General features: G+C 43.4%; 46 protein-coding genes and 1 tRNA gene. 32 read left to right on the top strand and 15 right to left on the bottom strand.

Annotation, left to right across the window (positions count from 1 at the left end; genetic code table 11):
- Positions 1–13: 13 nt before the first annotated feature.
- On the top strand, positions 14–1,291 hold the full coding sequence (locus AK824_RS08430) for an LD-carboxypeptidase (RefSeq protein WP_057760671.1): 1,278 nt from the start codon (positions 14–16) through the stop codon (positions 1,289–1,291).
- A gap of 19 nt (positions 1,292–1,310) precedes the next feature.
- Here AK824_RS08430 and AK824_RS08425 read toward each other — a convergent pair whose 3' ends face one another.
- On the bottom strand, positions 1,311–2,333 hold the full coding sequence (locus AK824_RS08425) for a GlxA family transcriptional regulator (RefSeq protein WP_057760669.1): 1,023 nt from the start codon (positions 2,331–2,333) through the stop codon (positions 1,311–1,313).
- Between the two features lie 181 nt (positions 2,334–2,514).
- Here AK824_RS08425 and AK824_RS08420 point away from each other — a divergent pair, with 181 nt between their 5' ends.
- The 6 genes from AK824_RS08420 to arfB all read left to right on the top strand — a co-directional run bounded on the left by AK824_RS08420 (position 2,515) and on the right by arfB (position 8,988).
- A complete protein-coding gene (locus AK824_RS08420) occupies positions 2,515–4,320 on the top strand; it encodes an acyl-CoA dehydrogenase family protein (RefSeq protein ID WP_057760668.1) in 1,806 nt (601 codons plus the stop codon).
- A gap of 22 nt (positions 4,321–4,342) precedes the next feature.
- Positions 4,343–5,350 (top strand): NADP-dependent oxidoreductase, encoded by a 1,008-nt coding sequence (locus AK824_RS08415; RefSeq protein ID WP_057760666.1) that lies wholly within the window; start codon positions 4,343–4,345, stop codon positions 5,348–5,350.
- A gap of 3 nt (positions 5,351–5,353) precedes the next feature.
- On the top strand, positions 5,354–6,136 hold the full coding sequence (locus AK824_RS08410) for an SDR family NAD(P)-dependent oxidoreductase (protein ID WP_057760664.1): 783 nt from the start codon (positions 5,354–5,356) through the stop codon (positions 6,134–6,136).
- A gap of 174 nt (positions 6,137–6,310) precedes the next feature.
- Entirely contained in the window at positions 6,311–7,072 is a 762-nt protein-coding gene (locus AK824_RS08405; RefSeq protein ID WP_057760662.1) for an SDR family oxidoreductase, read from the top strand.
- A 345-nt stretch (positions 7,073–7,417) separates the two neighbouring features.
- On the top strand, positions 7,418–8,260 hold the full coding sequence (locus tag AK824_RS08400; RefSeq protein WP_057760660.1) for an HpcH/HpaI aldolase/citrate lyase family protein: 843 nt from the start codon (positions 7,418–7,420) through the stop codon (positions 8,258–8,260).
- A 314-nt stretch (positions 8,261–8,574) separates the two neighbouring features.
- On the top strand, positions 8,575–8,988 hold the full coding sequence (arfB, locus tag AK824_RS08395) for an alternative ribosome rescue aminoacyl-tRNA hydrolase ArfB (protein ID WP_057760658.1): 414 nt from the start codon (positions 8,575–8,577) through the stop codon (positions 8,986–8,988).
- A 152-nt stretch (positions 8,989–9,140) separates the two neighbouring features.
- Here arfB and AK824_RS08390 read toward each other — a convergent pair whose 3' ends face one another.
- The 3 genes from AK824_RS08390 to AK824_RS08380 form a co-directional block, all read right to left on the bottom strand.
- Positions 9,141–11,036, bottom strand: a complete 1,896-nt coding sequence (locus tag AK824_RS08390) for an autotransporter domain-containing protein (protein WP_057760656.1) — start codon at positions 11,034–11,036, stop codon at positions 9,141–9,143.
- Between the two features lie 223 nt (positions 11,037–11,259).
- On the bottom strand, positions 11,260–12,537 hold the full coding sequence (locus tag AK824_RS08385) for an MFS transporter (RefSeq protein ID WP_082624611.1): 1,278 nt from the start codon (positions 12,535–12,537) through the stop codon (positions 11,260–11,262).
- A gap of 370 nt (positions 12,538–12,907) precedes the next feature.
- On the bottom strand, positions 12,908–14,107 hold the full coding sequence (locus AK824_RS08380; protein WP_057760651.1) for a sugar transporter: 1,200 nt from the start codon (positions 14,105–14,107) through the stop codon (positions 12,908–12,910).
- 742 nt (positions 14,108–14,849) lie between these two features.
- Here AK824_RS08380 and AK824_RS08375 point away from each other — a divergent pair.
- From AK824_RS08375 to AK824_RS08355, 6 genes are all read left to right on the top strand, one after another.
- Entirely contained in the window at positions 14,850–15,584 is a 735-nt protein-coding gene (locus AK824_RS08375; RefSeq protein WP_057760649.1) for a hypothetical protein, read from the top strand.
- Positions 15,585–15,593: 9 nt separating this feature from the next.
- Positions 15,594–15,752, top strand: a complete 159-nt coding sequence (locus tag AK824_RS13555) for a hypothetical protein (protein WP_156410703.1) — start codon at positions 15,594–15,596, stop codon at positions 15,750–15,752.
- Positions 15,753–15,828: 76 nt separating this feature from the next.
- Positions 15,829–16,413: a YqiA/YcfP family alpha/beta fold hydrolase gene (locus AK824_RS08370; RefSeq protein ID WP_057760647.1), complete on the top strand. Its 585-nt coding sequence runs from the start codon at positions 15,829–15,831 to the stop codon at positions 16,411–16,413.
- A gap of 97 nt (positions 16,414–16,510) precedes the next feature.
- A complete protein-coding gene (locus AK824_RS08365; protein WP_057760645.1) occupies positions 16,511–17,143 on the top strand; it encodes an acrylate utilization transcriptional regulator AcuR in 633 nt (210 codons plus the stop codon).
- Positions 17,144–17,224: 81 nt separating this feature from the next.
- A complete protein-coding gene (locus AK824_RS08360) occupies positions 17,225–18,208 on the top strand; it encodes an acrylyl-CoA reductase (NADPH) (RefSeq protein WP_057760643.1) in 984 nt (327 codons plus the stop codon).
- Positions 18,209–18,611: 403 nt separating this feature from the next.
- Positions 18,612–19,247, top strand: coding sequence for a hypothetical protein (locus AK824_RS08355; protein WP_156410702.1), 636 nt, complete (start codon positions 18,612–18,614; stop codon positions 19,245–19,247).
- 185 nt (positions 19,248–19,432) lie between these two features.
- Here AK824_RS08355 and AK824_RS08350 read toward each other — a convergent pair whose 3' ends face one another.
- A complete protein-coding gene (locus AK824_RS08350; RefSeq protein WP_156410701.1) occupies positions 19,433–20,071 on the bottom strand; it encodes a TetR/AcrR family transcriptional regulator in 639 nt (212 codons plus the stop codon).
- Positions 20,072–20,448: 377 nt separating this feature from the next.
- Here AK824_RS08350 and AK824_RS08345 point away from each other — a divergent pair, with 377 nt between their 5' ends.
- The 7 genes from AK824_RS08345 (at position 20,449) to AK824_RS08315 (ending at position 29,104) form a co-directional block, all read left to right on the top strand.
- Entirely contained in the window at positions 20,449–21,600 is a 1,152-nt protein-coding gene (locus AK824_RS08345) for an acyl-CoA dehydrogenase family protein (protein WP_057760638.1), read from the top strand.
- 62 nt (positions 21,601–21,662) lie between these two features.
- Entirely contained in the window at positions 21,663–22,871 is a 1,209-nt protein-coding gene (locus AK824_RS08340; protein ID WP_057760636.1) for an acetyl-CoA C-acetyltransferase, read from the top strand.
- Between the two features lie 73 nt (positions 22,872–22,944).
- Positions 22,945–25,134, top strand: a complete 2,190-nt coding sequence (locus AK824_RS08335) for a 3-hydroxyacyl-CoA dehydrogenase NAD-binding domain-containing protein (protein WP_227511141.1) — start codon at positions 22,945–22,947, stop codon at positions 25,132–25,134.
- Positions 25,127–26,266 carry a CaiB/BaiF CoA transferase family protein gene (locus AK824_RS08330; RefSeq protein WP_057760634.1) on the top strand — a complete coding sequence of 380 codons (1,140 nt, stop codon included), beginning with the start codon at positions 25,127–25,129 and terminating at the stop codon, positions 26,264–26,266. The genes AK824_RS08335 and AK824_RS08330 overlap by 8 nt, the downstream gene beginning before the upstream one ends.
- Positions 26,267–26,563: 297 nt before the next feature.
- Positions 26,564–27,268 carry a hypothetical protein gene (locus AK824_RS08325; RefSeq protein WP_057760632.1) on the top strand — a complete coding sequence of 235 codons (705 nt, stop codon included), beginning with the start codon at positions 26,564–26,566 and terminating at the stop codon, positions 27,266–27,268.
- Positions 27,269–27,574: 306 nt separating this feature from the next.
- Positions 27,575–28,579, top strand: a complete 1,005-nt coding sequence (gene rluF, locus AK824_RS08320) for a 23S rRNA pseudouridine(2604) synthase RluF (protein ID WP_057760629.1) — start codon at positions 27,575–27,577, stop codon at positions 28,577–28,579.
- An 81-nt stretch (positions 28,580–28,660) separates the two neighbouring features.
- Positions 28,661–29,104, top strand: a complete 444-nt coding sequence (locus AK824_RS08315) for an SRPBCC family protein (protein WP_057760627.1) — start codon at positions 28,661–28,663, stop codon at positions 29,102–29,104.
- Positions 29,105–29,179: 75 nt separating this feature from the next.
- On the opposite strand, the gene AK824_RS08310 is transcribed toward AK824_RS08315, so the two are convergent.
- Together AK824_RS08310 and AK824_RS08305 are read right to left on the bottom strand one after the other, a co-directional pair.
- Positions 29,180–29,491: a DUF1244 domain-containing protein gene (locus AK824_RS08310; protein WP_057760622.1), complete on the bottom strand. Its 312-nt coding sequence runs from the start codon at positions 29,489–29,491 to the stop codon at positions 29,180–29,182.
- Positions 29,492–29,826: 335 nt separating this feature from the next.
- Positions 29,827–29,901 (bottom strand) — tRNA-Gly (locus AK824_RS08305).
- A gap of 260 nt (positions 29,902–30,161) precedes the next feature.
- Here AK824_RS08305 and AK824_RS08300 point away from each other — a divergent pair.
- The 3 genes from AK824_RS08300 (at position 30,162) to AK824_RS08290 (ending at position 34,426) form a co-directional block, all read left to right on the top strand.
- Positions 30,162–31,832 carry an alpha-keto acid decarboxylase family protein gene (locus tag AK824_RS08300; protein WP_057760620.1) on the top strand — a complete coding sequence of 557 codons (1,671 nt, stop codon included), beginning with the start codon at positions 30,162–30,164 and terminating at the stop codon, positions 31,830–31,832.
- Positions 31,833–32,021: 189 nt separating this feature from the next.
- Complete coding sequence (locus AK824_RS08295) at positions 32,022–32,357, top strand: GlpM family protein (protein WP_227511140.1); 336 nt, start codon at positions 32,022–32,024, stop codon at positions 32,355–32,357.
- A gap of 278 nt (positions 32,358–32,635) precedes the next feature.
- Positions 32,636–34,426, top strand: a complete 1,791-nt coding sequence (locus AK824_RS08290; protein WP_057760618.1) for a potassium/proton antiporter — start codon at positions 32,636–32,638, stop codon at positions 34,424–34,426.
- A 16-nt stretch (positions 34,427–34,442) separates the two neighbouring features.
- Here AK824_RS08290 and AK824_RS08285 read toward each other — a convergent pair whose 3' ends face one another.
- Positions 34,443–35,345, bottom strand: a complete 903-nt coding sequence (locus tag AK824_RS08285) for a LysR family transcriptional regulator (protein WP_227511139.1) — start codon at positions 35,343–35,345, stop codon at positions 34,443–34,445.
- Between the two features lie 212 nt (positions 35,346–35,557).
- Between AK824_RS08285 and speB the strand changes: the two genes are divergently transcribed.
- The 6 genes from speB (at position 35,558) to AK824_RS08255 (ending at position 44,257) form a co-directional block, all read left to right on the top strand.
- Positions 35,558–36,526, top strand: a complete 969-nt coding sequence (gene speB, locus AK824_RS08280) for an agmatinase (protein WP_057760617.1) — start codon at positions 35,558–35,560, stop codon at positions 36,524–36,526.
- A 149-nt stretch (positions 36,527–36,675) separates the two neighbouring features.
- On the top strand, positions 36,676–38,397 hold the full coding sequence (locus tag AK824_RS08275; RefSeq protein ID WP_057760615.1) for a 5-guanidino-2-oxopentanoate decarboxylase: 1,722 nt from the start codon (positions 36,676–36,678) through the stop codon (positions 38,395–38,397).
- Positions 38,398–38,501: 104 nt separating this feature from the next.
- Positions 38,502–40,340 (top strand): D-lactate dehydrogenase, encoded by a 1,839-nt coding sequence (dld, locus tag AK824_RS08270; protein WP_057760613.1) that lies wholly within the window; start codon positions 38,502–38,504, stop codon positions 40,338–40,340.
- On the top strand, positions 40,321–41,727 hold the full coding sequence (locus AK824_RS08265; RefSeq protein WP_057760612.1) for a YjiH family protein: 1,407 nt from the start codon (positions 40,321–40,323) through the stop codon (positions 41,725–41,727). The genes dld and AK824_RS08265 overlap by 20 nt, the downstream gene beginning before the upstream one ends.
- A 155-nt stretch (positions 41,728–41,882) precedes the next feature.
- Complete coding sequence (locus AK824_RS08260) at positions 41,883–43,409, top strand: aldehyde dehydrogenase family protein (RefSeq protein ID WP_227511138.1); 1,527 nt, start codon at positions 41,883–41,885, stop codon at positions 43,407–43,409.
- A gap of 236 nt (positions 43,410–43,645) precedes the next feature.
- Complete coding sequence (locus AK824_RS08255; RefSeq protein WP_057760610.1) at positions 43,646–44,257, top strand: TetR/AcrR family transcriptional regulator; 612 nt, start codon at positions 43,646–43,648, stop codon at positions 44,255–44,257.
- A gap of 45 nt (positions 44,258–44,302) precedes the next feature.
- On the opposite strand, the gene AK824_RS08250 is transcribed toward AK824_RS08255, so the two are convergent.
- The 7 genes from AK824_RS08250 to AK824_RS08220 all read right to left on the bottom strand — a co-directional run bounded on the left by AK824_RS08250 (position 44,303) and on the right by AK824_RS08220 (position 52,812).
- A complete protein-coding gene (locus tag AK824_RS08250) occupies positions 44,303–44,929 on the bottom strand; it encodes a CDP-alcohol phosphatidyltransferase family protein (protein ID WP_057760607.1) in 627 nt (208 codons plus the stop codon).
- A gap of 80 nt (positions 44,930–45,009) precedes the next feature.
- Positions 45,010–45,642 carry an ATP-binding cassette domain-containing protein gene (locus AK824_RS08245; RefSeq protein WP_057760604.1) on the bottom strand — a complete coding sequence of 211 codons (633 nt, stop codon included), beginning with the start codon at positions 45,640–45,642 and terminating at the stop codon, positions 45,010–45,012.
- 124 nt (positions 45,643–45,766) lie between these two features.
- On the bottom strand, positions 45,767–47,530 hold the full coding sequence (locus tag AK824_RS08240; RefSeq protein WP_197411794.1) for an ABC transporter permease: 1,764 nt from the start codon (positions 47,528–47,530) through the stop codon (positions 45,767–45,769).
- Positions 47,527–48,825, bottom strand: a complete 1,299-nt coding sequence (locus tag AK824_RS08235; RefSeq protein ID WP_057760602.1) for an ABC transporter substrate-binding protein — start codon at positions 48,823–48,825, stop codon at positions 47,527–47,529. Before AK824_RS08235 ends, AK824_RS08240 begins: the two co-directional genes overlap by 4 nt.
- A 182-nt stretch (positions 48,826–49,007) precedes the next feature.
- Positions 49,008–51,056, bottom strand: a complete 2,049-nt coding sequence (locus AK824_RS08230; protein ID WP_264753478.1) for an FAD-dependent oxidoreductase — start codon at positions 51,054–51,056, stop codon at positions 49,008–49,010.
- Between the two features lie 362 nt (positions 51,057–51,418).
- The gene (locus AK824_RS08225) at positions 51,419–51,823 is read right to left on the bottom strand and encodes a hypothetical protein (RefSeq protein WP_057760598.1); all 405 of its coding nucleotides are present in this window, start codon (positions 51,821–51,823) and stop codon (positions 51,419–51,421) included.
- A 455-nt stretch (positions 51,824–52,278) separates the two neighbouring features.
- A complete protein-coding gene (locus AK824_RS08220) occupies positions 52,279–52,812 on the bottom strand; it encodes a DUF2058 domain-containing protein (protein WP_057760596.1) in 534 nt (177 codons plus the stop codon).
- 419 nt (positions 52,813–53,231) lie between these two features.
- Between AK824_RS08220 and AK824_RS08215 the strand changes: the two genes are divergently transcribed.
- From AK824_RS08215 to AK824_RS13645, 3 genes are all read left to right on the top strand, one after another.
- Positions 53,232–54,095 (top strand): universal stress protein, encoded by an 864-nt coding sequence (locus AK824_RS08215; RefSeq protein ID WP_057760594.1) that lies wholly within the window; start codon positions 53,232–53,234, stop codon positions 54,093–54,095.
- 92 nt (positions 54,096–54,187) lie between these two features.
- Positions 54,188–54,856, top strand: coding sequence for a cupin domain-containing protein (locus AK824_RS08210; RefSeq protein WP_057760592.1), 669 nt, complete (start codon positions 54,188–54,190; stop codon positions 54,854–54,856).
- A 1,504-nt stretch (positions 54,857–56,360) separates the two neighbouring features.
- Positions 56,361–57,671: Ig-like domain-containing protein (locus AK824_RS13645; protein ID WP_227511137.1), on the top strand; the 1,311-nt coding region annotated here is incomplete at its 3' end.

Below are 57,671 nucleotides of genomic sequence, written 5' to 3'. Positions count from 1 at the left end.
GTAGCAGTAAGATATGGGGATTAAGCGTCAGTCATGGACAGATGATAAAAACAGTCATGCAACTGAAACAACATCTGGGCTAAACCGTCGGCAATTTCTACGTCGAATCGGTGTGAGTGCAGGCACAGCAGTATTAGCGAGCCAAGGTATGTCTCAAGCGCTTGCAGCCAGTCCTATCGAGTCTGGCAATAACTCGCAGCTGACCAAGGATGATCTGCCAACTTCGTTATTGGATAATAGCTCATCATCACAAATGTCACGGGAATCACTGACGCAGGCAGGTTGTATCACGCCTAAGATTGAGACACGACTTTTTGCCAGCTCCAATGTCGGTGGTAGTGATGAGCGTAATCAGTTGGCATTAGATCGCGTGGCTTGTGCTGGGTTTAAAGTAGAAAATCCTGCTATTACCAATCGTCAGTATTTACGCTTTGCAGGAACGGACTCACAACGTGCTAGCGATTTTCAAAACCTTGCCACTGGGGCAATAGCCGCGCCAAAACTACTGCTAGGTGTGCGCGGTGGTTACGGTGCCATGCGCATATTGCCTATGGTGGATTGGTCGACGCTAGGACGGATTATGAAAGAGCGCGGCACGATACTCGCAGGCTTTAGCGATGTGACGGCTATTCAGTGTGCGCTATTGGCAAAAGGGTCAATGAGCTCACTTGCCGCGCCAATGCTCTATAGTGAGTTTGGTAAAACCACACCTGATAAAGTCAGCTGTCAGCAGTTTGTTGAAGCACTGACCAATCCTACTCTGACTATCAGCATACAAGATGCCTCGCTAACCAGTCAGCAGCTACCTGCCATACTGACAAAAGGTGAGCCGAAACCGTTAACTGGTACGATTTGGGGTGGTAACTTAAGTGTCGTATCAGCGCTGGCAGGTAGTGAGTATTTACCACGTATCGATGGTGGTATTGTGTTTTTAGAAGATGTCGGCGAGCAGGCGTATCGTATTGAGCGCATGTTATATGACTTATATCTCGCAGGTGTGTTTAAAAATCAGCAAGCGATTGTATTTGGGGCATTGTCTGGTACGGGCGAGGACAGCTATGACAAACGTTATGATGTTGCCACAGTCATTCGTCAGCTGCATGAATTGACAGGATTGTCGATATATAGTGGTATGCCTTTTGGTCATATCGGCAAAAAATACAGCTTTCCGCTAGGAGCGATTTGCCAGCTGAGTCCTAATGCAAATGGCGGCTATCAGTTGGCATTTACCGATTATCCAACCATCAAGGCTGATGCCATCCAAGTAGAAAGCTTGTGGCAGACTGCTTAAACGCTAATCACTGTCCTTTTTAAATAGCCAACCGTGAAAATTTATCTTGGTACTCTTTAGGCGTCAGCTCTGTCGCACGTTTAAATAGACGCGTGAATGAAGAGATATCATCGTAGCCTACTTGATCGGCAAGCGACTTTATCGATACATCGCCTAATTCAAGTAAGCGTTTGGCTTGTTCAATTCTAACGGCCTGAATATATTCAATCGGTCGCATCGCCACGCAGGACTGGAAGCGCCTGTTTAAAGTGCGCGGGGTAATATTTACCATAGCGGCTAAACTACTGACCTGCAAAGAATGCTGAAAGTTTTCTTCGATATATTCTTGGACTTGTTTAATCAAATGGTCGGAATGCGGCTTGTGCAAGGTCACATTAGTATAGCTATTTTGACTACCTCTTTTGCTATCAATAATTTGGGTTTTTGCCACTTGTGTAGAAATCTCACGTCCGCAGTACCGCTCTATCAATAATAGCCCCAAATCATAAAAGGCGCTGCCACCAGCTGCACAAAATATATTGCCTGACTGGTTTGTTGAGTCGCTTCTTGAATGGGTAACAAATTGATTCTCTTGTAAGTCCACCAATGGAAAATCTACCTTAAACTTATTGGCATAGCCCCAGTGTGTGGTGGCTATCTTATGATCTAATAATCCCGCCTTTGCCAAAAAAAATGCACCGCTACAATTGCTTGCTATATCGGCCTTGGTATTCGCAAGCCGTACTAAATGTGGCAGTAGCTCACTGTTCTGCGTCAATACCTTATCAATAGAATCGCCAATGGTGGGCACAAGCAATAAATCGCACTCTGTCACGTCTCGGATATCACAGTGGGCTTGCATGATTAAGCGGTTGCTGCACCTAATATCGCCGCCACCCAAGCTTGCGATTTGCACATTAAACCGTGGCTCTACAGACTCATTTGAAAAGCGCTGCCAGCTGACCCCTGTGAATGAAAACAAGTCCAGTGCGCCAGATAGTACACTACCGAGCACGCCATCGAAGCCAAGAATAATCATTTTAAAAGGTTTGAAATAGGGCATAAGACACTCGTTTCCTTTGCTGTGCTTACCAAAATAGCCATTATTTGGTTGATTTTAACTGGTTAGATACTCTGTTTATGTCTTATTTGACCATAATTATGTCATAAATGACAATACGGACAGGTATCAAATTAGACTAATATCAATTGATAACCACATTTAATCAGTTAACGAGAATACTATGGCCGCAGATACCCTCCTAAACGATTTTGAATTACCTTTCCAGTTGTATGATGTACTAGGCACGGAATCACTCACCGAGCACGCAAAGTTCTCAGAACATAGCCGTGAGACATTTGATGCTGTATTAGAGACGGCAAATAAGATTGCGACAGATTTATTTTTACCGCACAACCATATTGCGGATAAGAACGAGCCGCAGTTCGATGGTAAAAAAGTCAGCATGATAAACGATGTGAAAGTCGCTTTTGATGCGTTCCGTGAGTCAGGGTTTATCGCCGGTCGTTATAGTTTTGAAGACGGTGGTATGCAACTGCCTGAGACGGTGATGACTGCTGTGGCAGGCTACTTTATGGCAGCCAATCCATCAACGACTGCCTATCCATTTTTGACCACGGCGGCAATCAACGTCATCTCGCATTTTGCTAGTGATGATATCAAAGCAGCCTTTATGCCGCGTATGCTGACAGGTGAATTCACCGGCACCATGGCATTGACTGAGCCGCATGCAGGTTCGTCGCTTGCCGATATCAAAACCATCGCTGTAAAACAGGATGATGGCTCGTACCGTGTCAAAGGCAGCAAGATTTATATCTCAGCAGGTGATCATGAGTTGTCTGACAATATTGTACATTTGGTATTGGCCAAAGTGCCAGGTGGTCCAGGCGGCGTCAAAGGTATCTCTTTATTTGCCGTGCCTAAGTATCGCTTGAACGATGACTTGTCTGTTGGCGAGCGCAACGATGTACATCTGACTGGACTGATTCATAAGCTTGGTTATAGAGGTGCAACTTCTACGGCATTGAGCTTCGGTGACGAAGGCGATTGTCACGGGTATTTAATCGGCGAAGAGCATTTTGGCTTGCGCTATATGTTCAAAATGATGAATGAGGCACGTATTGCAGTTGGTTTTGGCGCTTCTATGATTGGTTATCGCGGCTATCAGTACTCGCTAGATTATGCCAAAGACCGTACACAAGGTCGCATTGCGCCAAACAATAAGCCTGAAGATGATGCAACGGCTATTATTCAGCATGGTGATGTAAAGCGCATGCTATTGGCACAAAAAGCCTATTCTGAAGGCGGCATCTCATTATGTCTATATGGTTCAAACCTAATTGACCGTATCAACACTTGCGAAGACGAAAAACTAAAAAATGAGCTAACCGAGTTGTTGGATTTGCTAACGCCAGTGCTAAAAGCATGGCCATCTGAGTATGGCCCAAAAGCCAATGACTTAGGTATTCAAGTATTGGGCGGCGCAGGCTATACGCGTGAATATCAGGCTGAGCAGTTTTGGCGTGACAATCGTCTAAATCCTATCCATGAAGGCACAAACGGTGTGCAGGCATTAGATTTGTCATTCCGCAAGTTATGGCAAAAAGGTGGGTTGGGTATTCAAATCCTAAAACGTGAGATTACACAAGATTTAGAAAGCATCACGACACCTGAGAGCGCACAACTTGCAGGCAAGCTGATGCCTTATATGGGCCAGTTGCATGAAGTGCTCGTGCATTTGGGCAAAGTGTTGCAGACAGAAGAAGCGCTGACATTGACTGGTAATGCTCAAGCACTAATGAATATTTTTGCCTCAATTGTACTGAGCTGGATTTGGATTCGTCAAGCCAGTAAAGCTGAGCAGCTACTAAGTACGACGCAAGATGTCGAGCAGCAAAACTTCTACAAAGGCAAGATACAAGCGGCCAAATACTTCATCGATTGGGAACTACCATTAGTTAAACGCGACATCGAATTATTAACCAACACCAACTCAGTTTGCACTGATATGCAAACAGAATGGTTCTAAGGACAACTCTAAGGAAAGAGACATGACAACGATAAATAAACAATGGCGCCTAAAAGCAAGACCTGTAGGCGAGCCAAGCGCTGAAACTTGGGATTATACCGAGACAGAAATACCGACGATTACCGATGGTCAGTTGCTGATTAAGGTTGAATACATCTCTATCGATCCGGCGATGCGTGGTTGGCTGAACGATGCCAAATCTTATATCGCGCCAGTACAAATTGGTGAAGTTATGCGCGCCGGTACTGTGGGTGAAGTGATTGAAAGTAAGCATGAGAAATTTGCAGTAGGTGACTATGTCGCAGGTCACGACGGTGTACAGTCATATGCGGTCAGTGATGGCACAGGTCTGCATAAAGTTGATCCAAGTCTAGCGCCGCTGTCTTACTACTTAGGCGTACTTGGTATGCCAGGTATGACAGGGTATTTCGGTCTGCTGAAAACGGGTCAGCCAAAAGCAGGCGAAACGGTAGTAGTATCAGGAGCTGCTGGTGCGGTTGGTAGCTTGGTTGGTCAGATTGCCAAAATTAAAGGCTGCCGTGTCGTTGGTATCGCGGGCGGTGCTGAGAAATGCAAATTCTTGGTCGATGAGCTTGGGTTTGATGCGACGATTGATTACAAAAACGAAGATGTGAAAAAAGCACTAAAGAAAACCTGCCCAGATGGCGTCGATGTGTACTTTGACAACGTAGGCGGTGATATCTTAAATGACGTGCTTACTCAGATCAATCTGCATGCGCGTATCGTTATTTGCGGGGCTATCAGCCAATATAACAATACCACAGCAGTAAAAGGCCCATCGAACTATTTATCATTATTGGTCAATCGTGCTCGCATGGAAGGCATCGTAGTATTCGATAATATCAAAGAATATCCAATCGCAATGAAGGATATCGCTGACTGGATTCAGTCAGGCGATATGAAAGTAAAAGATCATATCGTTGAAGGTATCGAGACGTTCCCTGATACTTTGATGATGCTCTTTAACGGTGAAAATTTTGGCAAACTAGTACTTAAGGTAGAGGGATAGATCATGACACTGAATACAAATGGAATTGCATCAGATGTAGCTGGCAAACGAATTTTGATCACGGGCGGTGCGTCAGGCATCGGTGCAGCAAGTGCATTATTACTAGCCAGTCGCGGCGCAAAAGTCGTCATTGGTGATATGGCAGAAGAAATGGGCGAAGCAGTTGCTAAACAAGGTCAAGATGCTGGCAACAGTATCGTCTTCAAAAAAGTAGACGTGACCAGTGGTGATGAAGTGCGTGCGTTATTTGATTTTGCAGTAGAAACGCTTGGTGGCTTAGATGTTGTGGTAAACAACGCTGGTATCGACCACAAGCCTTCACCAATGCATGAGCTAAGCGATGATGATTTTGATCGTAATATCGCCGTGAATTTAAAAGGTGTGTGGCACTGTATGCGTGCTGCGGTCAATTGTATGCTGCCTAATGGCGGTGGTCATGTGATCAACGTCGCATCTATTGCAGGTCTGCGTTCAGCGCCTATGATCTCAGCCTACAGTGCAGCTAAACATGGGGTCATGGGTCTGACCAAATCTGCTGCCCATGAGTATGCTCGTGCCAATATCCGTTTTAACGCGGTATGCCCAAGCTTCATTGATACGCCAATGGTACGCAATACCATGGCAACGATGGATGAGCGTACGCAGCAAGCAACGATTAAGGCCAGTCCACTGCGCCGCCTAGGAAACGTTAGTGAAATCTCTAGTGCAATTGCATGGCTTGCCAGCGATGAAAGCAGCTTTATGAACGGTCATGCCTTCACCTTAGATGGTGGTATGCTAGCGTAACCGTGATCGTTGAGCGCTCTTTGTTCATTTCATTAGTGCTCGATAATCGCTGTTAGTTTTGACAGCGATTATCTGCGTTTAGTTATCTGATTTTAGATACACGTTTTAGATACATGAATTTAGCGCTCAAAAATTATTGAAAATATAAAATTTATAAAAATATAAGGAACAACGATGAAAGATTTATTTGATTTAACCGGTAAGGTTGCTCTAGTAACTGGTGCTAGCCGTGGTATTGGTGAGTCTATTGCCCGTCTATTGGCATCAAGAGGCGCGCACGTTATCGTATCTAGTCGTAAGATTGATGCTTGCCAAGCAGTCGCTGATAGCATCAAAGCTGACGGTCATAAAGCCAGTGCTTTCGCTTGTCACGTGGGAGACATGGAGCAAATTGACGCAATTTTTGAGCATGTCAAAAGTGAATTTGGTCAAATTGATATCTTAGTCAATAACGCTGCAGCCAACCCTTACTATGGTCATATCTTAGATACAGATTTAGCAGCTTTTGATAAAACGGTTGAAGTTAATATCCGTGGTTACTTCTTTATGTCGACGGCCGCTGGCAAAATGATGAAAGAGCAGGGTGGCGGTGTCATCTTGAATACCGCATCGGTCAATGGTTTAGTAGCAGGCGATAAGCAAGGTATCTACTCAATCACCAAAGCAGCTGTCATCAGCATGACCAAAGCATTTGCTAAAGAATGTGGCCCACTTAATATCCGTGTCAACGCGCTATTGCCAGGTTTGACGGATACTAAGTTTGCCTCTGCATTGACTACTAACGATAAAGTCTTAAAAATGGCGCTACACTCAATTCCGCTAGGACGTGTGGCTGAGCCTGACGAGATGGCTGGTACGGTATTATATCTAGTGTCGGACGCTTCAAGCTATACCACAGGCGCGACTATCGTTGTCGATGGTGGTATGCTGGCTTAATTAGATAATCTATATAGTCATTCCACTATAAAAAGTATTACAGCGTTAACCTCGCTTGAAGTATTACATATACATCTACACTCGGTTGCCTTGTACTACTTTTAAATTGAATCGACTATAAGACATAGGTTAGATAAGAAAAGTAATTGTTTAAAATTGCATTAGACTCAAGAACCGCATGAGATTAATTTTCATGCGGTTTTTTTGATTTGGTTTTTTAATAGAATGTCTAAGTAATCTTGGTTTTGCACTATCGAATAAATTGCTAATTTTAAATGAACATCAGCTGTATAGTGGCATAATAAATATGCTAATAGCTACTTGGACAACATGATGGAGTCACGCATGGATTCAATTATCCACAATAAAATAAAAACGATTTTTCAAAATAAAACATGGCTGTTTGTGCCAGCGACTCGTATTGATAGAGTGGCGAAAGCCTTTGATAGTGGTGCAGATGTGGTTATTGTCGATTTAGAAGATGCAGTGGCTTTAGAAAGTAAGGCAGCTGCCCGCGAAGCATTGCAGCAATATCACGACAGTGCAGGTTATCAGCCAATTTGGGTACGTATTAATAAGGCAGGTAGCGAAGAATTTTTCAAAGACATCGTGCTCTGTCAGAAAATGCCACATTTATCGGGAGTATTATTGGCCAAAACTGAGCAAGCAGAAGATATAGAAAGCGTACATCAGCTTACCAATTTACCCGTGATTGCATTGATTGAGAGTGCGATAGGATTGTATCAAATCGATAGTATGGCAAAAGCAGTTGGGCTAGCCGCGTTTAGTTACGGGTTTTTAGATTTGTGCAATGATTTGCAAGTACAAGTAGGAACGCCTTCTGCTGATATCATCGCCAACCAAATCCGCTATCAACTAATCCTGACGTCAAAAGTGCACCAATTATCGCCGCCCATCGATACCATTTATCCTGATTTCAATAACGAAGTTGGACTGAGCGAGCGAGTACAGTTATGGTCACAAATGGGCATGTCAGGAATGCTGTGTATTCATCCCAAACAAGTGGCGGTCGTCCAACAAGTATTGCAACCAACAAATGAGACTTTGTTATTTGCACAGCGTGTGGTTGAGGAGTATGAGCACAGTGGACAGGCAGTATTCAAGATAGATGGAGAGATGGTCGATGCACCAGTGATTGAGCGTAGTCGTCAACTGTTGGCAAAGTAGCAGGCCAATCCATAGTCGGCTCAATATAATTTAGATACTAGGGCGTGTCCTCAATCGATAGTTATCTAAATGGGTTAAAAATGGATAAATCTTACCAAATGGCGTCAAACAGCTGACTAATATCTCGATATTATCTGCGCTATTTTCCTTGTTTTTACCCCCATTCTTAAAATGAGGACATGCCCTAGAAAGCCGAGTGAGAGTATTACAAGCAGTATACTAAGCGAGACTGACACCGTACCTAATTTATAGAGTATTGACTATATAATGCTTTATCATAAACCATATCCATTCACATTCGATAAAAGCATACTATGATTTTCATTAATAATAATATTAGCCTCAATGATAACGAGGTAGAGATCAGCGCCATACGAGCGCAAGGCGCAGGTGGGCAGAATGTCAACAAAGTATCTTCTGCCATTCACCTGCGTTTTGATATTAACAACTCAAGTCTGAGTGATGAATATAAGCAGCGACTGTTAAATAGCAAAGATAGCCGAATAACCAAGGAAGGCGTGCTAATTATTAAGGCGCAGCAGTTTCGTACGCAAGAACGCAATAAAATAGATGCGCTTGAGCGGTTACAAAGCTTTATAACCAAAGCCACTCACGTGAATAAAACGAGAAGGCCTACCAAACCTAGCAGAAACGCCAAACGTAAACGGGTGGATAAAAAGACCCAGCGTGGTAAGACAAAGGCTTTGCGCGGTAAAGTAGATTTTTAGAGAGTTTGTGATAGTAGGTTTTGTCGTTGAGAAGTTGTGCGGCAGAAAACTTATAGAGCAAAAGCTGCAATAGGCTATGAGGTTTTTTTGAATTTAGAATGGTATAGGCGATTAATTGTCACCTATACCATTATTCTAGATTAACGACTTATTTAGAATGCACCATTAAGTCCAACAAATAGGCTGGTTGAGTCGTCGTCATCACCTTGTGAATGTGTGACACCAGCATTGGCGTTCAATAGACCAAAGCTTCTAGATAGGCCAAGTGTCATGGCAACGTTATCATCATCAGTTTCGACCATAGGCGTCTCAAAGCTGATATTTGGTAGCGTATTCAAACGTGCGGTTACCGCTTCGCGATTGTCACTCAGCTGCTTTTGGTAATGAATGTCACCAAATAAGTTGAGGTTCTCCATCAAGCTATGATTGGCTTTGAGACCAAGCTTGCCATATGTCGTAGAGTATTTCTGCTCATCGAACTGCATAGCAATGCCAGACATCTCTTTTTCTTTGAGTCCGTCAATTTTTACGCGGCTCGCTGTTGCACCGATATAAGGCGTGACGGCAATATTGCTCACTTGCATTGGGTAGCCTGCCTGCAAGTTGGCATAAAAGCGCTTGCCATCAGCATTTGACTTAAACTGTTGTTGGTTACTGCCTAGTGTCACAGCACGTGTGACATCGACATCCATGTTGCCAAATCCTGCAGCACCATTGATCTGTAAGCCGCCAAACTTGTTGCTATGATAGACACCAAAACCGATCTCTCCTAGATCAATATCACTCAAACCTGTGCCAACGTCTGAGTTTTCAAAGTCTTTTTGAGTGATGTTGCCGTATAAGCCTGTCACTGCATTGGCTGAGTTAGGATGAGAAAAATCTACGCCCAGCAATACTTGGGTATTATTATCACCATCAAACCCTGCAATTTCTTGATTAGCGACTTCACCAACGGCCCATAGTGTACGGGCAGGTTTTTGCTCACTGCTTTGGATTTGGTTGACATGTGACTGTAAGCGCTCATTGGTTGCAAGTCCGGTTGTCGTTGCAATATGAGGTAGTACACCGATTAAGCTAGGCGCTGTGACTACAGCATTTGCATAGTCGGCAATCATTTGATGTGCTTGACCAGTCGGGTGAATGCCATCAGCGAAAAAGTAGGTTTCGTTGGCATCAGGTATTTTTAGGTTGCTTGACCCGCAAAATAGTGAGCTATCAGTAACCAAGTCTTCAGTACAGGCTGGCGTGGTCATATTAGTAAATCCATAAGCCGTAGGATTACTAGCGATTTGTTGTAATAAGCTAAAAGTGTCTAACGGGATGATATTAGCCCCAGTACCCGCTACGCCACTCAGCATAAATTGATTGTATAGCCTGGTAGCGCCAGTACTTTGCGCCTGAGCAATAGGTCCTTGACCAATAGCTTCAGGGGTCAAACCAATATCAGGAATATTAGGCACTAAAATATATTTGGCACCATTGTCTTTTAGTGCCTGAATCGTTTCGGTCTGTCTTTCTACTGCGCCAAGTATGGTCGCTTGAGCATTAGCAGGATCTTCAGCTTCAGCCGCTTCACGTAAATCATTTGCACCGGCCCATACTACATATAGACCATTAGGGTCTACTTTGTTATTGGCTAAATAATTGTTTGTTTGAGTTTTGGCAGAGGCTACATCCACTGGAAATCCAAAATCTGTATTTATAACTTCTTCACCGGCTCTTGCCCCGCCAATAGCGTAGTTATTGCCAGTTTGATTTCCAAGATAGACAATGGGAACAGCCGTGGTACCTAGCTGCTCAGCGAATGAGGTCGCCCATGTGTTATCGGGATTGGTAGTGAACTGACCTGATTCTGTGAGTCCTAAGTTACCCTGAGTTATGGAACTAAAATAGCCACCATCGGTCAGGCTATCACCGAAAAAGGTGACACTGTCATAAGCATTTGCGTGAGAAATACCAGCGATAGATAGGCTGATAGCAAGCATGCTTTTGGTAAAAGTTTTAAGAGTGGTATGGCTAATTTTAGAACGTGAGGTATTACGAGGCATAGCGACTTCCTTGTCATCAATGTAATAGTTTGTCAACCGAGTGTAACCACTTTTTAGAAAGCTAGCAATCGTTTTGATTGTAAAATTGCAAGAAAACAGCCCAATCATAAACAGTATCAAAACAGCACTCCACAGTAAGATAATCAGGCCAAATGCGCATACAGATGTCACTGGCAGCAAGAGCAAAGTATAGTTAGGAGTATCAATACTATAGAGACTGGAATTAAGCTTGTTTTTGTGGACGCAATAATAAGGCAAGTCCAAGCGCTATAAAAGCGGCGATACCAGATATCATATAACTGATACTAAAGTCTCCAGTGGCTTCTGCAAGATAGCCTGCTGCCACTGGCCCGAGAGCCTGTCCACCTGAAAAGGCAAAAGTCAGCGCTGCGAGCGCACTTGCCGCCGCCGCAGGCCCGAAATAATCACCTGCAGAAGCTGCCATAATGACAGGCACACTCCACACTACTAAACCAAACAAGATAATAGACAAATACAGCCCTAAACTCCAATCAGTGAGTCCGACCAACAGATAAGCGATGGTAAGGAAGAAAAAAGCCAGTGCCAGACCAAGGCGTCTACCAATGTGGTCAGAAATCCAGCCAAACAACATGCCTGAGAACATGCTAAGCAGTCCAATCCATGCCCAAACACCACCAGCAGTCGCTTCACTTAGTTGGTACGAGCCAACCATACTGGTCACGATGAAGGTGACGTAAACCATATAGGTGGCGCCATAAATAGCAAAGATGACACCTAAATGTACAAGCAGCTTAATATTGCTACGTTCTAGCTTTTTCTTATTTTTAACAGGTAAGGTGGGTGCGCGCCCAAAAGGGCTTTGGCTGACATCGTCTGGATGATTACGAATCAAAGTAAAAGTAAGCCAAGCTACCGCAATATTAATCACGGCGAAAATTAGCCAACCTGTCTGCCAAGACAGTAGAGTAGAGATGGGTAAGAGTTTGGGTACGACAAAGCCTGATAAAATGATACCAAAGCCGGGTCCCGCCATGACCAATCCTAAAGCGAGCCCGCGGTGTGAAGGAAAAAACCAATGCGACATGACGCTCATCATTGGTAAGACTACGCCACCGCTACCGATACCTGTCAATACATAGAGCGCGCAGAGTACTGGAAAACTGGTGGTAAAAGCCATACCGAACATAGAAACAGCAATGAGGAGGAGGCTTGCCGTCGCAGTAATTCGAGTACCTAATCGAGGTAGAATAAAAGGACTTAGAAGCACTGCAACCAGATATCCTATCAGGTTGGTGAATCCTAAGATTCCGCTTTGAGTATAATTTAATCCTAAAGAAGATGACATGGATGGCAGTAACATGCCAAATGCGAATCGTCCTAACCCAAGTCCGCAGAACATTGCTACAGAGCCTGTCGCAGCGACTATCCAAGCGTAATGTAATTTACCCAATCTAAGGGGCGCAGTGTTATCTTGATTTCCTTGATCTTGACTGTTTTGTTGAGTCATTCCATTAGGCATCACGAATCTCCAACAAGTTGAAAATTCCCAATATATATCGTCACTAAATTTAAATCGTAGGTAATGACTTCCTTGTTTTGAATAGTATCCATTTCACACTCATCCTTTTGTGCTTAATCCCTATCAGTCCTTTATTAAATATACTTATAGCCTAAGTATACTTATGTCCAATAAAATTAGTATAACTGTACCTGAACGTTCGTTCAATCGGTGTCTAAGAAATCCTTGAAATGATTTGTAGGCTACAGTGTTGTATTCACACATAAAGAAAATGCCAGCCCATTTATATGGCTGGCATTCTGCTTGTTATTTTCTGACGGTTACTTACTGTCTGCTGTTTTTTGGATACTATCTAATATCAGTTTATTAGCTAGCCAAGTCGCTTACTCAATTCAGGAAAACGCTTGATCATGAATAGCATTAAGAGTAACGCCACAACTGCGATAGCCGCACCTGTGTATCCTACGCTAGATAGTGAAATGTGCGTGACGGCATAACCACCGAATAGCGCACCCGTACCAATTCCCAAATTAATAATACCTGAGAACATCGACATCAGCATGTCTTGCGCATTGACATCGACCATAATGATTTTGGCTTGCATCGAAATAATAAGCAGCATGAGCGCTGCGCCCCAAAGTAAGGCGATAAAGCTGAGCGCCCATACAGAGGTCACTGCTAGCAACAGCGCAAGCATAGACACGAGCATCAGTATTGTCGATATTAGCATCAATCTGGTATTGAACCGATCACCCCAACGACTGAAAATAACACTACCTAAAATTCCTGCTGCCCCGAATAGCAACAGTACAAAAGTTGCAGCGTTTTCACTGATATTACCGACTTGGCGCATGAACGGTTCTATATAAGAATAAGCTGTATAGTGCGCTGTAAAGACCAATAAAATAAGCAGGTATAGACAAACCAATAAAGGGTTTTTAAGTAGTTCTGGAATTTTTCTAAAAGACCCTTCAAACATACTAGGTAGCGTTGGTAAGAGTCTTGCTTGTAGAATAAATACAATTGAGGCAATGACGCCGATACCGCCAAAGGTCGCACGCCAACCAAACCATTGCCCAACCAAACGCCCCAGCGGTACACCCAGGACCATTGCTAGCGATGTACCAGTCGCCAGTACACTAAGCGCCATGGCTTTCTTACCTTCAGGCGCGACACGTATCGCGATTGCAGCTGTGATCGACCAAAATATCGCATGCGATAACGCAATTCCAACTCGGCTAATGAGCAGCACATCAAAGCTCCAGGCAAATACGGATAGCACATGACTGGCAATAAATACGGTAAAAAGACCCAAGAGTAAACGTTTGCGCTCAAATCGACTGGTCAATAACATTAGTGGCAATGACATCGCTGCGACAATCCAAGCATAGAGTGTCAACATCCAGCCAGTCTCTGCCGTCGTAATAGAGAAGTCTTGGGCAATGTCGCTCAACAGCGCCACAGGGACAAATTCTGTGGTGTTCATAATAAAGGCACTAACGCCCATCAAAAATACTTGAAAATACTGAGTTCGGCGAGCGTTTGAGCTGGCCTCAAGGTTATGTGTCATAAAGTCCAATACAGATGCGAATACTACGTGTGATAGGTCAAAGTGGGGTAGGCTTAATTAGAATACAAGGTTTGCGGGGCAAGATAGCAAGCCCACGTCGATCGTGAAAGGTGTTTTTTGATAAGGATTGTTAATTGGACGTTTATTGAAGATACTTGAGTAATATGAAACTATCGTTAATTATACTTATTGTGTTGGGCTCCTTGCTAACGACTAGACTACAATTGATTTAAAAAGAAGCGACACTAGTTGTCGCAAATAATTTTAAACAGCTTTATTTTTATGTGAGCTTATATTATAGTTATTAGGTCAGGCAAAATGACATGAGATAAAAAAACCAGTTAACCCTCGGAGCGCAATGCTTCACTTCTTAACTGAGTTTTTAAAGCGCTATTTTAGCGAAGTCTTTCTAGTAGTGTTATTTACGTTTAATCCTAAACTTCTGTGCCTGTACAAACCTAAAAAACCATATTTATTAATAAACAAAAAACTTAGCAGAAAAAAGCTCGTTGGCGTTGCAAAAATATTAGCAATGTAACAGCGAAAAACTGTGGCTAAAAAGTCTATCAGAATTAAAAAAATACTACCTCACCAAGTCGATTAATTTACTTAACTTTAGAGATAATGACGTCATTTAAACAATGGCGAATAGGCTCGGCTGGCTCGAAATCAGCATTCAGAATACAACAACAACGAAAAACTGCAGCTAAACAACCAGAATCAAAATAATAAGGATATAAATATGACGACATTAAAGTATCAGTTTGAGCAAAAACGGTTAGATAATTTCGAGTGGTCGGATGGCTCAAAGCTATCTGGTATAACGGCACTAACAAATGATGAGAGAGATCGAGTACGAAAACAGCCATTGTTTTACCTCGAAACGGTTTCTATAGACAGTTATGAAGATGATATTTATTTCGTGAACAATACTAATGAGATGCTCAGATGGGTAGCGCCATTTAAACCCTATCGAAATATAAACGAAGCACGAGCGAAGTTAGGCGATACCAGTGATGAAAACTTACGTAAAGTGACGCTCTATAGTGATGATATGGATAGCGTATATCAGGATGTACTGCCTAAGCAGGGCGTGAGGATTGGTAGCACTCATATCATGTACGACAGTGATGTGATGATGCAGTGGTTCGTACATGTGCCTTATAAAGGGCCAGATACTCATTATGCGATTTGGCAGTTTAATGTAGTGGAAAAGGGCGGGATTCGAGGAACTTATCCGTTGCTGTGGGATGACTTTAGTAAGCCCTCGCACATGGTGAGTTGTGACTGTTTGTTTGATCAAGCTGATATGCCGATAGAGGTCAATATTTATGAAGAGCGCTGTGCAATGCTTGACAGGCTTATCGGTTCATTTGGGGTGCCCAATGCTATATTCATATTGGCAATCAATGATGTGCTTTATCGTTATGGCGTGGGCTGGAGCGCGCCCTATAGTGAGTCGGATATACAAGCGTAAGACATTGCGATGAAACTAAAAGAACAAAAGCCAGAAAATGCAGAAACGGTGAAAGCTATTGTCCAAGCGGTTTATGACTTTTGGTTTAATGAAGGTTTTGCAAAAAATATCTCAATGCAGGCTTGTGAGGAGATTTTAAGCTTATATCAAGCGCAGGTTGATAGTTGATAGTCAAAAACCAGTTTAATTTATAAGCCAAGTTGTCAATAATAAGCCTAAATAATAATTAAAAAAGGAGAACCTTATGATGTTTCCTATTGAAAACAATGATACATTTTTACTGTTTTTTCATGGTCTTGATTCAAGTAATGAGACCAGTAAATATACGTGTATCACGCGTGAGCCTAAATACTGTCAAACGGTCAATTATCGAGAGAGTTTTGCAGAAATATTTGAAATTTATGATGCATTGATTCGCGAGAAAATCGCACAGTATCCACGAGTAGTGTTGGCGGGGCATTCGCTTGGCGGCTGGTTTGCCAATCATTTTGCTCATACATACAACTTGCGCGCGCTGTTGATTGCGCCTTGTGTCTATCCAAGTGAGGTATTGGCTGACCGTATCCCTGACGTGGCTGATATGAAGCTGTCTTTTCCCACAACCAATACTGAGATGGTACGAGTCATGGTAGAAGTCGACGATGAAAGCTTAGACGTAGCGGTCGCTAAACGAACCTTAGTGGATTTACCTGACAGCTGGGACGTCGATTATTTTGCAGGCGGTCATCACCGTATCGCTCGTAGTAGTGATGTCTGGTATCACGTAACTCATCTGTGCGAAGATCCCATCGTTTGGATGGATGAGTCAACATATCATGGTGAAGACTGATAGCGAGGACAGTCAAAAAACTGTCGCGACTGATGGATAAATAAACCGCTAAAATTAATTGATTGACATTAAAGACGATCGGTCATAATATCTATGAATGACGATTACTAAGCCAAAAGCCCGTCGAGGGCGTCCACCTAATGTTGAACGCGAGTTTACGGATACCCGTGAAGCTCTTTTGAGATCTGGGATGGAGATGTTGACAGAGCAAGGCTTTGCGACCACTGGTATCGATGCCATACTCAAACGTATCAATGTGCCTAAAGGCTCTTTCTACAATTATTTCAAAAACAAAGAAGCATTTGGACAGGAAGTGTTGCGGCAGTACGCGTTGTATTTTGCTCGCAAGCTAGATCATTGTTTTCTGAATGAGCAAGTATCTCCCATGCAGCGTATTAGTGACTTCGTTGAAGATGCTAAGTCGGGAATGATCAAGCATGAATTTCGACGCGGCTGTTTGGTAGGAAACTTGGGCCAAGAGATTGTCGTGTTGCCTGAGAGCTTTCGTTGTGAGTTAGAAAACATATTGCTTGATTGGCAGGAGCGTTTAGCGGCTTGCTTGCGTCTTGCAGTACAACAAGGACAGATACCTTCGAATAGTGATTGTGATGAGCTGGCTGCTTTCTTTTGGATTGGTTGGGAAGGTGCGGTTCTGCGTGCTAAGTTGACGCAAGATGTCAGTCCATTAGATACTTTTTTCCGAGGTTTTGTAGCAGGAATACAGAAGTAATTTTTTTATCCATATTTTTAGACGACTGGTCTAAATTATTTTTTACTCATTTATAGACGATTGGTCTAAATAGGAGCTACTATGTTTAATGCAATATTAATTGAAAAAAATGATGATGTTTATCAGTCTAATCTGACTGAAATACAGGATACGCAATTACCAGAAGGAGATGTCACGGTTCGTGTGGCATATAGCACGCTCAACTACAAAGACGGATTGGCCATTACTGGTCGTAGCCCTGTGGTACGCACATTTCCTATGGTTCCAGGAATTGATTTAGCGGGCACTGTCGAAACAAGCAGTCATCCTCGCTACAAAGTTGGCGACAAGGTGTTGTTAAATGGTTGGAGTGTGGGTGAGAAGTATTGGGGCGGTCTATCACAAAAAGCACGATTAAACGGTGACTGGCTTATCCCACTCCCTGAGTCGATGACTGAACGTCAGGCGATGGCAATTGGCACAGCAGGATATACCGCGATGCTTTGTCTAATCGCATTGGAGCGTCATGGACTGACACCAGAGCGTGGTGAAGTATTGGTGACGGGTGCTAATGGCGGCGTTGGTAGCTTTGCTATCGCACTTTTAGCCAACCAAGGTTACTCTGTCACAGCTTCTACGGGACGTCTAGAGGAAGCAGAATACTTAAAAAGCCTTGGTGCAACGACGATCATTGACCGTGCTGAACTGAGTAGTCCGGGACGCGCACTTGGAAAAGAGAGATGGACTGCCGCAATTGATTCTGTTGGTAGTCATACGCTGGCCAACGTTTGTGCTAGCACGTGTGAGGATGGTCTAGTCGCTACTTGTGGATTGGCTCAAGGCATGGATTTCCCTGCTACTGTTGCGCCTTTTATTTTGCGCGGAGTCAGTTTGCTTGGTATTAATAGCGTGACGCGACCTTATGATGAGCGTGTAGAAGCATGGCAGCGTTTGAGCACAAGCTTGGATATGACGCAATTGGATGCAATCACCAGAGAAATTGGCCTAAGCGAAGTCATTCCGACAGCCAGCGAGTTATTGGATGGTAAGGTTCGTGGTCGAATAGTCGTTGACGTCAATCGTTAGGCTATCAAGTATAACTTTTAATAATTCAACCCTAATACTTCGATGTTGTGCCTCTTTTTAATACATGAATAAGTAGTGGATCGAAATGTCTAAGATTGAATGCGCAAAGTGAAAAAAAATTATTCACAAACGGTCACAAATATCGGTATTTATTTTTTGTCATCTGATGTGCTATCATCGTTGAACGATCTATCGTGGGTTTAACAGTTTTGTTATCGCCGACCATGACAATAGTCTCATGGCGGCGTGACAAACCTTGCAACTTCCAGCACGATATAAAACAACTCTGGTAAAGCGCATGAGCCTGTACTCCGACAACCTCATTTGTGCCTGATTTTTTGCCTATTTGGGCGTATATCATACTTTTTCGTCGGAGTAACAGGAGTCTAAGGTGTTCAATATCATGAGCCACATTGCTAACCCATCTAAATATACCCGTCGTTATCACCCACGCCATTCTCTAGCGCAATATATTATCAATCAAATAGAGTCGCTTGAGCTGCGCCCGCAAGATATCGTCAAGCAAATGGGCTATCCTCTTAAACATACCATACCTGCCTATGACCGCCTACGCCATGTACTTTCGAGCAAATTCCTTGGGCTTGATGGTAGCTATATGGACAAGCACTTTACCGCTGATGAGTTTTTAGCAAAACTATTTGCCGTACTTGAGATACCGTATCAGCCATTCGCAGAAGATATTGCGCAGATTAAATATGGCTTGGCGAATCACTCTAACACGCTACCTAGATATAGCTTACGAGCGGAAGTAGATTTTACATTTACGAGTGCTGACAATTGGATGTCTCGTGGCGCGGCTTCACGTTTTGCGCAAGTACATCTGCCTAGCGGTTTTGCCAAATTAGACGATGCTGCACGTAAATCAGTGATTCAAGACAGCATCTGTGAGCATTATCAGCAGTATGAGGGCAGTTTGCCATACGACGGTATAATCAAAGCCTATCGACTGACTATTGAACAAGACAACCATGTGGTCGACCATGCAGAGTATGGATTGCCAAAATCTAGCAGTATCTAAAATGCTGTGAGTATATGAAGAGTGTAATAATCTAAGCTCATCGACTAAGAAGCCTTAGTATAAATTAGAAGACTCAGTATAAAAAAGCCTCACTTTATTGTGGGGCTTTTTGGTTTTTTACGTTATGTTTTCTTGTAAGAGACAAACACTGCTAAATATCAGTTTTATAAAATTCATTTTAAGCGTCAGGCTTCAGGCTTAGAGATGGCGCGCCATAAAATCACAAATAGCGCATCAAACTCTGCATTTAACGGTGTTTCTGTTTGGCGAATGGTATGCATTAAACCAAGTCGACTGATAAACCCCATAAACACATCAAAGAGTATGTGCAAAGGAACAGTGTCATTGAGCACCCCACGATTTTGTCCATCTTCTAATACCGCTAAAAACGCCCCAATTAACTCTTTGTTTTCATAGATTGCGATATTACGTATACGTGAGGCCGAGACAGAAGACAGAACCATCACCGCATCTGGATGCGAGTCTACAAAATCAAAGCAGACCCACAGTGTCTTACGTAGACGATCTTGTACGCTATCAATCCCTTGCAAATGATCCATAATTCGAGCGGCTAATCTGCCGAGCACAATATCCATAATGGTATAAAACAGCGTTTGCTTGTCTCCGAAATACTTGTAGAGCGTTTGCAAGGAAACGTTTGCAGACTTTGCAATCTGCGCCATCGTCACTTCATTCGCATCAAATCCTGCAAAGACTTTACGAACAGCTTGTTCAATTTTATCCAAAGTTGCGGGCCGCATATCGGATAGAGGCGCTAGAGATCGAGTTTGCGTGAGGCTATCTGACTGATTAAAGGTTTTCATATTTATCGCTTCTTAAAGTATTGGCTATTTGATATGTCCTACCAATTGAACAAATTGCTGACTAGTTCTCATTATTAAATTAATGAGTAATTTGAATTACCATTTTTATTTAATTGGTTGCGAACTGATTTTTCCTGTCCTAGTATAAGGCTTGATCATTAATAAGTACAAAGGGTTTTTAGTTCCTTTGAAACGGTAATATAAATTACCATAAATTTTTAAAACGACTTAGTTATAGTCAGTTCAATATAATTTCGATACAAGGAAACCGAGTGCAAGTTATACATTAGTATGCTTAGCAAGGATGACGATGTAGCGGATTTATATATACTTGACTATATAGTTTTATTCACTCCACCTTGTCAAGGATAGACACCATGAGTATTGAAAAGTTCACACCCAATTGGATGACCGAAGAACATCAAATGGTGCACGATAGCGCCCTGAAAATGTTCCAATCTTGGGATCCCAAGGACGAGCAGTGGCGCAAAAATGGCATGATTGATCGCGCTGCGTGGGAAGAGGCAGGCGAGATGGGGTTTCTGTGTGCGGCGATACCAGCTGAGTATGGCGGCGGTGGCGGGGATTTTGGCCATGAAGCGGCACTTATCTACGCACAGACTGAGGCCAATCAATCGGGATTTGGCGGTATGGTGCACTCAGGCATTGTCGCGCCTTATATTTTAGACCACGGTACTGAAGAACAAAAACAGGCGTGGCTACCCAAAATGGCAACGGGTGAATATATCGGCGCTATCGCCATGACCGAGCCTGGTACTGGCTCTGACTTACAAAACATCAAAACCTATGCGGTAAAAGATGGTGATGACTACATTATCAATGGTTCTAAGACTTTTATCACTAATGGTCAGCATGCCAATCTTATCCTATTAGCATGCAAAACAGACCGTGAAAAAGGCGCACAAGGCGTCTCACTTATCATCGTAGAAACTGATAAAGTAGAAGGGTTTGAGCGTGGACGTAATCTCGACAAGATTGGTTTGACCTCTCAAGACACCTCAGAGCTGTTCTTTAGCAATGTACGTGTACCACAAACCAACCTGTTGGGTACGGTAGAAGGTATGGGCTTTATCCAAATGATGCAGGAGTTGCCACGTGAGCGTTTAATCATTGCGCTATCAGGGGTTGGCTCGATGAAGCTGGCAATCAATTTAACCTTAGATTACGTAAAAGGGCGCGAAGCCTTTGGCAAACCTATTTGGAAGTTTCAAAATACCCGCTTTAAGATGGCGGAATGCTATGCCGATTATCTTGCTGCTAGCACCATGTGTGATGCGGCAGTAGATGCGATGTTAGATGGCAAACTGTCTGTACCGCATGCCTCATTGATCAAATATTGGGTCACCGAAAAACAGTGTGAAGTTATCGACGAATGCGTGCAGCTGTTTGGTGGCTATGGCTATATGACAGAGTATCCTATCGCACGTTTATATGCTAATGCGCGCGTGCAAAAAATCTATGGCGGCACCAATGAAATTATGAAAGAGCTGGCTTCACGCTTTATGTAGACGCTTATATTATAAGACTACGATAATTGTTGTTTATTTAAAAAATAAAAAAAGGATTTTTTATGACTGAGACTGCTTATATTTATGATGCTATCCGCACGCCACGTGGCAAAGGCAAAAAGGACGGTTCGTTGTATCAGGCATCACCGATTTGGCTGATGCGAACTTTGTTGAAAGAGATGCAACAGCGTCACAACTTGGATACCAGCTTGGTCGATGATTTGGTGCTTGGCTGCGTGACACCGGTGGGTGAGCAAGGTTCTGATATTGCGCGTATCGCTGCTATTGATGCTGGCTGGGCACAAAGTGTGGCTGGGTTAACATTGTCTCGTTTCTGTGCCTCTGGTTTAGAGTCTATTAATTTAGCTGCTGCCAAAGTCATGTCAGGTATGGAAGACATGGTAGTGGCAGGCGGTGTGGAGTCTATGAGCCGTGTGCCGATGGGCTCTGATGGCGGTGCTTGGTACATGGATCCGCGTGTGAATGAAGCGACGCATTTCGTGCCGCAAGGAGTGGGCGCGGATACCATCGCGACGCTCAAAGGCTTTAGTCGTAGTGATGTCGATGCCTTTGCTACCGAGTCGCATCGCCGCGCTGCACAGGCGTGGGAGAAGGGCTATTATGACAAATCTGTCATCCCTGTCACCGATATCAATGGCATGATGCTGTTAGATAAAGATGAAACTATCCGTCCTAATACCAATGTCGAGACCTTAGCTGGGCTAAAACCTTCTTTTATTATGCCGGGAAAAATGGGCTTTGATAGCGTTATTTTGGATAGATATACGACGATTGAAACCGTCAATCACGTGCATCATGCGGGTAACTCCTCTGGCATCGTTGATGGGGCTGCTATTTGTTTGGTCGGTAGTGCGGCGGCTGGTCAAAAAGCAGGGCTAAAACCACGCGCCAAAATCACGATGGCCTCAGTCATTGGTTCAGAGCCTGCCATTATGCTGACAGGTCCGACACCAGCTTGCCAAAAAGCCCTCGATAAAGCGGACATGCAAGCTTCTGATATAGATCTTTGGGAGATTAATGAAGCCTTCGCTGCTGTACCGATGAATACCGCTGATGATTTTGGAGTCTCGCTTGATATTGTCAATGTCAATGGTGGTGCAATCGCTATGGGTCATCCGCTTGGCGCAACTGGCGCGATGCTAATGACGACTGTCCTTGATGAGCTAGAACGTCGCGACCTAAAGACCGCTATGATTACGCTATGCGTGGGTGGTGGTATGGGAATTGCCACCATTATCGAGCGTGTTTAACTTTTCTCTAAAATAGACCTGAAAACCAATTAGACTAAAACTCAATATACAAAGAATCATTTAAGGGATAAAAATGATGACAAATAACCAGACAGCAGATAGCGTAATAGCCATTAATATACTAGAACATTTCTCTGCTCAGCGTGATGACGATGGTATCGTCACCGTCACGATTGACCAAAGTAAACGTAAAATGAATGTCATCGGTGATGGCTTTACGGAGTCGTTCGCCACGATAGTTGATAGTTTCATCAATGATGACGCCGCCACAGGTTTGATTCTCACATCGGCTAAAGAAACCTTCGTGGTTGGTGCAGATATCGATCAATTGAACCAGATAAAGACAGCCGAGCAAGCATTTGCAGTTACTGAAGAATTGAAAGGTAGTTTGCGCAAGCTTGAGACCTCAGGCAAACCTGTGGTCGCTGCTATGACAGGAACCGCATTAGGCGGCGGTTTAGAGCTTGCACTGGTATGTCATTATCGTATTGCCATTGACACGCCCAAGACTAAACTAGGTTTACCTGAGGTGAAACTGGGCTTGCTACCTGGTGGCGGTGGTACTCAGCGCTTACCAAGGTTGGTCGGTATTCAAATGGCACTGGAGCTGATGACTCAAGGCAAAGAATTACGACCATCTGCCGCAAAAGACATTGGACTTATTGATGCAACAGCTACTGATCGAGCAGATATGCTGAAGCAAGCTAAAGACTGGATACAAAATAATCCAAGCGCTCAGCAGCCATGGGATAAGAAAGGTTTTAAAATCCCTGGCGGCGATAGTAAGCATCCAAAGGTAGTTCCTATATTCTCTATCGCCCCGGCCATGGCCAATCAAAAATCACATGGCAACTATCCAGCGATTACTCACATTATGTCTTGTGTGTTTGAAGGGTGCTTAGTAGACATTGATACAGGGCTAGAAATTGAGTCGCGTTATTTTGCAGCTTGCGTACTGTCTGCTGAATCTAAAAACATGATCAACACCTTATGGACTCAGCTAAATAGCATCAAAAAAGGTCAGTCTCGTCCTCAAGGATTTGCACGCACAACCACCAAAAAAGTCGGTATTTTGGGCGCTGGCATGATGGGTGCTGGCATTGCGTACGTCACTGCCAAAGCAGGTATAGATGTCGTGCTATTGGACACGGATATTGTCAATGCTGAAAAAGGCAAAGCGTATTCTACGAATATTTTAGATAAAGCCATTAGCCGAAAGCGTGCTACCGAAGAGAAAAAACAAGCCCTCTTAACACGTATCACACCAACAGTTTCTTACGATGATTTGGCAGATTGTGATCTTATTATCGAAGCAGTGTTTGAAAACCGAGAAATCAAAGCCAAATGTACCCAGCAAAGTGAGGTAGTGATTCCAAGCACGGCCGTCTATGCGTCTAATACCTCAACGCTACCGATTACTGGATTGGCAAAAGCCAGTACGCGCCCAAACCAGTTTATCGGTCTGCATTTTTTCTCTCCCGTAGATAAGATGCCGCTCGTTGAGATTATCATGGGCGAGAAAACCGACGATGCGACATTGGCCAAAGCTTTCGACTATGTTGTGCAAATAGGCAAAACGCCTATCGTCGTCAATGACAGTCGCGGATTTTATACCTCGCGTGTATTTGGTACCTATGTGTCAGAGGGCATTGCGATGCTAGGAGAGGGTGTGCATCCGCGTAGCATCGAAGTTGCCGGACTAAAAACAGGGATGCCGATGCCGCCCTTAGCATTGCAAGATGAAGTGTCGTTGAGCCTTGCATTGCATGTCAGCGAACAGCAGCAAGCGGATATGGCAGCCGAAGGTAAGTCAATCGTAGTGCGTCCTTCTTATGACATACTAAAAACACTGGTCAATGAGCATGGGCGCGAAGGTAAGAAAAATGGCAAAGGCTTCTATGACTATCCAACAGAGGGCGATAAGCATCTATGGCCTGAGCTGGTAAATTTATACTCACCAAAGTCAGAGCAACCTTCGCAGCAAGATTTGGTGGATCGTTTAATATTTATTCAAGCCAATGAATCCGCTAAGTGCTATGAGGAAAATGTCGTGCGCTCAGTGGCCGATACCAATATAGGGTCTATCTTTGGTTGGGGGTTTGCACCACAGCACGGTGGTACACTACAGTTTATCAATGCAATGGGCGTGAGTGCGTTTGTTGAGCGGAGTCGTGAGCTGGCTGCGAAATATGGTGAGCGTTTTGAGCCTGCTCAAATCTTGTTAGATATGGCAGTCAAAGGTGAGGCGTTCTCAGATGACTGATAGGTATGTATCAAATCATGATCAAATGGAGGACTGTCTACAAGGGTTACGAGTGATCGATCTGACTCGTAACCTACCTGGGCCTTTTGCCACGCGTTTGCTTGCGGATTTGGGTGCGGATGTCCTTAAAGTCGAGCCTAAACAAGGTGATCCTGCTCGGGTATTTGGTGAATTATTCGCAGCTTTAAACCACGGTAAGACGACCGAAAAGCGTGACTTTCATGACCCTAAAGCGATTGAAGCTATAAAAGCACATCTTAAAGAAGCTGATGTGATGCTGGATAGCTTTCGCCCAGGTGTCTTGGCAGAAATGGGGCTAGATGCTAAGACCCTGCATACCATCAATCCAAAGCTAGTAATAGTGTCAATCACTGGCTATGGCGTAGCAGGCAATTACGCAAAAGAAGCTGCTTATTTAAAAGATGCTGACTCAAATAATGGCTCTCAAGTGAATCATGACTGGGCCAACAAAGCCGGTCATGATATTAATTTTATGGCTATGAGCGGTGTACTAGATCAGCTAAAAACAGCGCAGGGTGAGCAGGCTATGCCTAATATCCAGTTTGCGGATTTGGCAGGTGGTAGTGATACAGCAGTGATAGCACTGTTGGCTGCCGTATTTGCCGCGCAGCGTACGGGCAGGGGACGACACATTGCTATTAGCATGACTCACAGTTTGTACAATCATATGGTCATGCCAAAGGTCACAGGCAAACTGATTAATAGCCTTTCAGGAAATGGCTTAAACGACACTCTACTGCCGCATCATGACTTTTTAGGCGGTGCATTACCATGCTATCGACTGTACCAAACCGCTGATAAGCGGCATATGGCGGTTGGTTCCTTAGAGTTGAAATTTTGGCAAGGTCTATGTGAGGTATTGGAACTACCGTCGCTTAAAGAAATACACTGGCAACTTGGTATCATGCCCAATAGGCCTGAGAGTCAAACAGCGACTAAAACAATCGCGGAAAAATTCGCCAGTCAAACGCTTGAGCATTGGCAAGGCGTATTTGCGGCAACGGATGTCTGTGTGACCCCTGTGCTGAGTTTGCAGGAAGCCAAGGCTCACCCTTTGTTTGCGCATCAAGATGAACATCAGGCAACCTCAGGGTGGCAGCAAGTGAATTAGTATGTAAGTAGCTTTAGAGAAAAGTGAAAGTTGGATTAACCCTTGAAAGCGATATCAAGATCCTGCTGGCTAGTATTGTCTTTTTAGTCTGTATTATTCTGACTGCATGTCTAAACCAGAGTGATTGAACTTGTATATTTATAACTGTCTATCTAAAATTGCCTGAATAAGAGACAATACGCCCATAAATCCTAAAGTCTTACGGTACTGAGCAAATAGTAGCGCGTTTAAAGGCCCTTAGAGATTGAGCAATACAGACATTTAATAAATCTAACTTAAGCAAAAAGGCAGTTCTGAATGACCAAACATAACCCGTATAATTTTTTACCTTTGCAGCCAACAGGTAGAAACGAGACCAATACTGCTAATACCTATGCTCCTGAAGATATGATTAAAATATACGAGCAGCAGTTTCTCATTCAAGTGCCGGAAGAAGAGCTGACAGAGTTTTTGCCAGCGTTAAAAGCATTCTATGATATCGATAACCATACCTTAGACGTCAGTGCCATTATTTTCGATGCAATTGCAGACTCTGCTATCATTTATAATCACAAAATCAAAGTCGGTGGCTATCAGATATTAGGTGAGTTGATAGAAGAGGCGATTGAATATGATGAAGATAACAAAAGTGATGAAAGCGCTGAGAGTGAAGAGATTCAAGCCTATACATTAGAGTGCCAACGTACATTTTTTATCAATGATGTAGAAATACCTTATCATTTCAACCTATTCATTTATGGCGACGGTTATTCTACTTTGACCAAAAAAGAAACCGTATTAGAAAAAATGTACTGGTTTGTTAGAGGTAGATTTGAAGAGGATTTATTAGATGACACTGAAGATAACGACAGCTTAGAATCTATTAATGCGCAACTAGCCAGTTTAGGTATTCGTGAAATGGATCTGACGACTGTAGATGAGATAATCAGCTATGTAGAAGGTAGTATCATTGACGATCCAATGGTGGACGAGCTTAATAAACTGTTAGATGATGCTGAGTAGTGTGGAAGATAAGTTAGTAGAGTGATCCAACGTCAAAAGAATAGATTTGAAAATAAAAAACTAGAAAAAAGCCTCACTGCTCGTATGATGAATGGTGAGGCTTTTTAAATTCCTAACCTCATAAATAAGTTCTTTTAACATCATCCAAAATTACATGACGCGATACATTTCTAGGTTTTTACCCATCTCCCCTCAAAGGGTCAGTCGATTTCCTATATAATGTGAGCTGTTTCATTATTGTTGATCCATTCAATTTAGGCTTTTTTCTTAGTAAAAAAAGCTTCTTATCAGGTAAAACGGTGCTTTATGTTCAACGCTTCCTCGACTCGTTTAAATAAATACATCAGCGAAAGTGGTATTTGCTCTAGGCGAGACGCTGACCGCTTTATTGAACAAGGTAATGTATACATCAATGGCAAACGTGCGTCGGTCGGTGATCAGGTGGTTGCTGGTGATGCAGTAAAAGTCAACGGGCAGCCTATTGAGCCACGAGAGCCCGATGATTTTATTTTTATTGCATTAAATAAGCCAGTAGGCATTGTAAGTACTACAGAAAGCTCTGAGAAAAATAATATTGTCGATTTTGTGCGACATAGTTTACGTATTTTTCCGATTGGCCGTTTGGACAAAGATTCTCAAGGTTTGATATTTTTGACTAATAATGGTGATTTGGTCAATAAGGTACTACGTGCTGGTAATAACCATGAAAAAGAGTATCTAGTTACCGTAAATAAGCCGTTAACGGATAGTGTTATCGAAGGTTTGGCCGGCGGTGTGCCGATGCTTGGCAAGATGACCAAAAAATGCCCAGTGACTAAAGTAGCTCCTAATGTCTTTAACATCACGCTCGTTCAAGGTCTAAACCGTCAAATTCGCCGTATGTGTGAGCACTTTGGCTACGAAGTCGTTAAGCTTGAACGTACGCGGATTATGAATGTAAGTCTCAAAGGTCTTCCCGTTGGTGACTGGCGAGACTTAACCCCAAAAGAGCTGTCTGTGTTACTTAAATCTGTAGAAGATTCCTCTTCGCAAGACAATCATTCGAGCAAGAAATCTCGCAATGCGCCACGAAAAAAACCTCGTACGGATGCTTCGTCAAAGTCAAAACCATCTACGAAATCGGCAGGGGCAGCAAAGGGGCGTAACAAATATGCCAAGGACGATGCTAGAAAACCAGCAGGTTCTAAAGGTAGAGATGGACGTCCTACTGGTCGTGGTAAGCCGTCAGGGGGTAAGGGTAAGTCCGGAGGCAATGGAAAACCTACTACCAATGGCAGGCGTCCTTCGAAAGGACGAGGCTCTTCACGGTAATAATTTTTCACAATGTGACGGCTATATTTATTGCTGAAATAGCCGTAAGCTAAATAACTTTAGTCTTAATGAGATCATATTATGTTTAAAATAAAAGTAGAGCGCATTGTCAAAAAACCGATTGATGAGGTATTTGAAGCGCTGAGTGACCATGCCAGTTATGGCTCATTTAAAGCGGTGGGAGTGGCTAAGTTAGTAGCTGAAGGTGACGAGGAGCGCAATGGCGTCGGAGCTTTACGCAGCATTCAAACGGGACCCGTTAAGTTTTGGGAGCGGATTACAGCGTTTGAGCGTCCTACTCATATGCAATACCAAATCGAAAAATCTAAACCCATCAAAATGCGACATGATAAAGGCACCATTGATTTAAAAGACTTGGGCGATGGCACCACACACGTGACTTGGGTGTCTGAGGGTCGATTGATTGTACCATTGCCATTAGTCGGTCGCCTATTTGACCGTCAAATGCAGAAACAAGGAACCATAGGGTTTAGTAGCATACTCAAATCTATAGAAAGCCGCTAATCTAGCGGCAATGTTGGGTTTTTTGATATCACTCTCTGGTGATGGCTTATTTTGTTTGAGCCATCACTGTCAGTTTTAATTCGCTTTATTCTTAGTAGCTTCAATCTCGTTAAAACGCGCTAACTGCTCTGGCGTTGCTTTCTGTTGATATTTCTCTTTCCACTCAGCATAAGGCATACCATAAACAATCTCGCGCGCATCTTCGTATTCGATTTCAATACCACGCTCTTCACCAGCCGCTTTATACCATTTGGATAAACAGTTACGACAAAAGTCGGCAAGGTTCATTAGCTCAATATTTTGTACATCTTTACGCTCGTCTAAATGAGCTAGTAAGCGACGAAATGCCGCGGCTTCTAATTCAATATTTGATTCTAATTTTGCCATAATATTTTCCTAATTGTAGTTGAGCCATTTCAAAACTAAAATGATACTAACGATATAAATATTTCGCAATCTGTGTCATTAATTAGAATGCACTGTAGTGATAGTCAACTCTAATAGTACTATAACTTTAATAGTTGAAAAGAAATTTCAGTTTTAGAAAGTGGTCACGTTTTGGTCGCGGTGCTAATCTTTAAGCTTTTGATATATTAGATAAGCTTAGAAATTGCACTGAATAGCTGATACTGAAAATCGCTACAATCCCTGAAAATAAGACAAAAAAAATCCTCACTTCCTATTTAAGGAGTGAGGATTTTAGTGCTTTTTCAAGCCATATTTGGAGCGGGAAAAGAGATTCGAACTCTCGACCCCAACCTTGGCAAGGTTATGCTCTACCACTGAGCTATTCCCGCTAATTATCAATTAACTATCGTCAGTTGATGAAGGCGTATTATACGCAGTTTTTTTTAGGTGTCAACACCTATGACGAAAAAAATTAAAGTTATTAAAATAGGCATGTCTTCTGGCCATAGATATATGTTATAACGGTTTATTATAATATGTATTCCAAAAGCTTTGTAGTACATAAATAAGCTGGGACGCACTTTATAATTTAATCGTAATCACATTCACAATTATCAATACTTACAAAGATAAGTCATAAGGATAAAAAATGAGTCAACAATATACCATCGCTGATTATTTGTTTGATCGTGTCGCAGAAGCGGGTGCATCTGAGATATTTGGCGTACCTGGTGATTTCAATTTAACTTTTTTGGATAACGTTCTCGCCTCTGACAAGCTACGCTGGGTGGGTAATACCAATGAGCTAAATGCTGGCTATGCTGCGGATGGATACGCACGTGAGCGTGGGTTTGCCGCCATGGTGACGACTTTTGGTGTAGGGGAGTTGTCAGCGATTAATGCGACGGCAGGCTCTTTTGCTGAGTACGCGCCTGTATTGCATATCGTCGGTGCACCAAGCACAGCGCTACAAGATTCAAAGCGCCGTATTCATCACTCGCTTGGTGATGGTGTATTCAATCATTTTATTAAGATGGTCGAGCCTGTAACTGTGGCACGAGCGCAGCTTACTCCTGAAAATGCTGCCTCAGAAATTGATAGAGTGATTCGCTTGATTCTCAAAAAGCATCGTCCAGGTTACTTACTATTATCACCAGACGTCGCGCGTCAGCCTATCTATCCGCCAACGACTAAGTTGATCGATAGTCAAGAAGACATTACTAGCCAAGCGGCATTATCAGATTTTAAGCAAGCATTAACAGAGTTTTTGCCAAATAAGACCACGACACTAATGGCAGATTTGATGGTACATCGTTTGGGATTGCAGTCACAGCTCAAAGCACTGATCGCTGATACCAATATTCCTTATACCACGCTGTCTTGGGGCAAGACGCTGCTCGATGAGAATAGTGATCGTTGGGCAGGCACTTATGCGGGTGTTGCCTCACGTCCAATTGTGAAGGATGCGGTAGAAAACTGCGAATGCCTTATCAAAGTAGGGGTGCAATATACTGACACTACTACCGCAGGGTTTAGCCAAGATATCAATGAAGATGTGGTCGTAGACTTGCACTATGAGCGTGCTTCTATCAGTGGTAAGAACTTTGCACCGATTGCGCTAAAAGATGCGCTGCAAGCCCTACATGAAGTGATGACCTCTGGCATTAACATCGTGCCAAAACCTTTTTGTGAAGAAGTTAAGCCACACGAACAAAAAGGTAAAGACAGTGAGGCTATCCGCCAAGATGATTTGTGGCATATTATTGCTGACCGCTTAGATCACAATAATTTGGTGTTTTCTGAACAAGGGACGGCCTATTTTGGTATCAGTGATGTGCGCCTGCCAGAAGGGGTAACGTCATATGGGCAGCCGATGTGGGGCTCAATTGGCTACACGTTACCTGCCAGCTTGGGCGCCGCAATCGCATCGCCAGATAAACGCAGTGTGTTATTGATTGGTGATGGTTCAGCATTGCTAACGATCCAAGAGCTAGCGGTCATGATTCAAGAGCGCATCAATCCTGTGATCGTCTTAATTAATAATGATGGCTATACGGTAGAGCGCGCAATTCATGGCGAAAACCAATACTATAATGATATTCCTAAATGCGATTGGCAAATCATGCCGCGAGCGTTTGGCGCGACAGAAGAAAACAGCCTATTACTCAAAGCAGAGACAGCAGGCGAGCTAAAATCTGCTTTCGACAAAGCTGCTGCGACTACCGATAAGCTTATAATGATTGAGGTGATTGCAGACAAGCATGATATCCCGCCATTGCTAGCAGACATCAGCGCCGCATTAAAGCCAAAAAAGGACTAAGTAATTCGTAAGAGCTTACTGAACAAAAGTAACAGCCCCATTTAGCAACTTAGCTAAGTGGGGTTTTTGCATTTTTTTATCATATGGATTAATTAATCAGCGATTGCTCTTATGTCAGTTTGCAGACTTTAGTATCATGGCGGATTGGGCTACGTTCAGCCTTTATAGTCAACAGGAGATGGACCCGTCGTGATTTGGTTAAAAATGCTTATCGGCGCATTGATGGTACTGGCGATTCAAATGTTCGCCCAAACCCGATTTTTCTATTTGGCGGCGCTCGCGCCACTATTTCCCACTTTTACGTTAATCAGTCACTTTATTGTTGGTACTGAGCGCAGTCCTGCTGATTTAAAGGTGGCGCTGATATTCAGTATGCTTGGCGTCATACCGCATTTGATTTATACCTTTGTGGTGTTTTTTAGCATCAGTTATATGAGTTTATACAAGGCACTGCTATTAGGTGTGGTCGCTTGGACGATTGCGGCTGCGATTCTAGTACTGACATGGCAATACATTCAGGGTTAAGTAATATTAAGACGTAAACTATTTTAGCCTAGCAATGGCATTTTGTGGGCTTCACTTTAATATTTGAGCGTTTTCTCTTGAAGTATTTTTATTGATTTAGTATTGGCTGCTAGTTCTGATAGTGATGCTGATATCATCATAAATAATTGTCATTCATATTTTGAATAACGGCCGCTTATGATAGGCTCACTGGTGTAATATCTACTAACAGCAAGATAACGAAAACCCCATCGTAATCAATTACTATTCTTAATAATAAAAAATAGGGCTCAAAAAAAATGGATACCTTAAATATCCTGTATCTCGTAGGCGCAGTACTAATTTTCGCCAGTATCATGGCGAGTACATTATCGGCGCGCTTAGGCGTACCATTGTTGTTGCTGTTTTTGATAGTGGGTATGTTGGCAGGCGAGCAGGGTATCTTGGGTATTGAGTTCTCTCAGTATGCGCTAGCCAATTTCGTTGGGCAGGCAGCCTTAGCCTGTATCTTGCTAGATGGTGGTTTACGTACGTCCTTTAAATCGTTCCGAGTGGGTCTAAAACCTGCGATTACGCTAGCCACGTGGGGCGTGTTGGTCACGGTCATGGTGCTAGGGGTATTTGTTACTTGGCTGCTCGATGTCGATTGGCGCTTTGGTTTGCTGATGGCAGCGATTGTCGGCTCGACCGATGCCGCCGCCGTATTTTCTCTATTACGTAATGGCGGCGTCAAGCTTAACGACCGTGTACAAGCAACGCTTGAACTTGAGTCTGGTGCCAACGATCCCTTGGCTATCTTATTAGTTACTGGTTTGATTGCCCTAAATGTTGATCCTGATGGTCAGACAGTGTTCGGCTTTTTAGTTTTATTGCTACAGCAGCTGAGCTTTGGGCTAGGTATGGGCTTATTGTTCGGTTATTTCTTATCCCGATTATTGCCCAAGGTGCATTTAGCAGAAGGCATGTACGCCATTTTAATCCTCTCCGCTGGCTTGGCTGTGTTTGCCGCGACCAATCTCATTGGCGGCAGTGGATTTTTGGCGGTATACCTCACTGGTGTGCTAATCGGCAACCACAAGGTGCGCTCAACAGAGCATGTCATGCGAGTGATGGACAGCTTTGCTTGGCTGTCGCAGGCGGTGCTTTTCGTAGTATTAGGGCTACTAGTCACTCCATCAAACGTTCTCAATGTCTGGCATTATTCGGTTGCAATCGCGCTCTTTATGATCTTTGTGGCTCGTCCTATTGCCGTCTATACCAGCGTCAAACCATTTAAATTTAAAGACAGAGAGATTGGGTTTATTTCTTGGGTTGGTTTACGCGGTGCAGTGCCTATTACCTTAGCGATTTTACCCGTCATGGCTGGGATAGATAACGCTTTTATGCTGTTTGATATTGCCTTTGGTGTCGTCGTTCTGTCGTTGATTTTGCAAGGTACGACCATCCCTACGATGGCCAATCTGTTTAAGGTACGTATTCCAACCAACAAAGATCCCAAAGAAGAACATGAGGTTTGGGTATCCGATAAGGCCAGTATCACGCTGTATGAGTTTGAGGCAAAGTCGGGTGCATTTGCCATTGGGCGTCATCCTATGGGTATCTCCAAAGGCATCAACCCAGATGAAATCAGTGTCTTTGCGCTAGTGCGTAACCAGCAGATCGTAGTAGTCGATGACAACACAAAGCTAAAATTCGGTGATAGTGTCTGGTATGCGATGAGAGGCAATCACGCGAGCAAAATCGCCAAGATTTTCAATGACACGACATTAGATCGCAAAGCTATCGATGACTTCTATGGCGATTGGTTACTATCACCGAGTGTCAAGCTTGGAGACTTGCCGTTTTTTACAGGAATTATGGCATCTGAGACACTGGTAAAAACACTCAAAACGTCCGATGAAGACAGCGTAAAAAACATGTGGGAGCAGACGGTGGCCGAGTACGTTAAATCACATTTAGGTACCGCGCCAGTGTCGGGCGATACCGTTGTGGTGAGTGACGAGTGGTCATTGGTTATTAAGGAAGTCGATGACAAAGGGAAGCTAAGAACCATTGGCCTAAAGTACCAACAACCGTCTGCAATAGTGTAATAAACCTAGTGGTATCTTATAACAAGTTCATCATCTTATTCAAAAAGTCAGCCGCTTGTTTAGGCTGATTTTCTCGATATGCCCAATGGTGCTCAACATCATAGCTTGCCTCATCAGGCAGTAGTATTTTCATCAGGCCCATACCCTCATAGCGCTTTGCTAAATCACGCGGCAAGTAACCAACATGGTGACCTGCAAGGATAAGCTGCGCTGTCGCCTCCATATGATAAGTAGTCGCGCTTAATGTTTTGGGGCGAATATGATTGATATGATGCTCTACCACATAGCCTCTTTTTATCCACGGATAGTTCTGTTCTAAATCCTCAAAAGTTAATCCTTCAGAGTTGTAAAACAGCCTATGCTCGCGTCCACAGCAGACCACTTGTTTTTCAACAAATGCTGGCTTAAAAGTGAGTAAAGGTGGAAAGCTGCCAAAATAACCCACACCAATATCACTCTCGTTACTTAAGAGCTTTTCTAACATGCTCTCAGGACTTTGTACGTCGATAGAAAAGTGTATTAACGGGTTATTACGGTAGCTGTTGGCTAGACGTTGTCTAAGTGCATCATAAAAAAACTTGGGCATCTGATCAATCAAGCAAAGCCTGATGTGCCCGCCGTGAACTGAGTCTAATTGTTTAATATAATGCAGCTGATGTTGAAAGCTGGCGACTGATTCGGTAAAGCCCAAACATGCCTCGTAAACAGCGGCACCGTCCTCTGTGAGTTTAAATCCTGCTCGACCACGATGACACAGCGTCATGCCTAAGCGATCTTCTAAGTGGGTTAAATGTCCACTGATGACAGAAGTAGTGACATTCAAACGCGATTGAGCGGCCGTCACACCTTGGCACTCTACGATAGCCATAAAGCTACGTAGTGTTTTGATGTCTATCTTTATCAGTTCATCCAATATCAAAAGCGGCTCCTTATTTATTAAATCAATATTATCTTTTTTTAATCGATACTTCTTTTCATAAACTTCTGATAGTGACCTATAAGCGCACTTTACTACGAAAAAATAGAAGTTTACTTCTAAATTTTACCATGGTTCCTTCTCTTATATTTATGTATTGTCAATGGCATGTAGCAAATTGTGTACTTAAACCAAATAGAACAAGGAAGTAACTTATGACATTCAATCAACCATTAAGCGGCAACGATATGCCAAGATTTGGCGGTTTCGCTTCTATGATGCGTCTGCCAACTCAAGCCGATGCTGAAGGGTTAGATGTGGCGTTCGTTGGCGTACCTTTGGATATTGGTGCATCCAACCGTAGCGGTGCAAGATTGGGTCCTAGACAGATTCGTGATGAGTCAAGAATGATTCGTCCCTACAATGTGGCCACTCGCGCTGCACCTTTTGAGTCATTACAAGTCGCTGACATCGGCGATGTGCCTATCAATACCTTCAACCTGCTAAAAAGCGTTGATATCATCGAAAAATTCTATACCGATAAAATCGTCAAACACGGCGCGATTCCTCTAACACTAGGCGGTGACCATACTATCGCGTTGCCTATCCTGCGCGCACTTGCCAAAAAACACGGCCCAGTCGGTATGGTACATATCGATGCTCATGCTGATATCAACGATGACATGTTTGGCGAAAAAATCGCTCACGGTACACCGTTCCGCCGTGCTGTTGAAGAAAACCTCATCGATGGTAATCGTGTGGTACAGATTGGCCTACGTGGTACAGGCTACAGCGCTGAAGAGTTTGACTGGTCGACTGAGCAAGGATTCCGTGTGGTACCTGCCGAGGAATGCTGGTATAAGTCGCTAACACCGCTTATGGCTGAAGTACGCGAAAAGCTAGGTGATGGTCCTGTCTACTTGAGCTTCGATATCGACGGTATCGATCCTGCATTTGCACCTGGTACTGGTACTGCTGAGATCGGTGGCCTGACATCTACTCAAGGTATCGAAATCATTCGCGGTATGCGCGGTCTAGATGTGGTAGGTGGGGACTTAGTTGAAGTATCACCACCGTATGATCCATTTGGTAACACCTCGGTATTGGCGGCGAACTTATTGTTCGAGATGCTATGTATCCTGCCAGGTGTACGCTATGACGACAAGGTTAAGGCGGTTTACTAATTGACATCATTTATTACCTCTATAATGAGCAGCCTTTGCAGCCAGTAATTAGTGACTAATAATCGGCATGAAAGAAAAAATACAAAGGTTGTTTTGAGGTATTGATAATTATCTGAATATTCAGCAAAATTTTTTAGGATGACTGACCCATGACCCAATTGACGCAAATGCCTTCTTCTTTGTCTGACACTTCATCACTGACCTGCGGTGAGCTATTGGTGCAGTGGCTAGAGTATTATGGTGTAGAGACCGTTTTTGGTATCCCTGGTGTACACACGGTAGAGCTGTATCGCGGCTTGCCTAGTACCAATATCCGTCATGTGACACCGCGTCACGAGCAGGGCGCTGGGTTTATGGCGGACGGTTACTATCGTGCCTCTGGCAAGATTGGCGTGTGCTTCATCATCACTGGCCCTGGTATGACCAACATTATGACGGCGATGGCGCAAGCACTGGCTGATTCGATACCGATGCTAGTGATCTCTAGTGTCAATAAAGTCAAAGACACGGGTAGTGGCGAAGGGCATTTGCATGAGCTTCACGATCAGCAAGGCATGATTAGTAAAGTAGCATTGACGAGTAAGACTATTTGGCAACCTGAATCGCTACCGAAAGTCATTGCAGAAGCTTTTGCCTTATTTAACGGTGCACGTCCTGGCCCTGTACATATTCAGCTGCCTATCGATGTCATCACCGCTGATGCCCGTCATGTTGCTAAGCCGCCTAAGTTAAATGCTGTAGCAAATAGCGAAGCTGGTACAAATAGCTTGAGCCTACCGCAGGTCACAAGACCATTGCCGAATCCTACGCAATTAGACCTAATTGTACAGTCATTAAAAACCGCGAAAAATCCTGTAATACTTTATGGAGGCGGCTGTGTCGATGTCGATCACGATGCACAGCGATTGGCAGAGCTGATAGATGCGCCAACGTTTTTGACAATTAATGCAAAGGGTTTGCTACCACCTGGTCATCCATTAAGTTTGGGTAGCAACCAGTCATTAGATGCAGGCCGCGCCGTGATTAACGAGGCTGACTGGGTGTTAGCGATTGGTACTGAGCTTGGTGAGACTGACTACGATGTGTTCTTTAATGGTGGGTTTCAGATAAATGGCACGCTGGTCCGTATCGACTGTGATGCCCAGCAATTGCAGCGTCCATTTAGAGCAGATATCGCGGTGTTGTCCGACGCGCAGATGGCGATTAGTGGTCTATGTAGTCGCTTAGAAGGTCAGACATTCGATCATCAAGCACTGTCACGAGTAAACGAGGCAAAGCAGGCCATCTTAAAGGACGTAACGACAGATTTTGCGGGTCAAAATGCATTACTAAAGCTGATTAGAGATGAAGTAGAAGACGTTATTTTCGTTGGTGATTCAACGCAGCCTGTCTATAGTGGCAACCTTGGTCTTGAAGCCTTAGCGACGCGTAAATGGTTTAATTCATCGACGGGTTTTGGCACATTAGGCTATGGTTTGCCTGCTGCTATTGGGGCCATGGTTGGCTCAAATCTACCTGTCGTCAGTCTAATGGGTGATGGTGGCATTCAATTTACGATTGCCGAACTTATCTGTGCAGCCGAGCTTGAGCTACCATTGATTGTTTTGCTATGGAACAACCAAGGCTACGGCGAGATTCGTCGTTACATGGAAGAGGGCGGTTTACCACTAATTGGCGTCAATATCAAAACGCCAAATTTTGAGCCATTAGCAGCAGGGTTTGGGGCTGGCTATCGCAGAATCACTGATAAGCAGCAATTGCTAGACGCATTAAAGACAGACACAAAGGGTAAACAACCAATTATTTATGAGATTGATGAAGCAGATGACTTTCTAAAAGAAATGGCTGAGACAGTGACTTATTTTAGTTAATAGCCATATTGGCGCTAATGCCACGGATAATCACGAAACTGATAGTCACAGTTCTAAAAAACGAAAAAAAATGACAAACGCTGGTGACGCAAGGAAGCACGTCCATGACGCCCAATGCTAGAGAAATGTCAGAAAGTAGACATGAACACATACCGCGTTTGTTGACGGCGCTTGCTGCTGTGGTTGGTACGACCAATGTATTGACAAAACCTAGCCAACAGCAGTCTTATGTGCAAGGTGCGATTGAGGCTATCACAGACGCGACCATCGCAGTTGTGATACCGCACTCTCTTGTGGCACTATGGCGCGTCATTAATATCTGCGCCGCTTTTGATGTGATTATCATTGCTCAAGCGGCCAATACAGGTCTAACAGGTGGTTCAACTCCGAATGGAGATTATGACAGGCCACTAGTCGTAATCTCTATGCAGTTACTAGCCGGTGTGCATTTACTTAATGAGGCAGCAGAACTGATTGCTTTACCAGCCGCTACTTTGCAGCAATTAGAGTCTATCCTTGCGCCATTAGGGCGTGAGCCGCATTCAGTACTAGGCTCTAGTTGTGTGGGCGCATCGGTGATAGGCGGCATCTGCAATAGCTCGGGCGGGATGTTAGTACAGCGTGGACCTGCTTATACTGAGATGGCGTTATTTGCCAGACGCAATGCCTCAGGAACGTTTGAGTTAATCAATCATCTCGGACTGGATTTGGGTACTCAGCCAGAGGAAATGCTAGAGAACCTGCAAGCTGGTACGTTTAGCGAAGCGTCAGATAGTGCAAGCGATGGTAAAGTCTGTACCAACCATCATTATCAACATAAAGTCCGTGATTGTGAGGCAGAGACACCTGCTAGATTCAACAATGATCCCAACGGTCTGTACGAAGCATCTGGTTCAGCTGGCAAGGTCATTGTATTTGCGGTGAGGGTAGCGACATTTGCTAAGCCTAAACAAGAGCAAACATTTTATATCTCGACCAACGACGCTGATACCTTCACCACACTCAGGCAACAATGGTTAAAAAGCGAGTTGAAATTGCCCGTGTTGGCTGAGTATATGCATAAAAATTATAACGACATTACCATGCGTTATGGCCGAGACACTTGTCTGAGTATGCGTAAGCTCCCTGCTAGCAAGATAGGGACGCTGTATCGACTACAAGCAAAGATTGGCTACTATCTAGATAAATGGCATCTTCCAAAGACGCTGCCTGATCGAGCACTGCAACTAACATCTAGGTTTATGCCGCCGTCATTACCAGCCACTTTAACTGCGCAGGCACTCTCATATAAATACCATTTGATTATAAAAGTCGCAGATGGTTTTGATAACGACTCTGATAATGGCACCAATAAAAATTCAGATAAAGATTCTAATAAAACTGATGGCAACAATATCGCCGCTGCGCAAGATTTTTTGCAAGACTATCTACAGCAATATCAAGGTGCGCTGCATGTATGCACAGAGCTTGAATCGCAATCGTTATTAATATTTCGCAGTGCCGCGACCGCTGCCATGTTTCGTTATCATAATTTAAATCAAGACAAATTTGGCGAGCTGCTATCGACCGATATTGCCTTACCTAGAAATGCCGTAGATTGGGACGAGACTCTACCTGAACATTTACAAGAACAAGTCAGCAAAACTTTTTATTTGGGGCACTTTTTCTGTCATGTCATGCACCAAGACTATTTATTGAAACCTAAGACCAATGCCAAGCAATTCAAGGATGACCTGCTGACATTTTATGATAAGCGTCATATTGAGTATCCTGCTGAGCACAACGTGGGGCATGTGTACCCTGCTAAAGCTGAACTACATTATTTTTATAAAAAACTGGATCCAACCAATTCGCTTAACCCAGGTATTGGTCAGACAGAGAAATGGAAAAACTGGCAATCATCGCCCATTAAGGAGAAATTAAATGACGAGTTATATGGATAAGTCGCAGCAGCCGATTTTAGGGAATAATACGGTTGATCCAGAAACGCCAAAAGCAGGACAGTGGCGTGCAGCTATGTGGAAATTTTTATTATTTTCAGCACTGGGTATTGCACTTTTTATCATACCGTTTGAGTGGGATGGTAAAGTCACAATTTTATTAGGTGTATTGACCGATACGCTACAAACCGTGTTAGGTGGATTTGTGGCCTATATTGCGATGGCGATAGTGACTATTTCTGCTCTTGGTGCACTGGCAGTCAAAGCGTTAAAGCCCAATTTGCATGAAGATTCACTGGTAAAAAAGCTTTTTGATGTTGACTGGTTTTGGCTGTCCACGCGTTTTTTAGGTATGTTGTTTGTTTGGATGATTTTCCTACAAGTCGGCCCCGAGTTTATTATCAATCGTAATACGGGCGGCGTCATTTTCGAAGATTTGATTCCTATTCTGATTCCGTTGTTTTTCTTTGCCATTTTATCATTGCCATTTTTGACTGATTTTGGCTTGATGGAGTTTTTGGGTACCTTGGCCAGTAAAGTGTTTATCAAGCTTTTTAAACTACCTGGTCGTTCTGCTGTCGATGCAATGTCTTCTTGGTTTGGTGCAGCGTCTATCGGCTTGCTAGTCACTATGCAAGAGTATGACAAAAGCTTCTACAGTCAGCGTGAAGCCGCCATTATCGCGACCACATTTTCCGTCACTTCTATCGCCTTTACCTATGTGGTTGCCAAAACCATCGGTGTGGATAATAACTTCGTCTTCTTTTATCTGACCATTGCGCTAACTGGTTTTATCGCTGCGATTATCATGCCGCGTATCCCGCCATTATCACTCAAGCCTGATACGTATCACTCTGGCAAAAGCATGCTAGATGAAGGCATCCCTGCTGAATATACAACGTATCAATGGGCAGTCAATCGTGCGGTTACTCGCGCGCATTCTATGCCAAGCTTAGGTAAAGTGTTCAAACGCAGCGTACACAATCTGTTTGATATCTACTTTGGACTGATTCCTGTTATCTTTGCGATTGGTACCATCGGTCTTGGCCTAGCAGAATACACACCAGTATTTAATTGGCTTGCGACACCACTTGTACCACTACTTGAGTGGTTACAGATTCCAGAGGCGGCAAAAGCTGCACCTGCCATGATTATGGGCTTTGCAGATATGTACTTGCCAGCGTTAGTTGGCAAAAGCATTGAAAGTGAGATGACACGATTCATCGTTGGTGCGGCCTCAATTACTCAGATTATCTATATGTCTGAAGTTGGTGCGCTGATTTTGAAGTCAAATATTAAGCTAAATGTGTTAGAGCTATTTTTAATCTTCATACTTCGCACGCTTATCAGCTTGGTAGTCATCACATCAGTGGCGCACCTGCTGTATTAGTGGCGTGTCTAGTGTTCACAAGGCTTTTAGCTTGACGATAATATGCAAATGGTCGGTTTTTCTGTAGGCAGTTAAACCGACCATTTAGCCAATCACGTTACGGACGTTACGCACTTAAAGACAATTTGATCAAAAATATAAGGCGATTGACCATTATGGAAATGCTGAACTCTACAGACTTAACCAGAGAAACTGCCATACAAACGGCTCAAAACGAAGTTGTACTCAATGCCGCTTATATCAATGGTGATTGGGTTACGATTGCAGCGCTCGCGACCGATTCTGGTGATGCAAGCTTTGATAATACGAATAACCATGCGTTGTATGATCCAAATTCAGGTGAGGTGATTGCAACGACGCGCTTATGCACCAGCACCCATGTAGAACAGGCAATTGCAGCGGCTGATGAAGCTTTTTCTGGTTGGTCACAGACTAGTGTAAGTGAGCGCGCCCGCTATCTAAATGCGATTGCGGAGTCTATGGATCAGCAATTCGATAAGTTGGTTGGACTGTCTATATTAAACAACGGCAAGCCAATTGAGGAAGCAAAGATAGACGTCGGTGATGCTATCGCTTGCTATCGTTATTATGCCAATCTCATCACAGAGCAGGCAACATGGTCTAAGGTATCAACGCTTGAATCAGGTATTCGTTTGTTAAAGACATACTCGCCAGTGGGTATTTGTGCGCTGATTACCCCTTGGAATTTCCCAATGGTGACGACCTCTTGGAAGTTGGCACCTGCGCTAGCGGCAGGCTGTACTGTGCTATTGAAACCGTCTGAGGTAACATTATTACCAGAGCTTATGCTAGGTAATATCTTATCGGAAATTGACTTGCCAAAAGGGGTGGTTAATATTTTACCGGGTGCTGCTGAAGTGGGCACTGCTATGACCAGTCATCCGCTGATTGATAAAGTATCGTTTACTGGCAGTAATATAGTTGGTGAAAAGGTGATGGTTCAAGCAGCAAAAGGCATCAAAGACATTAGCCTAGAGTTGGGCGGCAAATCTGCTATCGTGGTCTGCGCAGATGCTGATATTGATTACGCTTGTGATTTAATCATCGGCGGTATATTTACCAATGCAGGTCAGATATGCTCGGCCACGTCGCGACTGGTTGTCCATCAAGATATCGCTACACAGCTGTTTGACACATTAAAAGTCAAAACGGAAAGTCTGCAAATTGGTGATGGTTTTGCGACAGAGACGCAAATGGGTCCATTGGTGAGCGAGCAGCAATTGAACCAAGTTAAGAAATTCTTTGATATTGCGACAGCTGAAAATCTGGACTGTTTAACCGGCGGTCAGTTGTTAGAAGCATCTGGCTATTTTGTAACGCCAACTGTCTATACGAATGTGCCAACGACCAGCCAATTATGGATGGAGGAAGTGTTTGGACCTGTATTAGTCAGTACAACCTTTACCGACAATGCGGAAGCTATTCGCCTAGCCAATGATAGCAAATATGCTCTAGCAGCAACCATCGTAAGCGCTGATGAGACTAAAGCACTTGAGATGGCACTCCAAATAAAAGCCGGACATATTTGGATTAACGAGCAACAAATCGTATTACCAGAAGCAGGCTGGGGCGGATTTAAGCAAAGCGGTATTGGCCGTGAGTTGGGCGGTGATGGTTTGTCTGCTTATCAGAAGAGCAAACATGTATTGTTGACCGATTAATTGGATTTCAATTAAATTGTCATTAGCCACTGTAGAGACCATTTACTAGCTATCAGCATGACTGTTGACTGATTGTTGATAGCTAGATCGCGCCCTAGCATTACGTTTGTTTACTAGACCGTTTCTTATATTAACTTTACTGTCGCACCCATTCAGGATAAAATTGAGCAATCATTCAAGTTTTATAGCCGTGCCCATTTTTATATGAGGTCACGGCTTTTTAAATGGGGCACATTATGTCACGCACCGCACTTTACAACCGTCATGACGCCTTGGAGCGTGCGCTACAGCTTTTTTGGCAAAAGGGTTTTCATGCCACGTCTCTAAAAGACATAGAGCAAGCGCTCGATATGCGCCCAGGTAGTATCTATGCCGCTTTTGGTAATAAAGAAGGTTTGTTTCAAGAGGCGCTAGAATACTATGCGCGTCTAGGATTGACTGAGCTTGAGCGAGTATTGAGCCATCATGAAACGCCTTTATTAGGCCTTGCCGCTTATATACGTCAGCTTGGCGGGATTCGTGATAAAGCATTACCGAGCCGAGCCTGTATGCTGGTCAAAAGCTTACTAGAGCTAGGCGCGCGTGAGCAAACAGCGTTAACCAAGGTGGAGATGCTGCTGGCAGGTATGGAGACGCGATTTATAGAATGCTTTAAGGAAGCGCAAAATGTCGGTGAGATGGATAGTGAGCTTGATCCGGTTAGGCTTGGACGCCGCCTACAGGCAGAAGTCATGGGATTGCGTGCCTTTGCCCAGCGTGACATAGAGAGCTCGACGGTACATGCCCTTGCTGAAGATATGGCCTTATCTATAGAAGCACTGCGGCTAGATGATTCAGTAAATGCTTAATAGTGTCAAGGTCGGTTATTCAACACGGCGTATATCTTCAGACGCTTACTTGGTAGATTCGAGCTGCTTGAGGGTATGATACCCACCATGTATACGAGTAAAAATAGTAACAGCGCAGGCAGTAGCAAAGATACCAGCAAGTAGCACAAAATGTTGCGGCCAAATGCAAAGAGAAATAAAAAGAGCAATAGTTTCGGTGCCTTCAGTAAGACCATTAAGATAATAAAAGCTCTTATATTTAAACTGCGGCTTGTCTAATTGAAACTTTTCTGCAGAAATTGCAAAGGCCAAAAAGCTCGAACCTGTCCCGATAAATGCCGCTAATAACAACGCGCCTGCAATAGCGTTTTGTTCAGGGTTGGCCAAAATGAACCCAAGTGGCACAGCGGCATAAAACAAAAAATCGAGGGTGATATCTAAGTAGCCGCCTGCGCTTGAGCTTTGCTGTGCGTAGCGTGCCATTGCGCCATCAAGTCCATCGAAGATACGATTCAATATTATCACTGCTAGCGCGCCGTACCATAGCTCAAACGCAAGTAGTGGTAATGCCAACATACCAACCAAGAATCCAGCGACCGTAAGCTGATCAGCCGTGATGCCGAGCTTATGCAATGTCGCTACTATCGGGGTTAGCAGCGGCTTGAGGACGGGCGTAATAAACTTGTCTAGCATGCGAGCTGCCTTTTATATTTTGCTTGTTTTGATACTTTGGTTGGGTATTTAGCGTTGATATTTGACTCTGATATCTAAAATTATCGCCCTACATAGATAACTTTACCATTAGCTGCTTCAGCGTCGCTTTGGTCGTGCGTGACCATAATAGCAGGCAGCTTATGAGTACGAATCTGATCAAATACCAATTGCCGCGTATCCATCCTCAATTGAGTATCAAGTTTGCTAAACGGCTCATCAAGTAGTATCGCTTTGGGCTCACTCAGTAGCGTGCGTAGTAAGGCGACACGTGCTTGTTGACCACCTGATAGGTTATCAGGGTGACGATCTCCCATCCCTTCTAAGCCTACTTGCGCCAAAGAATGCGCTATTTTTTCAACTCGCTGTTTTTTATTTCCTTTTGGCATGGCAAAAGCAATGTTGCCTGCGACTGATAGATGCGAAAATAGCAATGCGTCTTGATACAGCACACCAATCCGGCGCAAATGCGCAGGCAGGTGCGTCACGTTTTTATCGTTTAACCAGACTGTACCCGTCGCGGTAAAATCGCTCGCCAAAGTGCCTGTTAGCCAGTTTAGTAAGCTGGATTTGCCACTACCAGAAGGGCCCATCACGGTTAGGATGTCGCCACCAGCGATGTGCTCATTGATACTCAATAGCTGCTCGTTTTGACGAAACAGCTGTAAGTCTTTTATCTGTAGAGATGATGGCATCAGGAACCCTTTGTTTGCGTTTTTTATGACTGATTATTTTAATGTTTTTAGCAGCTGATTTTTTATAACTGTTATTTTCGATAGATGATGCTTTTCACAACTTTTCTTATTCGTGGTCAGCTTGCTACCGAGCGCCACTTCTAAAAAAGTACTTGGGTAGCATCCAAGCCACTATAAAACCGATGAGTGGTAGCGCCATTTGCATGATGGCATAGACAGCACTAGTGCGCCTACTGGCACCATTCGCCAGTGTCACCGCTTCAGTCGTGATAGTAGCAATACGTCCGCCACCCGCCAATAGAGTTGGCAAATACTGGCCAAAGCTGATCGCTAGACCGAGAGCAACGGCAATTAAAATAGGAGCGAATAACTGCGGCAGTTTTATCTGAAAAAATACTTTGATAGGGGCAGCACCAAGGCTGGCGGCCACATGAGCGAAACGAGGATCTAGGCGTCGATAGCTACTGGCCAGTGATAAAAACACGTACGGTAGCACGAATAAAAGATGGGCAAAGGCCACGTTAAAAAATTCCGATTGATGATTGGCCAACTGCTGTAACCATACCAAGCCAAATAAAAACGCGATACTTGGTACCAGTAGCGGTAAGTAAATAATAAAACTGGTGAAGTGTGACAATGGCTTAGCACTCAGTTGCTCAGCTTCCAAGCATAGCAACGTCAGAAAAACAGCAAAGGCAGTACTAACGGCACCAATGCTAAGCGTATTGACCAACGGTGTGCTCATTTGAGTAAAGGCACTTTGAAAGTGTAGCAGCACGAATTGCTCTGGTAGCATCGCCGGAAACCGCCAAAATCCTGCAAATGCCCATAGTACGAGCCCAGCGAGCGACAATAGCATAAAACCAATCACGCCTACGGTAAGTATAGCGGTGACTTTTTGCCAGATAGTATCTGCATAATGACGTTTGCCATTGACTGACGAAACATTGAATATTGCTTTGATCGCTTTTTCGCCGCCCAACCAAAAAGCGACTAAACCTGCTGTCAATACGAGTTGTAATAATGCGCCTGCTGATGCCTTGATACGCAATGTCAGGTCAACATCGTTAAACCATTGTATGATAGAGACAGAAAGCGTTGGCGGTGTGTTAGGACCCAATATCAACGGCATCTCGACACTTGCACTGGCATAGGCCAACACGGCCAAAATCGGTAAACGTAGAAAAGGATATAACAAGGGCAAGACAGCCTTAAAAAAAGCAGTAATTGGGTAATAACCTAAATTGAGTGCAACGGTATACTGTTGACGCAGTTTTTTACCAAGCTCAGGCTGAGCCAGCGCGCCCAAAGCCATTAATAGCAAAAACGGCAGCTCCTTTAATGTTAAACCCAAGATGATACTGATACCGTATGGATCATGCGGAAACATACCATCGGGTGCCATCTCCCAACCAGTTAGCCACGGGGAGATGAGCCGTGCAAACATACCAGACGGCGCAATCAAAAACCCAACGGCAATGGCTGCAGCTGCATGAGGAATGACCAAGATAGGGCTTAATAAATGCTCAATACGCTGCAACCAAACACTGTTAAAAAACGCGGCCAATATCATCAGGGCAATGACAAAAGCGAGTAGGGTGCTGATAAGTCCTGTAGCAAGACTTAATGCAGCCATCTGCATGATGCTAGGCGTTTGCCATAGGTCTATAAACCCTTGCAGATTCAAGGTCGTCTTTTCTAGGGCAGGAAGCCAGCTCAGAGCAGGCAACAGAACACAGATGAGGCCACAGAGTACGGGTAATATTAATATGAGAATTAAGAGTTTGGGACTAAAAGACACGATACGCGTAAACAGATCTTTTTTCTCAAGCGTGATAGGCTTAGGTTTATCACCTTTTTTCGTCATTTTATCAAAACCTTGGCTCATGGACTCACCCCATAACGTGCTTGCCAGCCTTGCTGAATAGCTTCTACCCAACTTGGATGTGGCTCACTCACTGTACGCTTAACACTATCAAAGGGCAGGGCGCTTGGATGAGGCTGCTTGGTTTTAAATAATGCTTGTTGCGCAGGGCTAAGCGTAGATTGGACCAGTACGCTTTTGTCACCCCATACCGAAGGGGTTTGTTTTTTTGCTTGGGCTTCTGGACTCATCAAAAAGTTGGCTGCTAATTGTGCCGCCTGAGGATGGCTAGCGTTATAAGGGATAGCGACAAAATGAGTATTACTTAAGCTGCCGTCACTCATCGCATAGCTGCGAATGCTCTGAGGTAAGTCATAGCGCTGCACGGCCGCAGGAACTTCTGGTGCCGAAAAGGTAAACGCGAGACTCAGCTCCGTATCATCGACCAAGCGCCGCATCTGCGCACCTGTCTGTACAAACTGCTCGCCACTGCGCCATAGCGTGGGATGAAAGTCATCCAAAAACGCCCATAGCGGATCTAATACGAGCGCGGTGTTTTCTTCAGTAGCCGGTAGACCTAATTGAGCGCTAGTATTCTTACCTGTACTGGCATCTTGTTGTTCATGCAGCATGACTAAGACGTACTTTAAGAAGCTCATACCCAAAAAGTCCGGCGGTTTGGGATAGCTAAAGCGTCCAGTGTTTTGCGCTGTCCAAGCGGTCAACTCATTTAGAGTCGTTGGCGGTTTACTGGTTGATAAGCTGTCGTAATAAAACGTCAGAGAGGCTTGTCCCCATGGTGCTTCCATACCATCGGTTGGCACACCAAAATCGAAGTTTACGGTTGGATTGTTTTCTGGGTCAGTCAGCGCAAAATTGGGCAACTTGTTTGCCCATTGTTTGAGTAACAAGGAGTTCTCACTCATGGTGGCAAAGTTTGCGCCATTGATCCAGATGAGATCCACACTGCCTTGATCGTCATTATGAGCAGATTTTTCTGCGAGTACCCGACTGACTGCTTCACTGGTATCGCTCAATTTAACATGCACTAAGTTGATGTTGTATTTGTCATCGACTTGATCGCCGACCCACTGTAGATAGGCGTTAATTTGTGGATCGCCGCCCCACGCATAAAAGTAAACGTCTTGATTGCTACCTTGGGCTTCTATCTGCTGCCAAGGTGATAGGTCTTGGTTAATATTAGCAGTAGTTGGCGATGCTGTGCTTGCTGATATACCAATACAAATGCTCATCATCATAGCGTAGGTGCTATATCGCGTAAGACGTTTGAGCATCGGTAAAGTGGTAATAACGCGCATTCAAGTTTCCGTTATGATTTAAATGTTAGTAAAGCTGGTAAAGATTTCATAGTCTGCCATGTCAAACCAAACAAATATTACGAAATCTAAACCAGCTTTGTTGGAGTCTTTTAACACTTTGCTACCAGTCGCATCGTTCAATGACGCCTATCATCAAACTACTATTAACTAACTGTCATTAGTTAACCACGACGCCAAGTATGGTATTTCTCCAACCAGCTCAATACGGTCTCAGGGGCATGAGCACGTTTCCACTCACCAGCGGCATATTTGTTGCCTTCTGCCCAAGTAGGGTAGCTATGAATGGTGCCCAAAATCTTATTGAGACCCAGACCGTGTTTCATTGCTAGTACAAACTCAGCGATTAGGTCGCCTGCATGTTCAGACACCACCGTAACGCCCAATATTTTGTCTTTACCTTTTGGCGTGATGACTTTGATAAAGCCTTTAGCAGCGCCATCTGTGATAGCGCGATCCAGCTCTTCAAATTCAAAACGAGTAATCTCGTAATCGATGCCTTTATCAATGGCTTCTTGCTCATTGATACCAACACGAGCGACTTCTGGATCGATAAACGTAACCCAAGGAATGACACGATAATCTACTTTAAACTTCTTCAGATTACCAAACAGCCCATTCACTGCGGCGTACCAACCCTGATGGGCAGCGACATGAGTGAACTGGTAGGGACCGACGATATCACCTGCAGCAAAAATATTAGGATACAGCGTTTCCAAGTATTCGTTGGTCACGATCGTACGATTGGTTTCGATACCTAGCGCCTCTAAACCATAACCTTCAAGACGTGCGCTACGACCAACGGCACAAAGTAGCTCATCATACTCGATATCAATTTCTATTTCATTGTGTTTGACGATAATGTGTTTTTTGCCATCACGCATCTCGCAGCGCATCGCTTGATGTGATGTTAAAATATTGACACCGCTTTCAGTGAGCGACTGATGAGCAAAGGTAGAGACTTCAAGGTCTTCTTTGCCCATAATACGATCGCTCATCTCAATTTGCGTCACGTTAGAGCCTAAACGGGCAAAGCTCTGAGCAAGCTCGCTACCGATGGGGCCACCGCCCAGTACGACTAGCTTTTTCGGTGCTTCTTCTAGCTCGGCAAACTTGGTCCATAACGTGTCACTGGTTACGTAGCCTGTTTCTTCTATACCTGGTAGAGGCGGTACAAATGGGCGAGCGCCCGTGGCAATGACAATGGTACGCGCTGTTAAGGTCTGCATGCCGCCGTCGTTCAGTTTGATTTCTACTGTCCACGGGTCAACCAATTTGGCATAGCCTTTGACCACATCGACGCCCAGATTGGTATAACGCTCAACACTGTCGTGTGGCGCGATATCGGCCACTACCTGCTGTACGCGTGCCATCACTTTTTTGAACGAAAACTGCGGTACAGTATTCTCTAACCCGTAGTTTTCACCATGACGAATTTGATCAGCGATTTTTGCGCTCTTAATGATGGCTTTACTGGGTACACAGCCATAATTTAGACAATCACCGCCCATTTCACCTGCCTCAATCAGCGTGACTTTTGCTTTGACTGCTGCGGCAATGTAGCTTGTGACCAATCCACCAGCGCCTGCGCCAATCACAATCATATTGCGATCGAACTTCTTAGGTTTGGTATGGTTTTTATAAACACGGCGTTTTTTAAACATGTTCAACACTCCTTTTGCTATTAATGGGAAGAAACCTAATAACGCAAACGAGACAATTAAGTTGAAAGATAAAATACCCGATAAGCTGTCTATCTGTGCCAGCTGTGTCCCTGCATTGACAAAGACAAACGTCCCAGCCAACATACCGATTTGACTGACCCAGTAGTAAGTCCATGTTTTAATAGACGTCACACCCATAAGTAAGTTAATCAAAAAGAATGGAAATATGGGTACCAGACGTAAGGTAAATAAATAAAATCCACCTTCTTTTTCGACGCCTGCATCAATAGCTGCCAACCGCTCAGGAAAGCGCTGTTTGATGGTGTCACGCAGTAAATATCGCGATGCTAAGAAAGCAATGGTAGCACCAATACTCGATGCAAATGAGGCAACGAGTAAGCCTTGTACCAAGCCAAATAATGCACCAGCGGCTAGCGTCAAAATCGCAGCACCTGGTAAGGAAAGGGCAGTGACCACGACATACAGCAAAAAGAACCCACCGATGATCAGCAGCGGCGACTGCGCTTTATAGTCATTAAACTGTGCCATCGACCCTTTTAAGCCGTCAAGCGTCAATAATTGATTTAGGTCAAAGTAAAAAAAGCTTGCCGCTAATATCAATATTAATAGTATTAAAAATATTCTTTTAATCATGAAAAGTCCGGCCAAATAAGGGAGCGAAGGCTACAATCGTAGTTATTACTCAAACTGTAGAATACTCATCATCTGAATAACTAAACTTAAGTAACAATACTTAAGTAACTATAGTTGAGTAACGTGGCGATCAAATCGAATCGTCTGAATCGCTTAACTACGATAAAAAATTTAAGTCGGCAGTCTTAATAGTATATAAATTATGTCTTGCTGTCTGATATTTATACTACTTAAGCAATAAGCACTGCCGCTGACATTTATACTGGGAGATTATTTTTACCCAATGTTAGAGTGTCATAGTCTCTCATCAAGAACAGTGCCAAACAGGCTGCCAGCATCGGCCATGCAGCAAAGAACAACAAGTTATCAAAAGGTGTTAGATAAAGACCAAAGGAGGCAAATGTAGAAGCGGCGTGTAGTAATAAGATAATGCCGTAGGTCCATTTTTTGAATAAACCCATGACGAACGAGAAGATAAGAATGATTTGTAAGCTACCAATCAGGTAAACAATGGTGATGCCTAAGTTTTCTAAAGCGTAGAATTTAGCAAATACATTGGCGGCATGCTCAGGATTTACAAATTTGTCGAGTGTCCAAAAGAAGAATACGATGAAAACACCAAGGCGAAGAAACAATAGTGAGAGTGGCAAATGTTTTGGCATGAATTATCTCTTTTTAAGAAAAAGTAAAAGTGAATTGGAACAAATTAAGCAAATAAAACGGGCACGATGGCACCGAACTATAAGGTAACAAACACAGGTAAAATATGAACAATGTTGAGTGATTACTCAAAAATAAACAAAGTATTACCACAAAATGTACTAAAAACGCATTGTAGTAGTTATTGAATAACTGTTCAAGTTGATTATATCCATATTCTGGCAATTAGAGCGCTAGGTTACCTTCTTTAACCAAACCAGCAATGTTAGGTTAAACAAGCCCGATTTGTGTACCTTTGATTGAGTCTATCGACACATTTAACGTTTATCTTGCGCTATAAAGATTTGCGTAACCCGTATAAACGCAAAAAGCCCTTTATAGAACGTAAATTCTATAAAGGGCTTTTGGGGGAATGCTTATAACACTATAGTAAAGCCAACAGCAGTAAAATAATGCCTTACCACATCAAATCGTCTGGAATCACATAAGCGGCATACGGATCATCTTCTGCCAATGCTTCTTCGGCAGTGTCGTTGGACACAACCATAAAGCCTTCCATTTTTGAATCGATACGGTCAGCCAATGGGCGAGGCAATAGCGCGTAGCCTTCTTCCAAGCGTGCGATGACTACGTGACCGGCCACGATTTGATCGTAGAGTTTCTGAGTGATAGCGATTTTCTTTACTTTTGACTCATCGACAAACTGATAGCTAACTTCACCTTCTGTCTCAGTAATCTGATGCTGCTTAATCATTTGCACGATATTGGCTTTTAATGCTTTCTCTTCCAGTATGCGTTGTTTTTCTTGATTAAGCTTTTGATCCTTTTCTAGCTTTTGAGCTTGCGCCTCTGCCAACGCTTTTTTTGCTTCGACGCTTTCTGAGTCACCAGTACGCTTGGCATGTTGCGTTTGCTTGCTGATCTTCTTGGCCTTTTTGCTATCAACCAATCCAGCTTTTAATAATTGAGCCTGTAGGGCATTTTTTGCCATAATCCAATCACCTAAATAACGATACCAAAATCATAAATGCTAAAAAATACATTGTAGCAAACTTTGCTAGCGTATGTGGTCAGACGATGATAAGACTTTATATATAGCTAGGTATCAGTCTGCGGTGAGCCATGCACGATGCTGTCAGTAACAAATTACAATTATTGCAAAAGGGTCGCACACATCGCTGGATGAAGCCGTGTAAATTGGTTATTATCAAATGAAGAGGTAAATTTACTTGATAAGATAATTTTTGAAAGCTAACTATTATAAGGTAAATGAAACATACCTTAGTCGAAGAGCATAAGCCAGAGAGCATAAGCTAAAGAGTATAAGTTAAAGAACATAAGCCAAAGAGCATAGCTTGGTCAGAACTAACAAGCTGTATAGGATTAAATAATTAAATTTAAGGACAGATTATGACAACATCACAGCACATTTTGGCCTGTATTGACGGCTCGGCAGTGACTGAATCGGTTTGTGACTATGCAGCATGGTATGCCAGTAAACTAAACGTACCTGTTGGGTTATTGCATGTCAGTGACATACCAGCATCGACCAGGCGGGATTTATCAGGTGCTATAGGCATAAATAGCCGTCAGTTTTTATTAGAAGAGTTGTCCCAGTTAGATGAGCAAAGAGCAAAAGTCGTCAACAGCTATAGTAATGCGTTGGTACAAGATGCCAAAAGCCACATTCAAAGCAGTTTCGCTGATGTCAATGTTCGCGTTTATCAACGCCACGGCAAGTTGCTTCCTAGTATTGAGCATTTCAAAGAAGAAAATCGTGCGATTGTGATGGGACGACGCGGAGAAGATCATAAGAACAGTCGGATCAATATTGGTAGTCAGATTGAGACGGTCGCTCGTGGGTCAGATATACCTATACTGATTTGCTCAGAAAAATTTGAAGAGCCAAGCTCCTATATGATTGCCTTTGACGGTAGCAAGACCTCTATTAAAGCGGCACGAATGGTGTCAAAAAGTCCACTATTAAAAGGTTTAAAAGGTCACATCGTGATGGTGGGCAATCATAATGACGCCGCCAAGCAAAGTATGAGCGCCGCCGCCGCACAGTTAGAAGATGCTGGGTTTGTCGTTGAAGCACATCATTTATCTGCTTCTGATGCGGTAGATGGGTTGTTAAAGTTCCAGGTAGAGAACAATGTCGACATTATGGTCGTAGGTGCGTACGGACATTCGAAATGGCAGCAATTGTTTCTCGGAAGTACAACGACAGAAATTATCGCTAGCACGTTATCACCGGTCATTCTAGTGCGGTAATAACGTCATATATTTGTGTTTATCGTCTAGGGCGTGTCCGCGGTTTTATATTGTGGATACGCCCTGATCATTTAATACCTTTGGAATACTTTATGCTAATTAATGCAGATTTTTCACAACGTGCTTCACTGACCTCTAAAGCACATCAATGGATTAAGTCACCACAAAATGGTGTGGAGCGTGTGATGCTTGATCGTGTGGGTGCGGAGAAGGCTCGTGCTACCAGTCTTGTACGTTACGCGCCAAACTCTTACTTTCCGCATCATCTGCATCCAGGCGGCGAAGAGATTTTAGTACTATCAGGTACTTTTTCTGCAGATGACACTCATTATCCAGCAGGTTGGTATCTGCGTAATCCACCGTCTTCAGGTCATCGGCCTTGTAGTGACGAAGGTGCTGTTATTTTCGTCAAGTTACGGCAAATGTCGTCTGACGAAACTCAGCACGTGGCTATCGACACTTATAAAGGTGCTAATTGGCAGCAACAAGGCAACCGTACTGTCTGCCCGCTTTTTTCCGATGGGGTAGAGCACGTTAGTCTACAGCGTATCGATGCAGGCGAGTTGCTATTCACTGAGACAGTTCATGGCGGTGCAGAAATATTAGTTGTAGCAGGTGAGCTAATAGAGGGTGGACAGGTATATCAGCAGGATAGTTGGATACGCCTGCCGATAGATATAAATGTACAAATAAAAGCAGGGATGGAGGGTGTTACGCTGTATCTAAAGACAGGGCATCTTGGTCAAGTGATCGGACTATAGTCAATCCTCCATAAACTAGATACGGTGTCAGCCTTGCTTAGTCTACTACTTATCTTACTTTCACTCGGCTCCCTTGTATCTAAATTATATTGAACCGACTATATAAACGAAAGGTTCAATATAATTTCTGCATTCGCTATTTTTAGCCCATTCAAATAATCAATTAGTATTACTTGCTCTATTAATATGCTACTCGTACAGATTTTTTTACGTATTTTACTGCTATAGACATAATCTGCAAAAATTTGTACCAGCAGCACTGACTCAGTTTTGAAGTAAATCAACTGTATTAACGATATTTCAATCTTTCGCTACCTTTTATGGACTGAGCCAATAGTAGATAAAATATCTATTTTCAGTTCCTCTTTTTAAGTATCTCCGCTTAATGAAAAACTCAATCACACACTTCTTAAACTACCTCAATATCCATTGATGCTCAGTCATGGAGAAGTGTGGTCACATTATTTGTACCTACAGCACCGTTTTTCCATTCAAACAGTAAGTGTAATTTTGTCGATTGATAATCGCTTACCTAGAATGATTAATTTAAGTGCATGTCACTAAATAGATATCAAAAGTCAGTTTTTAGAGCCAAAAATAATGCAGAAAATCATCTAATTTTTCCAATTTTATCTAATAAAATGTAGGTAAAGATATTTTTTGTTAATTTTTATAATTTATTCAATTTTTGATATATTTAAAATTTAATAAAAGTCAAACGCAGTTAAGTATTATTAAATAGTTTGATTTTATAGCTGTTTATTTGAAATGCCCAAACGAGTGGCATGAGCAGCTAGTATCTAGCTTACAAGGAATAATTTTACTAACTATTACAATGTATTAAGCGAATGATTTGATCGTAGTGTGACATGTTTTGTAGTTTGACTACTGTTTTGAAAATCCAAATATACGAGATAATATTCAATAACCACAATACACACGGTATATGCGTTATTGGAAATATAAATTACAATTATATAAAGCTAATAATGTTGAATGATAAATATATAAAGTTATTATTAAGGGAGGGTAACGTAAATAGTAAGCGAAATTTTATTTTTGTAATGTGTATGTATAGATTTTTGGTTTAAATTTTTAATAAATTAGGGCATGCATCTGTAGCGTTATGCCTTATGTACAGGGAGTACAATATTATGACCAGCAGGGCCGTACTATTATCGGCTAAAAGAGCCAATTTAGTAGGTTGTGAAGCGACGCAGGCCGATAGGAATTTGCTTGATTCCAGTATGAGCGCTTTATTCAAAATAATACCGATAAAGATAAGTAGCCATACTGTTTTCTGTTCTAAAGATCATCAATTTCTCTCCCTCATAAAAACATGCTCAGTAGCGTGTTTACCTAAAAAAAATCCTCCTTTTATTCAAAAAACACTAGTTAATAGAACCCTATTCTTACTTCACTCAATTTATAAAATCAGCTGTCGTCTATCGAACGGCTTTAACGATACTCATGAAAAATTTATTAATTAATCAAGGAAGATATTATGAAAAATATAATGGTTAAGGTTAATAATCAAGTTGAGACAGTTGCTGAGTATCAAATTGCTACTCAAAGTGGCGCTGCTAAAGTTATTCAAGCTGTCGATAAAACCAATTATGAGCTTTTTGATCTGGACGCTGGGCAAGCACCAAAAAATATTGTCACTAAACGTATGGGTAAAGATCTTCATATTTCATTTGAAAATGAAAGTATCGACTCTGACCTGATTATTGAAGGGTTTTACGATGATATCGATGGTGCACTTGTTGGTGTCGCTGAAGATGGAAGTTATTACTATTATCTTCCTGATACAGGTGATGTGACAGATTATGTTACCGAGCTACAGGTAGGCGAGGTGCAGGGCCAATCATTGGGCGGAGATGGATATGCAAGTCCTTGGTGGATAGGGGCGACAGAAGCTGAAGGTTTTGCAGCTCTACCATGGCTGTTGGGTCTAGCAGGTGTTGGTGTGGCGGCAGCGGCTTTAGGGGGAGGTGATGATAACGATAGCGCACCAGTAGATACTACGGCACCTGCTGCACCAACGATTGACACCCCAATTGCTGGAGATAACGCAGTTAATGGTGATGAAGCAGAAGAAGGCTTCGCTATCACCGGTACAGGTGAGCCTGGAGCCACCATCACCTTAACTGATGGCAGCGGTAATGTTATTGGTACCGGTGTTGTGAACCCTGACGGTACTTGGAGTGTTCCAGTTGATGAAGCAGCTATCACTGCGATGGGTGAAGGGTCTGAGACCATTACTGCAACGGCTACTGATCTCTCAGGTAACGTAAGCACACCAACCACTGCAGATATTACAATTGATACTATGGCGCCTAATGCGCCAACTGTTAGTGTAAATACAGACGGTACGGCAATCACTGGTACCGGTGAGCCTGGTGCCACTATTGAGATTGACACCAATGGCGACGGTGTTCCGGATTATACCGCTGTAATCAATGGCGATGGTAATTATAATATTGACACGAGTAGTAACCCGTTAATAGACGGTGAAACGATTACGGCAATTGTTGTTGATACTGCGGGTAATAAGAGCGTTCCAATTGGCATGATGGCGCCAGACATAGATGATACGGACGCCGATGCCGATGCCGATGCTGATGCCGATGCCGATGCTGATGCCGATGCTGATGCTGATGCCGATGCCGATGCTGATGCTGATGCTGATGCTGATGCTGACGCCGACGCCGATGCTGACGCCGATGCTGACGCCGATGCCGATGCCGATGCCGACGCTGATGCCGATGCCGATGCCGATGCCGATGCCGATGCTGATGCCGATGCCGATGCC

This window comes from Psychrobacter sp. P11G3 (assembly GCF_001435845.1).
Classification (GTDB): domain Bacteria; phylum Pseudomonadota; class Gammaproteobacteria; order Pseudomonadales; family Moraxellaceae; genus Psychrobacter.
The sequence above is the reverse complement of the archived record's forward strand: the minus strand, read 5'-3'. Positions and strand labels throughout refer to the sequence as shown.

Coding starts and splice junctions, on each gene's coding strand:
- AK824_RS08420 (WP_057760668.1), top strand. CDS start 2,515: ATGGCCGCAGATACCCTCCTAAACGATTTTGAATTACCTTTCCAGTTG.
- AK824_RS08380 (WP_057760651.1), bottom strand. CDS start 14,107: ATGACACATAACCTTGAGGCCAGCTCAAACGCTCGCCGAACTCAGTAT.
- AK824_RS08400 (WP_057760660.1), top strand. CDS start 7,418: ATGGATTCAATTATCCACAATAAAATAAAAACGATTTTTCAAAATAAA.
- AK824_RS08325 (WP_057760632.1), top strand. CDS start 26,564: ATGACCAAACATAACCCGTATAATTTTTTACCTTTGCAGCCAACAGGT.
- AK824_RS08250 (WP_057760607.1), bottom strand. CDS start 44,929: ATGCTAGACAAGTTTATTACGCCCGTCCTCAAGCCGCTGCTAACCCCG.
- AK824_RS08385 (WP_082624611.1), bottom strand. CDS start 12,537: ATGCCTAATGGAATGACTCAACAAAACAGTCAAGATCAAGGAAATCAA.
- AK824_RS08330 (WP_057760634.1), top strand. CDS start 25,127: ATGACTGATAGGTATGTATCAAATCATGATCAAATGGAGGACTGTCTA.
- AK824_RS08335 (WP_227511141.1), top strand. CDS start 22,945: ATGATGACAAATAACCAGACAGCAGATAGCGTAATAGCCATTAATATA.
- AK824_RS08415 (WP_057760666.1), top strand. CDS start 4,343: ATGACAACGATAAATAAACAATGGCGCCTAAAAGCAAGACCTGTAGGC.
- AK824_RS08355 (WP_156410702.1), top strand. CDS start 18,612: ATGAGCCACATTGCTAACCCATCTAAATATACCCGTCGTTATCACCCA.
- AK824_RS08275 (WP_057760615.1), top strand. CDS start 36,676: ATGACCCAATTGACGCAAATGCCTTCTTCTTTGTCTGACACTTCATCA.
- AK824_RS08240 (WP_197411794.1), bottom strand. CDS start 47,530: ATGAGCCAAGGTTTTGATAAAATGACGAAAAAAGGTGATAAACCTAAG.
- AK824_RS08345 (WP_057760638.1), top strand. CDS start 20,449: ATGAGTATTGAAAAGTTCACACCCAATTGGATGACCGAAGAACATCAA.
- AK824_RS08310 (WP_057760622.1), bottom strand. CDS start 29,491: ATGGCAAAATTAGAATCAAATATTGAATTAGAAGCCGCGGCATTTCGT.
- AK824_RS08220 (WP_057760596.1), bottom strand. CDS start 52,812: ATGGCAAAAAATGCCCTACAGGCTCAATTATTAAAAGCTGGATTGGTT.
- arfB (WP_057760658.1), top strand. CDS start 8,575: ATGATTTTCATTAATAATAATATTAGCCTCAATGATAACGAGGTAGAG.
- AK824_RS08265 (WP_057760612.1), top strand. CDS start 40,321: ATGACGAGTTATATGGATAAGTCGCAGCAGCCGATTTTAGGGAATAAT.
- AK824_RS08235 (WP_057760602.1), bottom strand. CDS start 48,825: ATGCGCGTTATTACCACTTTACCGATGCTCAAACGTCTTACGCGATAT.
- AK824_RS08300 (WP_057760620.1), top strand. CDS start 30,162: ATGAGTCAACAATATACCATCGCTGATTATTTGTTTGATCGTGTCGCA.
- AK824_RS08225 (WP_057760598.1), bottom strand. CDS start 51,823: ATGCCAAAACATTTGCCACTCTCACTATTGTTTCTTCGCCTTGGTGTT.
- AK824_RS08215 (WP_057760594.1), top strand. CDS start 53,232: ATGACAACATCACAGCACATTTTGGCCTGTATTGACGGCTCGGCAGTG.
- AK824_RS08210 (WP_057760592.1), top strand. CDS start 54,188: ATGCTAATTAATGCAGATTTTTCACAACGTGCTTCACTGACCTCTAAA.
- AK824_RS08290 (WP_057760618.1), top strand. CDS start 32,636: ATGGATACCTTAAATATCCTGTATCTCGTAGGCGCAGTACTAATTTTC.
- AK824_RS08365 (WP_057760645.1), top strand. CDS start 16,511: ATGACGATTACTAAGCCAAAAGCCCGTCGAGGGCGTCCACCTAATGTT.
- AK824_RS08255 (WP_057760610.1), top strand. CDS start 43,646: ATGTCACGCACCGCACTTTACAACCGTCATGACGCCTTGGAGCGTGCG.
- AK824_RS08245 (WP_057760604.1), bottom strand. CDS start 45,642: ATGCCATCATCTCTACAGATAAAAGACTTACAGCTGTTTCGTCAAAAC.
- AK824_RS13555 (WP_156410703.1), top strand. CDS start 15,594: ATGAAACTAAAAGAACAAAAGCCAGAAAATGCAGAAACGGTGAAAGCT.
- AK824_RS08230 (WP_264753478.1), bottom strand. CDS start 51,056: ATGGCACAGTTTAATGACTATAAAGCGCAGTCGCCGCTGCTGATCATC.
- AK824_RS08350 (WP_156410701.1), bottom strand. CDS start 20,071: ATGAAAACCTTTAATCAGTCAGATAGCCTCACGCAAACTCGATCTCTA.
- AK824_RS08340 (WP_057760636.1), top strand. CDS start 21,663: ATGACTGAGACTGCTTATATTTATGATGCTATCCGCACGCCACGTGGC.
- AK824_RS08260 (WP_227511138.1), top strand. CDS start 41,883: ATGGAAATGCTGAACTCTACAGACTTAACCAGAGAAACTGCCATACAA.
- AK824_RS08360 (WP_057760643.1), top strand. CDS start 17,225: ATGTTTAATGCAATATTAATTGAAAAAAATGATGATGTTTATCAGTCT.
- AK824_RS08370 (WP_057760647.1), top strand. CDS start 15,829: ATGATGTTTCCTATTGAAAACAATGATACATTTTTACTGTTTTTTCAT.
- AK824_RS08390 (WP_057760656.1), bottom strand. CDS start 11,036: ATGCCTCGTAATACCTCACGTTCTAAAATTAGCCATACCACTCTTAAA.
- AK824_RS08410 (WP_057760664.1), top strand. CDS start 5,354: ATGACACTGAATACAAATGGAATTGCATCAGATGTAGCTGGCAAACGA.
- rluF (WP_057760629.1), top strand. CDS start 27,575: ATGTTCAACGCTTCCTCGACTCGTTTAAATAAATACATCAGCGAAAGT.
- dld (WP_057760613.1), top strand. CDS start 38,502: ATGACGCCCAATGCTAGAGAAATGTCAGAAAGTAGACATGAACACATA.
- AK824_RS08405 (WP_057760662.1), top strand. CDS start 6,311: ATGAAAGATTTATTTGATTTAACCGGTAAGGTTGCTCTAGTAACTGGT.
- speB (WP_057760617.1), top strand. CDS start 35,558: ATGACATTCAATCAACCATTAAGCGGCAACGATATGCCAAGATTTGGC.
- AK824_RS08425 (WP_057760669.1), bottom strand. CDS start 2,333: ATGCCCTATTTCAAACCTTTTAAAATGATTATTCTTGGCTTCGATGGC.
- AK824_RS08430 (WP_057760671.1), top strand. CDS start 14: ATGGGGATTAAGCGTCAGTCATGGACAGATGATAAAAACAGTCATGCA.
- AK824_RS08315 (WP_057760627.1), top strand. CDS start 28,661: ATGTTTAAAATAAAAGTAGAGCGCATTGTCAAAAAACCGATTGATGAG.
- AK824_RS08375 (WP_057760649.1), top strand. CDS start 14,850: ATGACGACATTAAAGTATCAGTTTGAGCAAAAACGGTTAGATAATTTC.